44 protein-coding genes and 1 tRNA gene (2 of these 45 running past the window's edge) are annotated in these 57,671 nt (G+C 44.0%); 26 read left to right on the top strand and 19 right to left on the bottom strand.

The annotated features are described in order from the left end of the window. Both AC04MN_RS11120 and AC04MN_RS11115 read right to left on the bottom strand, forming a co-directional pair. A protein-coding gene (locus AC04MN_RS11120; protein WP_475383280.1) for an ABC transporter permease crosses the window boundary here: on the bottom strand, positions 1-497 show its 5' portion. Its footprint begins 349 nt before the window's first position; the window shows 497 of its 846 coding nt (coding positions 1-497); the start codon lies at positions 495-497; its stop codon lies off the left edge, out of view. Then, positions 494-1,585 (bottom strand): ABC transporter ATP-binding protein, encoded by a 1,092-nt coding sequence (locus AC04MN_RS11115; RefSeq protein ID WP_475383279.1) that lies wholly within the window; start codon positions 1,583-1,585, stop codon positions 494-496. The genes AC04MN_RS11120 and AC04MN_RS11115 overlap by 4 nt, the downstream gene beginning before the upstream one ends. A gap of 29 nt (positions 1,586-1,614) precedes the next feature. On the opposite strand from AC04MN_RS11115, the gene AC04MN_RS11110 reads away from it, so the two are divergent. Beyond that, entirely contained in the window at positions 1,615-2,724 is a 1,110-nt protein-coding gene (locus AC04MN_RS11110) for a polyamine ABC transporter substrate-binding protein (RefSeq protein ID WP_475383278.1), read from the top strand. A gap of 56 nt (positions 2,725-2,780) precedes the next feature. Here AC04MN_RS11110 and AC04MN_RS11105 read toward each other — a convergent pair whose 3' ends face one another. Both AC04MN_RS11105 and AC04MN_RS11100 read right to left on the bottom strand, forming a co-directional pair. Beyond that, a complete protein-coding gene (locus AC04MN_RS11105) occupies positions 2,781-3,011 on the bottom strand; it encodes a hypothetical protein (protein WP_475383277.1) in 231 nt (76 codons plus the stop codon). Between the two features lie 72 nt (positions 3,012-3,083). Then, positions 3,084-3,890: an alpha/beta fold hydrolase gene (locus AC04MN_RS11100; RefSeq protein WP_475383276.1), complete on the bottom strand. Its 807-nt coding sequence runs from the start codon at positions 3,888-3,890 to the stop codon at positions 3,084-3,086. Between the two features lie 185 nt (positions 3,891-4,075). Between AC04MN_RS11100 and AC04MN_RS11095 the strand changes: the two genes are divergently transcribed. The 4 genes from AC04MN_RS11095 to AC04MN_RS11080 all read left to right on the top strand — a co-directional run bounded on the left by AC04MN_RS11095 (position 4,076) and on the right by AC04MN_RS11080 (position 8,739). Beyond that, complete coding sequence (locus AC04MN_RS11095) at positions 4,076-4,759, top strand: 3D domain-containing protein (RefSeq protein ID WP_475383275.1); 684 nt, start codon at positions 4,076-4,078, stop codon at positions 4,757-4,759. Between the two features lie 14 nt (positions 4,760-4,773). Beyond that, positions 4,774-5,166, top strand: coding sequence for a hypothetical protein (locus AC04MN_RS11090; protein WP_475383274.1), 393 nt, complete (start codon positions 4,774-4,776; stop codon positions 5,164-5,166). A gap of 69 nt (positions 5,167-5,235) precedes the next feature. After that, entirely contained in the window at positions 5,236-6,741 is a 1,506-nt protein-coding gene (locus AC04MN_RS11085; RefSeq protein WP_475383273.1) for a response regulator, read from the top strand. Positions 6,742-6,891: 150 nt separating this feature from the next. After that, positions 6,892-8,739: a DEAD/DEAH box helicase gene (locus tag AC04MN_RS11080; RefSeq protein ID WP_475383272.1), complete on the top strand. Its 1,848-nt coding sequence runs from the start codon at positions 6,892-6,894 to the stop codon at positions 8,737-8,739. Positions 8,740-8,840: 101 nt separating this feature from the next. On the opposite strand, the gene asnS is transcribed toward AC04MN_RS11080, so the two are convergent. Continuing rightward, the gene (gene asnS, locus AC04MN_RS11075) at positions 8,841-10,232 is read right to left on the bottom strand and encodes an asparagine--tRNA ligase (protein ID WP_475383271.1); all 1,392 of its coding nucleotides are present in this window, start codon (positions 10,230-10,232) and stop codon (positions 8,841-8,843) included. Between the two features lie 214 nt (positions 10,233-10,446). On the opposite strand from asnS, the gene AC04MN_RS11070 reads away from it, so the two are divergent. The 4 genes from AC04MN_RS11070 to AC04MN_RS11055 all read left to right on the top strand — a co-directional run bounded on the left by AC04MN_RS11070 (position 10,447) and on the right by AC04MN_RS11055 (position 16,027). After that, positions 10,447-11,454 carry a 2-oxoacid:acceptor oxidoreductase family protein gene (locus AC04MN_RS11070; RefSeq protein ID WP_475383270.1) on the top strand — a complete coding sequence of 336 codons (1,008 nt, stop codon included), beginning with the start codon at positions 10,447-10,449 and terminating at the stop codon, positions 11,452-11,454. After that, positions 11,420-13,687: a thiamine pyrophosphate-dependent enzyme gene (locus AC04MN_RS11065; RefSeq protein ID WP_475383269.1), complete on the top strand. Its 2,268-nt coding sequence runs from the start codon at positions 11,420-11,422 to the stop codon at positions 13,685-13,687. The genes AC04MN_RS11070 and AC04MN_RS11065 overlap by 35 nt, the downstream gene beginning before the upstream one ends. Before the next feature lie 64 nt (positions 13,688-13,751). Beyond that, positions 13,752-14,426, top strand: a complete 675-nt coding sequence (locus AC04MN_RS11060) for a glutathione S-transferase family protein (RefSeq protein WP_475383268.1) — start codon at positions 13,752-13,754, stop codon at positions 14,424-14,426. Positions 14,427-14,440: 14 nt separating this feature from the next. Then, positions 14,441-16,027: an ABC-F family ATP-binding cassette domain-containing protein gene (locus AC04MN_RS11055; RefSeq protein WP_475383267.1), complete on the top strand. Its 1,587-nt coding sequence runs from the start codon at positions 14,441-14,443 to the stop codon at positions 16,025-16,027. Positions 16,028-16,059: 32 nt separating this feature from the next. Here AC04MN_RS11055 and AC04MN_RS11050 read toward each other — a convergent pair whose 3' ends face one another. Then, a complete protein-coding gene (locus AC04MN_RS11050; RefSeq protein WP_475383266.1) occupies positions 16,060-17,799 on the bottom strand; it encodes a hypothetical protein in 1,740 nt (579 codons plus the stop codon). A 195-nt stretch (positions 17,800-17,994) separates the two neighbouring features. Here AC04MN_RS11050 and kdsA point away from each other — a divergent pair, with 195 nt between their 5' ends. Then, complete coding sequence (gene kdsA, locus AC04MN_RS11045) at positions 17,995-18,849, top strand: 3-deoxy-8-phosphooctulonate synthase (RefSeq protein ID WP_475383265.1); 855 nt, start codon at positions 17,995-17,997, stop codon at positions 18,847-18,849. Between the two features lie 45 nt (positions 18,850-18,894). Here kdsA and hflX read toward each other — a convergent pair whose 3' ends face one another. Continuing rightward, entirely contained in the window at positions 18,895-20,325 is a 1,431-nt protein-coding gene (gene hflX / locus AC04MN_RS11040) for a GTPase HflX (protein ID WP_475383264.1), read from the bottom strand. Positions 20,326-20,420: 95 nt separating this feature from the next. Here hflX and AC04MN_RS11035 point away from each other — a divergent pair, with 95 nt between their 5' ends. After that, a complete protein-coding gene (locus AC04MN_RS11035) occupies positions 20,421-20,627 on the top strand; it encodes a SlyX family protein (protein ID WP_475383263.1) in 207 nt (68 codons plus the stop codon). Here AC04MN_RS11035 and AC04MN_RS11030 read toward each other — a convergent pair. From AC04MN_RS11030 to tnpA, 4 genes are all read right to left on the bottom strand, one after another. Continuing rightward, positions 20,624-21,817: a benzoate/H(+) symporter BenE family transporter gene (locus AC04MN_RS11030; protein ID WP_475383262.1), complete on the bottom strand. Its 1,194-nt coding sequence runs from the start codon at positions 21,815-21,817 to the stop codon at positions 20,624-20,626. The two genes, AC04MN_RS11035 and AC04MN_RS11030, sit on opposite strands and share 4 nt — an antisense overlap. Positions 21,818-21,952: 135 nt before the next feature. Further along, positions 21,953-22,435: a hypothetical protein gene (locus AC04MN_RS11025; RefSeq protein ID WP_475383261.1), complete on the bottom strand. Its 483-nt coding sequence runs from the start codon at positions 22,433-22,435 to the stop codon at positions 21,953-21,955. Between the two features lie 231 nt (positions 22,436-22,666). After that, entirely contained in the window at positions 22,667-23,518 is an 852-nt protein-coding gene (locus AC04MN_RS11020; RefSeq protein ID WP_475381947.1) for an IS3 family transposase, read from the bottom strand. Next, positions 23,515-23,796 (bottom strand): IS66 family insertion sequence element accessory protein TnpA, encoded by a 282-nt coding sequence (gene tnpA / locus AC04MN_RS11015; RefSeq protein ID WP_475381948.1) that lies wholly within the window; start codon positions 23,794-23,796, stop codon positions 23,515-23,517. Before tnpA ends, AC04MN_RS11020 begins: the two co-directional genes overlap by 4 nt. A gap of 229 nt (positions 23,797-24,025) precedes the next feature. Between tnpA and AC04MN_RS11010 the strand changes: the two genes are divergently transcribed. The 4 genes from AC04MN_RS11010 (at position 24,026) to AC04MN_RS10995 (ending at position 27,872) form a co-directional block, all read left to right on the top strand. After that, a complete protein-coding gene (locus tag AC04MN_RS11010) occupies positions 24,026-24,847 on the top strand; it encodes a hypothetical protein (protein ID WP_475383260.1) in 822 nt (273 codons plus the stop codon). A gap of 11 nt (positions 24,848-24,858) precedes the next feature. Further along, complete coding sequence (locus tag AC04MN_RS11005) at positions 24,859-25,620, top strand: hypothetical protein (protein WP_475383259.1); 762 nt, start codon at positions 24,859-24,861, stop codon at positions 25,618-25,620. Then, a complete protein-coding gene (locus AC04MN_RS11000) occupies positions 25,617-26,396 on the top strand; it encodes a hypothetical protein (protein ID WP_475383258.1) in 780 nt (259 codons plus the stop codon). The genes AC04MN_RS11005 and AC04MN_RS11000 overlap by 4 nt, the downstream gene beginning before the upstream one ends. Before the next feature lie 69 nt (positions 26,397-26,465). After that, positions 26,466-27,872 (top strand): hypothetical protein, encoded by a 1,407-nt coding sequence (locus AC04MN_RS10995; protein ID WP_475383257.1) that lies wholly within the window; start codon positions 26,466-26,468, stop codon positions 27,870-27,872. Between the two features lie 23 nt (positions 27,873-27,895). Here AC04MN_RS10995 and AC04MN_RS10990 read toward each other — a convergent pair whose 3' ends face one another. Together AC04MN_RS10990 and AC04MN_RS10985 are read right to left on the bottom strand one after the other, a co-directional pair. Continuing rightward, the gene (locus tag AC04MN_RS10990; protein ID WP_475383256.1) at positions 27,896-32,722 is read right to left on the bottom strand and encodes a CUB domain-containing protein; all 4,827 of its coding nucleotides are present in this window, start codon (positions 32,720-32,722) and stop codon (positions 27,896-27,898) included. A 165-nt stretch (positions 32,723-32,887) separates the two neighbouring features. Beyond that, positions 32,888-34,369: a family 14 glycosylhydrolase gene (locus AC04MN_RS10985; protein ID WP_475383255.1), complete on the bottom strand. Its 1,482-nt coding sequence runs from the start codon at positions 34,367-34,369 to the stop codon at positions 32,888-32,890. 150 nt (positions 34,370-34,519) lie between these two features. Between AC04MN_RS10985 and AC04MN_RS10980 the strand changes: the two genes are divergently transcribed. Further along, entirely contained in the window at positions 34,520-36,112 is a 1,593-nt protein-coding gene (locus AC04MN_RS10980) for a J domain-containing protein (RefSeq protein WP_475383254.1), read from the top strand. Positions 36,113-36,197: 85 nt separating this feature from the next. Next, positions 36,198-36,887 carry an HRDC domain-containing protein gene (locus AC04MN_RS10975; protein ID WP_475383253.1) on the top strand — a complete coding sequence of 230 codons (690 nt, stop codon included), beginning with the start codon at positions 36,198-36,200 and terminating at the stop codon, positions 36,885-36,887. A 50-nt stretch (positions 36,888-36,937) separates the two neighbouring features. Here AC04MN_RS10975 and AC04MN_RS10970 read toward each other — a convergent pair. Continuing rightward, positions 36,938-37,014 (bottom strand) — tRNA-Asp (locus AC04MN_RS10970). 221 nt (positions 37,015-37,235) lie between these two features. On the opposite strand from AC04MN_RS10970, the gene AC04MN_RS10965 reads away from it, so the two are divergent. The 3 genes from AC04MN_RS10965 (at position 37,236) to orn (ending at position 38,557) form a co-directional block, all read left to right on the top strand. Further along, positions 37,236-37,496: a heavy-metal-associated domain-containing protein gene (locus AC04MN_RS10965; RefSeq protein ID WP_475383252.1), complete on the top strand. Its 261-nt coding sequence runs from the start codon at positions 37,236-37,238 to the stop codon at positions 37,494-37,496. Positions 37,497-37,661: 165 nt separating this feature from the next. Then, complete coding sequence (locus AC04MN_RS10960) at positions 37,662-38,027, top strand: response regulator (protein WP_475383251.1); 366 nt, start codon at positions 37,662-37,664, stop codon at positions 38,025-38,027. Between the two features lie 2 nt (positions 38,028-38,029). Then, entirely contained in the window at positions 38,030-38,557 is a 528-nt protein-coding gene (gene orn, locus AC04MN_RS10955) for an oligoribonuclease (RefSeq protein ID WP_475383250.1), read from the top strand. A 57-nt stretch (positions 38,558-38,614) separates the two neighbouring features. Here the strand turns inward: orn and ahcY are convergent, their stop codons facing one another. The 3 genes from ahcY to AC04MN_RS10940 all read right to left on the bottom strand — a co-directional run bounded on the left by ahcY (position 38,615) and on the right by AC04MN_RS10940 (position 41,365). Beyond that, positions 38,615-39,907, bottom strand: coding sequence for an adenosylhomocysteinase (gene ahcY, locus AC04MN_RS10950; protein ID WP_475383808.1), 1,293 nt, complete (start codon positions 39,905-39,907; stop codon positions 38,615-38,617). Between the two features lie 123 nt (positions 39,908-40,030). Further along, positions 40,031-40,792, bottom strand: coding sequence for a type I methionyl aminopeptidase (gene map, locus AC04MN_RS10945; protein ID WP_475383249.1), 762 nt, complete (start codon positions 40,790-40,792; stop codon positions 40,031-40,033). A gap of 144 nt (positions 40,793-40,936) precedes the next feature. Next, on the bottom strand, positions 40,937-41,365 hold the full coding sequence (locus AC04MN_RS10940; protein ID WP_475383248.1) for an SWIB/MDM2 domain-containing protein: 429 nt from the start codon (positions 41,363-41,365) through the stop codon (positions 40,937-40,939). A gap of 182 nt (positions 41,366-41,547) precedes the next feature. On the opposite strand from AC04MN_RS10940, the gene AC04MN_RS10935 reads away from it, so the two are divergent. From AC04MN_RS10935 to AC04MN_RS10915, 5 genes are all read left to right on the top strand, one after another. Next, positions 41,548-41,997 (top strand): hypothetical protein, encoded by a 450-nt coding sequence (locus AC04MN_RS10935; RefSeq protein WP_475383247.1) that lies wholly within the window; start codon positions 41,548-41,550, stop codon positions 41,995-41,997. Positions 41,998-42,065: 68 nt separating this feature from the next. Beyond that, complete coding sequence (locus AC04MN_RS10930) at positions 42,066-43,505, top strand: alpha/beta hydrolase family protein (RefSeq protein ID WP_475383246.1); 1,440 nt, start codon at positions 42,066-42,068, stop codon at positions 43,503-43,505. A gap of 97 nt (positions 43,506-43,602) precedes the next feature. Further along, positions 43,603-47,637, top strand: a complete 4,035-nt coding sequence (locus AC04MN_RS10925) for a tail fiber domain-containing protein (RefSeq protein ID WP_475383245.1) — start codon at positions 43,603-43,605, stop codon at positions 47,635-47,637. A 188-nt stretch (positions 47,638-47,825) separates the two neighbouring features. Continuing rightward, positions 47,826-50,306, top strand: coding sequence for an NHL repeat-containing protein (locus tag AC04MN_RS10920; RefSeq protein WP_475383244.1), 2,481 nt, complete (start codon positions 47,826-47,828; stop codon positions 50,304-50,306). Positions 50,307-50,431: 125 nt separating this feature from the next. Further along, a complete protein-coding gene (locus tag AC04MN_RS10915) occupies positions 50,432-55,033 on the top strand; it encodes a tail fiber domain-containing protein (protein ID WP_475383243.1) in 4,602 nt (1,533 codons plus the stop codon). Here AC04MN_RS10915 and AC04MN_RS10910 read toward each other — a convergent pair. Both AC04MN_RS10910 and ettA read right to left on the bottom strand, forming a co-directional pair. Beyond that, positions 55,023-55,805, bottom strand: a complete 783-nt coding sequence (locus AC04MN_RS10910) for a DUF4010 domain-containing protein (RefSeq protein WP_475383242.1) — start codon at positions 55,803-55,805, stop codon at positions 55,023-55,025. The two genes, AC04MN_RS10915 and AC04MN_RS10910, sit on opposite strands and share 11 nt — an antisense overlap. A gap of 86 nt (positions 55,806-55,891) precedes the next feature. Next, positions 55,892-57,568, bottom strand: coding sequence for an energy-dependent translational throttle protein EttA (gene ettA / locus AC04MN_RS10905; protein ID WP_475383241.1), 1,677 nt, complete (start codon positions 57,566-57,568; stop codon positions 55,892-55,894). Positions 57,569-57,657: 89 nt separating this feature from the next. Here ettA and AC04MN_RS10900 point away from each other — a divergent pair, with 89 nt between their 5' ends. Then, a protein-coding gene (locus AC04MN_RS10900; RefSeq protein WP_475383240.1) for a hypothetical protein crosses the window boundary here: on the top strand, positions 57,658-57,671 show its 5' portion. It continues 247 nt past the right edge of the window; the window shows 14 of its 261 coding nt (coding positions 1-14); its start codon is at positions 57,658-57,660; its stop codon lies beyond the right edge, outside the window.

Raw genomic sequence — 57,671 nt, 5'->3', positions numbered from 1 at the left:
TACAGCGGTAAAATCATAAAAGGCAAATACGTCGTCAGCATCCCATAAAAAACCAAAAACTGATTCTGCGACAATGCAAAGGGATTAAAAGGAATTTGCAACGTCTGTAGCAACCACTGCACCGGGCCGTCAAAACCTACAAAAACCCGAATTGCATAAATTCGAATAATTAAATTCGTCAAAAAAGGTAATGCCACCATAGCCACTAAAATGGGCCGTAACCGCGGTGATGAAGTGGCGATCGCCCAAGCGGACAACAGACCTAAAAGAAGACAACCCATTGTTGTCAAAAGTGCCAATTTTATACTTTGAAAAAGAATTCCCAAATAGGACCAAGAAAAGGCACGAACATAGTTGGATGTATCAAGCGTGGGAACAATCCCACCATAAGTCCCTTTTTGAAAGAAGCTGACGACTAACACCAGCATCAAGGGTCCAAAAATAAAGGTCAAAAACCACAGCAAAGCAGGCCAAGCTAAAAAACGAAGTCGGTTCACTGGGAATCACCTTGAAAAACATGAGTATCTTCGGGAGAAAAACACAGACTCACTAAAGTGCCGTGATCAAACTGCAAGGATTCAGGATCCTGTTGCAACAGCACTTTAAAAAAGCCCCCTTTTAGAATATCAACATGCGCTTCCGTTTGATGACCTTTAAAAATCTTTCCACCCAATCTTCCACTCAGGGTGTTCACTCCCGCGATATCGGACTGTGCCGAAAGCAGCTTAATTTTTTCGGGGCGCACATAGGCCGACATTTGCATACCGACCCGCAGGACCTCTTTAGGTAATTGATGCTTCCCACGGATCACGGTGTTTTCTGCAATCTTTAACAACACAGTGTCGTGATCTGATTCGACCAACTCGCCTTCGATGACACTCATTTGCCCGATAAAGCGCGCGGCAAACGAAGTCTGAGGCTTTTCATAGATCTCTCGAGGGGTACTGACTTGCTCAAGAATGCCCCCATTCATAATCCCAATTCGATCAGAAAGAACCATGGCCTCTTCTTGGTCATGAGTCACATAGATAAATGTAATTCCCAATCTCTGTTGCAATGCCCGGAGCTCGCGCTGCATATGTTCCCGCATCTTTTGATCTAAAGCTGAAAGTGGCTCGTCAAGCAATAGAACTTTGGGCTCATTAACCAAAGCACGGGCGACGGCCACACGCTGCTGCTGCCCACCTGATAAAGTTTCAGGACGCCTTAGAGCAAAATCACTGAGCCCCACCAGAGCCAAGGCCTCGGCAACACGCCCCTCGATCTCTTTAGCCGGTCGATTTTTTAGCTTTAAACCATAGGCAATATTTTGACCAACACTCATATGGGGAAACAAAGCATAGCGCTGAAAGACCATATTGAAGGGACGCTTCTGGGCTGGAATATTGTCGACTCTTTGGCCATTCAATAGAATCTGCCCCGAAGAGGCTTCCTCAAGACCCGCCAAAATTCGTAAAAGCGTGGACTTTCCACAACCCGAAGGCCCTAGCAAAGAAAAAAACTCCCCCTCGCCGATCGATAACGAGAGATTTTCAAGAGCCGTTTGACTGCCGAATCTTTTGCTTATATTTAGAAGTTCCAACATTCAAATGAACATAATGAGGAATTGAAAAAATGTCGAGAACATTACGGTCTTTGGTAAAAAGCTTCACAAGTGTCACTTTTGCTATCACCGCCCTGACATTCAGCGCGGCCTGTACGAAAAAAGCACCCTCGGCAGAAACAGCGGCTCAAAATGTTCAGAGCGCAATGCCCCAGACCAAAGATCTTAATTTAGCCATTTGGGGCAATTACATCTCTTCAGATTTAGTTAAAAAGTTTGAAGCGGAAACAGGCATTAAAATTCATATGACTCATTACTCTTCAAATGAAGAGCTTTTAGCCAAAATTCAAATGGGCTCGTCAGGTATCGACATGGCTGTGCCATCAGACTACATGGTCGAAATCATGACGAAGATGGGCCTACTTGAAAAAATTGACAAAGCCCTTATTCCAAATATGAATCTTTTAGATCCTCAGCTTTTAGGACAAGATTTCGATAAACAGAATGAATACTCTATTCCCTATATTTGGACGACTGCAGGAATTGCCTATAACAAATCTCTTTTGAAGACTTCTATTACTAGCTGGAAGGAATTCTTCGAAAAGCCAGAACTTAAAGGAAAGTCCGCTGTTTTAGATGACGTTCGTGAAGTCATGGCGGCCGCCCACAAACTGAATGGCTATTCAGTCAACTCACTCCAGAAGGACGAGATTCAAAAATCTAAAGACGTTCTTATAAAGGCCAAAGCTCAGTTTAAAATGTTTGCTTCGGATACCATCGATATCTTGACCAATAAAGAAGTTGTTGCGGCCCAGGCATACTCTTCCGATGCTTTACAAGCAGCTGCGAAATCTAAAGGCCAAATTGAATTTATCATCCCAAGCGAAGGCGGCACAAGAGCCATCGACAACATGGTCTTTCTGAAAGGCGCAAAGAATCTTTGGGCAGCCCATAAACTGGCTAACTTTCTTTTGACTGAAGAAGCTGACCGCAACCGAGTGCAAACTATTTTCGGAGGCCCCGTGCTAACGAAGACAAAAAACTCTTTACCTGCAGAGCTTCAAAACAACAAAGCACTTTTCCCTTCAAGTGAAACCATGAAAAAACTTGAGGCCTTAAAAGATCTAGCAGAAGGCAACCAAGCTTACGAAGACACTTGGACCGAGATAAAAACCAAGTAGGACCACAGTTAATGAGTCTAATCTAAAATAAAGGCCCCTTCGGGGCCTTTATTTTATTAAAACACCTCTAGCTTGGCAGACTGCGATGGCAGATCTAATTCTTGTTGCTTTAAATTCTCGCGAAGCGAAATCATCCCTAAGACTGTGAGGCCAATACAAAATACGCCCATAATAACAAAGCGCTTCTGACTCTTTTGCGAGCGCCACTTTTGATACTCCCAAACAAACAATAAAGGGCCTATTAGAAAAAAAGCCGAGCCGATCTGATGAATAACGAACGAAAGCATGATCACCTCTATCTTACTACTCGGTAAGATAGGCTCGACTCTTAAGGAATTTGCCACTTTTTTGATTAACTTTTAGACGAAGAATTCTGCCAACGCCTCAAGTTGAGACTCTAGGACGTCTTTTTTCATAATAATACTAAAATGATTGGCTTCCTCAAAATACAACAGCTTTATTGTCTTTAGTTGCTGAAGATATTTCTTCAAATCTTGATTTTTATAAAGAGGATCCCTTCCCCCAATCGAAACCAAACAATGCGATGAAGGACTCATAGACTCTAGCTCGTCATCCATTTTAACAGCCTCAAGGTACTCTGCCGAATAGGAAAGTTTTTCTCGTCCCGTTTGAAAAGCCTTGGGGAGTTGTACTTGAATCTGACCATCTTTAACCTCAATCCACCTCCCCCAGTCCTCTTGATGCAGATGAAGCTTCTCGGGCAGATGAGGCACAATAGCCCAAACCCCTCGCAGCCCCGGAATGACCCGTTTGCTGGCGCAACGAAGAGCGAATGCTCCGCCCATGGAGTGGCCAGCCAATACAATTTGCTGAAGACTGTGCTGCTGTTTTAAGTGGACCCACAACTCTTCAAGATCCACCTCGAGCTGGTTGGCTTTGATCTTATCAGAAACCCCAAAAGACGAACCATGCCCCCGCAAATCAGGGGTCACAACCTGGGCAAGTCCCTTTTCTGCTATCATGGACGCCAACACGGCCAGATACCGACTGTCAGACCCAACGCCATGAAATAAAATAATTAAATTTTCACTCCAAGCTGGATAATGACGATACGAGAAAACCTGACCTTGGCGATCCTTCCATTCGATCAATGGCGCAATCTTGCCAATGGGGATTTTAAACTGACTCAAACCCAATGTATCCATATGAGACAAGTAAACTGCCAGGCCGTTGAAAGATCAACATCTGTTCAAATTTTCGACGCAGAAGTTCTGCCAGACAGCATTTAGATGAAACTCAAGCTGTCTCAAGTTGGCCCTTAATTTGCTCTTTAGTTCTATGAAGCCAGTTAATCCGGCATTTTAAAACACTGAAGACTAGGGTATCGACTATGATTAAGAAAATTTTTAAATCAGCGACCATCGGAGTTCTACTTTTAAATGGTATGACCCAATCCTATGCTCGAGCGGCTTGCTCTAAAACCACCGCGAAGACAACAACCTATTACACTCCTGATGTACAAAAAATCTGTGGTGGATCCAAGCCTTGCTCTAAATTTAGAAGCGAAGTTCGCATGCAAGGCTCTGGAACGTTGCCTGGAAATCGCATTTTAACTTACAACGGAAAAATTAAAAATCTAGGGGACTGTGACACAACAGTCGGAGCCGCAGGAACCTGCATGAAACCTTATGTCACAGTAGCTGCGGATCCCCGCTTCTATAATATGGGCGACATCATCTATATTCCCAGCTTTCAAGGTGTTAAAATTAAGTTAGATGACGGTGGCTCCTTTGTTCATCATGGCTACTTTATGGTTGAAGATACCGGCGGAGCAATTAAAGGTGCAAACCGATTTGATATCTATACCGGAGCCGCGAATCTAGTACAAGATGACATCAACGAACACTTAGTAGAAATGGGCATCACTGATAAATCTGATTGCTCGAGCATTAAAAACTTCAGAGTACTACGTAAAGGAACTAAAGGATACTCAGCGGCATTAAATACAATTGAAAGACGCAGCAACTCTATTGAAGTTAAAGTTGCATCGACAGCTGCTAAAGGCGCGAACTAGTTCAAGGAGAACTTATGAAAGCTTTCACACCATGGATAATTAGTCTTTTTTGCTTAATTACCTCAACAAGCTTGGCTGCTGAACGCCCCTGCCCAACAGAAAAACAAATTGAAAAAATGGCAGAGCCGCCATTTTTCCTTTCTGACTTTAGTGAGTTTACAAATTTAAACAAAGAACAGAAAAATAAGTACTTTATTGAATTAGAAAAACTGGTGGGCCGGTCAAAAAAGGTGGTCCTTCCTTCTCAGAAATCAATCATCGCAATGAGCACCGACCAATGCGCATGGGAAAATTTGAGATTAGATCTGCACAATGCTTGCTCTGCTAAAGGTACTGACAAAAAGATATGCGATAAACTTGAAAATGCCAGAATCACGACTTTGAAGCTGGGCCAAGCTCGCCCGTAAAGAAATTGTTAAAGTGTTTTAACCTGAAGACCAGTTAATTGGTCTGGTCGAGCAACCGATCAGACCATTATGCACATATTGCATATAGATGACGATCCCTTAATGCGTGACCTGGTGGCTCTGCTGATCCACAAGGCCTTTGGCATTCAGGTTCGTCAAGCCAGCTCGGGATTCGAGGCTATAGCGAAACTTAAACTTGGTGAAGAGTACGACCTCATAATTTCTGACTACAACATGCCCAATGGAAACGGTGGAGACGTCTATCGCTATCTTCACACCAAACAAATTCATGTACCTTTCATATTGATGTCTTCGGATCATCCCTCCCAACATGAGGAATTTAGCGAACATCAGTTGGACGGTTATATCATAAAACCCAATATCCAAACACCACTTAAAAACCTCTTGGGACAAATTCTTCATCTTCATGAAAACACCAAAGAATTCTTGTCTGACAAGTTTGTCGAGGTCCACGCGAAAACACTTTTAACCATTGGCGAGCTTCCCTTTGATATCTTCTTAAAGATTGGTCAAAACAAGCACGTCCGCATTCTTAAAAAAGGCAGCATCTTTAGTCAAAGCCTGCAAGAGCGTTATCAAAGTAAAGACGTGGATCACTTCCTAATCAAATCTATAGACAGCGACGTGCTATTAGTTTACCTAGCAAACAGCTTAGAGATATTGGCAGAACTTAAAAATAGTCAGAATATTTTAGATGATATTCATAAAATCATGGACTCTATTCAGGACACTGACCTTAAACAACAATTAATCAAAGTCACCGAGGCTATCGAAAAACTTGAAAGCTCGCCTCTTGCGACTTCTGAAGCTCTTGTTGTATCTGAGGCCACTCAAAGAGCAGCCCAACGAGCCCTAAAAAAACTTGGAGCTTCTTTAGAAGTTCAGACCCTAATCAAAGCTTCCGTCCAACTAACCCTCAACACACTAGATAAAATTCCTGAGCTGCAAGGTCCGTTACGTCGACTATTTAATCAAAAGGAAAACTACTTAAGCTCTCATGCTCTGATACTTGCACAAGTGTCTTGTTTACTGGCGACGCGAATGGGCTGGTCTTCAAATTTGACTCGATATAAGTTAGGCCTCGCCTCGTTCCTTCATGACATCACACTCTCAAACCATGATTTAGCTAAAATCGACTCATTAAAGGAGCTTGAAGATAAACGAGCCAACTTTACGAATAGTGAAATTCATGACTTTAAAAATCACCCTCAGACCTCGGCCGCTTATATTAAGGACTTTCAGCAAATCCCTCCAGATGTTCATGTCATCATAGAACAGCACCATGAACTTCCAGATGGAACGGGCTTTCCTATAGGTATTTCACCACAAAAAATAGCCCCCCTTGCGGCCCTTTTTATCATCGCCCATGACTTGACGGCCTATATGATGGAGCAAAGCTCACATATAAATGTCATTGAAAAGTTCATTCAGCTGAGGCAAAAAAAATACAGTCATGGAGCCTTTAAGAAAATTATTCAAAGCTTGGTGGTGTCTACAGATCAGACAGAGCTTAGCTTAAAAGCAAGAAAATCGCCATTCAAACCAGCAGCTTAGATTGTAAGATCCTGTCACTTCTAAATATGAACCAGCTTGGCTCCTCTGAGTAAACTGCCCCGCTCGAAGATAAATGCAGAAATAGAAAGCTTTTTTTAAAAAAATCGAGTACCCTGCGCCATCTAAAAATATTTGTTCGAAAGGCCCTTAATGAGTTCCCCCCGTACTTTTGCTGATTTTAATCTTTCTGATTCTATCCTTGCTTCCCTTAGCGAAATGGGACTTCAGAATCCAACTCCAATTCAAGAACAAGCACTTCCTATTTTGCTTGATGGAGAATCTGACTTTATTGGTCTTGCTTCCACTGGTACTGGTAAGACTGCTGCGTTTGGTATTCCACTTGTTGAAAAAACAGATACATCTAAAAAGAATGTTCAAGCTTTGATTCTTTCGCCAACTCGCGAACTTGCAATTCAAGTGTCAGAACAGCTGACTAAGATCGGTGCAAAATCAAAGATCTCTGTAACGACTGTGTACGGTGGTTCAAGCTACCGCACCCAAAAAGATGCTCTTCGCCGTGGTACCCACTTCATCGTGGCAACACCGGGCCGCTTGGTTGATTTGATCAATCAAGGCGCCATCGACTTGAAGCACATCCATACCCTGGTTTTAGACGAAGCCGATGAAATGATGTCGATGGGTTTCCAAGAAGAATTGGAATTCATCCTTAAAGCCACTCACCAAGAAGACAAGGCCGAGACGTCAGACCGCGCTGCTTGTACGACTTGGTTGTTCTCTGCAACAATGAGTAAAGATGTTCGTCGCGTCGCTGATAAGTATTTAGATCAACCTAAATCTGTTGAAATCAACAAGTCTCAAGGTGTCTCCGAGACGATTGAACAGCTTTATTACTACATCCGTGATTCTCATAAAACTGAAGTCATTGCCCGCGTTCTTGAGATGCAGCAAGATTTCTACGGAATTATCTTCTGCCAAACAAAACTTGAAGTAATCGAACTTGAAGAAATCCTGACTAAACGGGGTTTCCTTGTTGATTCACTTCACGGTGATAAACAACAAAAAGAGCGCGAAATCACTCTTCGTAAGTTCAAATCAGGTCAGACTAAAGTTCTTGTCGCTACGGATGTAGCGGCTCGTGGTCTTGATGTGAATGAGCTTACTCATGTGGTCAATCACTCTCTTCCATGGGATGTTGAATCTTACATCCACCGTATTGGGCGTACTGGCCGTAATGGTAAAAAAGGTATCGCGATTTCCTTGATCTCTCCTGATCAAGTACGTCTATTCCACAGAATCCAAACTGTAACAAAAATTCCTTTGAAAAAAGGCGAACTTCCATCTGCTGAACAAGTGGCGCTCTTTAAGATTGCGCGCTTGGTTCAAAGATTTTCTGAAGTGGACACTGAGTCTCGTCAATTTAAATGGGCCGCGGGCCTATTGGAAGACTTTGAAGATAAAACAACTCCTGGAGAAAATGCGTCCACTGAAGTGACAGACCTTTGGGCTCGTCTTTTGGTGACTCATTACCCTGAAATCCTAACTGACCACGATCCGGTCAAAGAACTTTCAATGGAACGTAAAGAGTCTTCAGGTGGCGGACGCTTTGGTGGCCGTAGCGGTGGCCGTTCAGGTGATCGTGGTGGTCGCTTTGGTGGTGACCGTGGTGGCCGTTCTGGCGACCGTGGACCTCGTCGTGATGACCGTGGACCTCGTAGCGAAGGTGGCGGTTACGACCGTGGCCCTCGACGCGATGATAGAGCGCCTCGCGCTGAAGGTTCAGGTTTTGACCGCGGACCTCGTCGCGATGACCGTGGACCCCGTCGTGATGATGGCGACAGAGCACCTCGTGCCGAAGGTTCAGGTTTTGACCGCGGACCTCGTCGTGATGACCGTGGACCCCGTCGTGACGACCGCGACCGAGCACCTCGCACAGACCGTCCTCGTGAAGAGCGTGCGCCTCGTGCTGAAGGCTCAGGTTTTAGCCGTGGGCCTCGACGTGAAGAACGCAGCTTCCGCGACAGAAAACCTCGCGGTTAGTTAGGCAAAAGAAACTTTTTTTAAAAAGATTCTTTCTAAATTCGAACAAAAAAAAACGGCGAAAGAAAAAACTTTCGCCGTTTTCTATTTGCAAACTATTTCTAAAACAAAGCATTCTTTGGTGTTCTTGGAAACGGAATTACGTCTCTGATATTCGTCATTCCCGTCACATACATGAGCATACGCTCGAAGCCCAAACCAAAACCTGCATGAGGGAAGCTACCGTATCTTCGGAGGTCCGTATAGAAGCTATAATCTTCGACATGAAGTCCGACTTCTTTCATTCGTCTTTCCAGAGTCTCAAGATCGTCTTCCCGCTGCGAGCCGCCAATGATTTCGCCGATGCCAGGAGCGAGTAAATCCATCGCCCGCACTGTTTTTCCGTCAGCATTCAATTTCATGTAGAACGCTTTGATGTCTTTTGGATAGTCCGTCAAATAAACCGGCTTTTTAAAATGCTCTTCGGCTAAATAGCGTTCATGCTCTGATTGCAAATCAATGCCCCACTCGACCGCATAATCAAACTTCTTAGGAGCCTTTTTCAAGATTTCAATGGCTTCCGTGTAAGTGATTTTTCCAAACTCATTGTTTAATACATTATTCAATTTATCAAAAAGTCCCTTTTCAACGAACTGATTGAAGAACTCCATCTCTTCTGGGCACTCTTGCATCACATACTTAATGATAAACTTGATCATTGCTTCGCCCAACTCCATGTTGGCGTTCAGATCAGCAAATGCTATCTCGGGCTCAATCATCCAAAACTCTGCAGCATGACGAGACGTGTTCGAGTTTTCGGCTCTGAAGGTAGGACCAAAAGTATAGATATTTCTGAAGGCTGCGCAGTATGTTTCACCGTTCAACTGCCCGGAGACCGTCAGATTGGTCTCTTTACCAAAGAAGTCTTGTGAAGCATCAATACTGCCATCTTCTTTGCGAGGTACTTTATCAAGCTTCAAAGTTGTCACTCGGAACATTTCTCCGGCACCTTCAGCATCAGAACCTGTGATGATCGGCGTGTTGACATAGACAAATCCGTTTTCTTGAAAAAACTTATGTATTGCATAGGCCAAAACCGAGCGCACACGGAAGACCGCCGAGAAAGTATTTGTTCGCGGACGTAAATGAGCGATCTCGCGCAAGAACTCAAAACTATGACGCTTGTTCTGAAGAGGATATTCCAAGTCGGCTTTTTGAATGATGTCCACTTTCGTGGCCATCAACTCAAACTCTTGCCCTGCTCCTTGCGAGCGGACAAGCTTACCTTCGACAACAATCGATGATGAAATAGAAAGTTTTGCCACCTCTTCAAAATTTGAAAGATTTGTATCAAAAACAACCTGTACACCCTTAAAAAAGCTTCCATCATTCAGCTCGATAAAACCGAAGTTTTTTTGATCGCGAATTTTACGAACCCAACCAGACATTTGAAACTGTTTATCAATAAATTTAGCGGATTCTCTGTATAGCTGCTTTACTAAAACTTTTTCCATGATTTACCACCCCAAATCGGTCACTAAGATTATCGTGATTTATGCCAAGCTGGTAGGGACCATGCCTCGTTTATGCGCCGAGCTATCGAAGAAAAACGCCCCATTCCGGCGCATCTTCGTGCCTTAAAAGCTGCGATCTAGACTATGACCACCATCATAGCCAGATATCCAAAGACATGACAGAATGAAGCCTCTACAGAAATGAGTTTGGCCTATGTGGTTCTTTAAAAAAGATATCGAAAAAGCCCCTCTTCGCCCTTTTGTCGCTGTTCGCATGGAGGCCATTGGCGGCCAAGGAGCCAATTCTGCCGGAAAGATTTTGGCAGAAGCCGCTGTTCTGGGAATGAAATACACCGGAAATCACTTTTCTAGTTTCGGATCGGAAAAACGAGGCACCCCAGTTCGATCCTTTGTTCGCTTTGCCCAAGATCTTCGGAAAATTCGAAGTGCTTCATTCATTTCTAAGCCTGATTTACTCATGATCTTTCATGAAAACCTGATCGGCACCCATCATGAAGTATTAGATGGCGTGGATGTGGACACTGATCTGTTAATTAATAGCAGCCTAGCTCCGGATAAAATACCTGTTTCTGTCGCTAAAGAAGCGCATAGCATAAACACCGTGCCCGCCACAAAAATTGCGCTACAGATTGGGTGCGGGTTAAATGTCATAATGCTTGGAGCCGCGGTCGGGCTCTATCAGGAGCTTGAAGAAGACAAGGTTCTTGCGGCCATCGAAAACTTCTTTCATCGCCTTTCAGCAGAACAAAAGAAGAAGAATCGTTTAGGCTTTGAAGCCGGAAAAAAACAAGTTCGCATGGCTAGCTATCGCCACACTGACAGCGAGCAAAATACCAATAACAAAACCTTGCCTCCCTTGGGATGGCAGAATGCCCCGTTTGGCGGAATCATCACGAATCCTGGCAATATGATTTTGAAGGACCACAGTGTTAGCCGCAAAGGCGTAGCTCCAAAGCTTTTAAAAGAAGTGTGCTATCATTGCGGCTACTGTGATGCTGTTTGCCCTGACTTCTGCTTTATCTGGGAAAAAAACTCTGCGGGCGAGGCTCGCCTATTGGGAATTGACTATCAATACTGCAAGGGCTGCCAAAAATGTATCACCGCCTGCCCTGCTTCAGCACTGGTCCTTGTCGATGAAAATGAATTAACCAAAGAAGATAAAACCTATGAACACGCAATTGCAAAAATTTATAACCGGTAACGAAGCGGTCGCGGAAGCGGCAAAAGCCATCAATTTTCATTTCATGGGATACTATCCAATTACTCCTTCAACGGAAATTGCTCAACTCATTGATGACATGAAAATTCGTGGCGAGCTCGACACCGTTCTTTTGCCCGCCGACGGAGAACACGGTGCCGCCGGGGCTTGTTTTGGAGCCTCAACTGGCGGAGCTCGAGTTCTAAATGCAACGAGTGCAAATGGATTTCTATATAGCCTTGAACAACTGCCTGTGCAGGCAGGCTCGAGACTTCCCATGGTCTTAAATTTGGTCACGAGATCCGTCAGTGGCCCATTGGACATTCGCTGCGATCATTCCGATCTGGTCTTCGCCTTGCAAACCGGCTGGATTATTTTATTAGCAGCAAATCCTCAAGAAGTGTACGACATGAACCTTTTTGCCGTTCGTCTTGGTGAACACCCTGAAGTCAGACTTCCCGTCATGGTTGTAAGCGATGGCTTTTTTACAAGTCATCATCGTCAAAGCGTTGACATCTTTTCAGAACGGACTTCGGCGCAAAAGTTTATTAAGCAGCCCGAAGATTTACAAAAGAAATTTCCGACAACTTTAGAGCCTCGCAAACCAATCACCGTTGGCCCCTACATGAACGACGCGGATTTAATTAACAATAAATATCAACTTCACCAGGCACATAACAAAGCTGCTGAAGTTTTTGATCAGTTATGTATCGAATTCGAAAAAATGACCGGCCGAAAATATTCAGCTCTGGAAACTTACCAAATGCAGAATGCCAAATCGGCCTTGTTCTTACTAAATTCCGCCGCCGAAACAAGTAAAGACAGTATTGATAAAGCCCGAACAATCGGAACCGAAGTAGGACTGCTACGTCCGCAAATTCTTCGTCCCTTTCCCCAACTTCAATTACAAAAAGCCCTGGAAAAGCTGGACACCCTAGTGGTTGGCGAACGTAGTGATAGTCCTGGTTCGAGCATGGGCCCTATTGGACACGAAGTCTCGACAGCTATTTTAAATGCATCTATCGAAGCCCGCAAAAACATACGCTTGCTTCATCGGGTCTATGGATTGGGCGGCAAAGACTTTAAAGAAACAGATGCGGATCAGTTTATCCAACAAAGTTTCGATTCTAAGGCCGAACCATTTGCTTTCGTTGGGACATTCGACGGTGATCGAAAAGCCCTTCCGCCAATGGTGCTGCCTCCGCTCACCGCTTCTGAGCTGAGTGCAGGACTTACCAAAGTTGAAAATAAGGCTTCTAAGCGCAAGCCTGAATTGCAAGTTCGAACAGCCGACTTAGCGCAACTAAGCTTGCGCCCCAAACGAATCGTGGCTGGCCACGGCGCTTGTCCCGGTTGTGGCATATTCCCCGCTTTGGATCAGTTCTTTAAAGGCATCGAAGGCGATGTTGTTGTTTTATACCACACTGGTTGCGCCATGGTCGTTACGACGGACTATCCTTTCAGCGCCCATCGTGTGACATATCTTCATAATCTGTTTCAAAACGGGGCTCCGACAATGGCTGGTCTTGTGGAAACATACTTTGAAAAACGCCGCCGTGATGAGATCTCTGAATCTGAAAACATCACTTTTGTTATGGTCACCGGTGACGGAGGCATGGACATTGGAATGGGACCAACAATTGGCACTGCCCTTCGCGGCCACGGAATGATTGTGCTGGAATACGATAATCAAGGCTATATGAACACAGGAGGCCAGCTAAGCTATACCACTCCCAAGGGCCACAAAACCAGCACCAGTCATGTTGGCCTACGTAGTTTTGGTAAATCCTTTCACCATAAGGACACTCCTGCGATTATGGCTGCCACCGGCATTCCTTATGTCTTTACAGCCATCGAATCCCTCAATACGGATTTAGTTGAAAAAGCGGCAAAAGCCCAATGGTATGCCCAACAAGGACATTTCGTATATGGCAAACTTCTAACGGCGTGCCCATTGAATTGGGCGTCTGAGGAAAAAGAGGGTCAGAATATTTTACAGATGGCCGTGGATACCTGCTTTTTTCCACTTTACGAAATCGAGAACCAAAAGACCAAGCTTTCCTATAATCCAGAGCTGCAGAATAATGTGAAACCGATTTCAAAATGGTTTGAAATGATGGGAAAAACTCGGCATTTGCTTAAAGCGGAAAATAAAGCTGCGCTGGAAGAGATCCAAGACGAGATCACAGCAAGGTGGGCCCGTCTAAAAGCGCGAGCCGAACACCCGTTATTATAAGCTGGCATAGCAACCATAAAAAGGCTATAAGGACCCACCGTTTAAAACAATAATCGAGGTCCATATGGCATACCATGTTCACAGTGATAAACCTGTATTTGAACTTATCATCGGCGATAAAGCCTACTCTTCGTGGTCTATGCGAGCTTGGTTGATTGCGGTGCAATCAGGGCTTCCGTTTAAAGAAACATTAATTAAGTTAGACACAGCGAAAACGGCAGACCAAATTGCTAAACACTCTGGCTCTGGAAAAGTTCCTGTTTTGAAACATGGTAAAATTCAGGTTTGGGATTCCTTAGCAATTGCTGAATATTTGAACGAGCTTTCACCTGAGGCTCACCTTTGGCCACAAGACCCCGCCCTACGTGCTTTGGCCCGAAGCTACGCTGCAGAAATGCACTCGGGCTTTACGAGTCTTCGTTCGCAGTTGTCTATGGATTTACAGTTAAAAACCCAGGCACGCCATCTGACAGCAGGAACGATTACCGACATTCACCGCATTCTTGATATGTGGAAAGCGGCTCTTCGTCAAAGCCAAGGACCTTATCTTTTCGGAGATTTCAGTATCGCTGATGCCTTCTTTGCTCCCGTTGTTTTTCGCTTTAAATCCTATGGGATTCAAATCAAAGACAAGGGCCTAAAAGCCTATATGCAGAATATTGAAGACCATCATGGAGTTCAATTCTGGGTCGAAGAAGCGTTGAAGGAAAAAAATTCTAGCAGTTCTATTTTTAGATAAATAAAGGTTCAAAAATGATTTCTACAAATAACGTCAGTGTTCGCTTTGGCGGAAAAAAACTCTTTGAGGATGTAAACGTTAAGTTCACGCCTGGAAATTGCTATGGTCTTATCGGCGCAAATGGCGCCGGCAAATCGACATTTTTAAAAGTGCTTTCAAAAGAACTTGAACCCAACACCGGTGAAGTAGTTATCCCTGGAGATTTGCGAATATCCGTTCTTAAACAAGATCACTATGCTTACGAAGAAGTTCCTGTTTTAAAAACTGTCATCATGGGCAATCAAAAATTATTCAAAGTGATGGAAGAAAAAGACGCGCTTTATAGCAAGGCAGATTTTTCTGATGCTGACGGCGTTCGCGCCTCTGATCTTGAAACTGAATTTGCAGAACTCAACGGCTGGGAAGCAGAATCTGAAGCTGCAGTCATGCTATCTGGCCTTGGCATTAATGACGATCTACACAGTAAGCTTATGAAAGAGCTTAACGGTGGTGAAAAAGTAAAGGTCTTATTGGCCCAAGCACTGTTCGGAAAGCCTGACATCCTTCTACTTGATGAGCCGACGAATCACTTAGATATTTACGCCATTCAATGGCTTGAAAACTTTCTAGAAACTTTCGAAAACACGGTTATCGTGATTTCCCACGATAGACATTTTTTAAATCGTGTCTGTTCGCACATTGCCGACATTGATTTTGGCAAGGTCACAACTTACACGGGGAACTACGACTTCTGGCGCCAAGCCAGCGAACTTAATCAGCGCATGCGAGCCGATCAAAACAAAAAAGCCTCTGATAAGGCCGAAGAGCTAAAAGCCTTTATCGCTCGCTTTAGTGCGAATGCCTCAAAATCAAGACAAGCCTCGTCCCGTCAAAAACAACTGGAAAAATTAGAATTTGCAGATCTACCAGTTTCGACTCGCAAACAGCCTTTTATTGGCTTCGAAATGAAGCGTGAATTGGGTAATGATTTTTTGACAGTTGAAGGTTTAACAAAGTCCTTCGAGGGTGAGACTGTTCTAAAAAACATCAATTTTACTTTACGTAAAGGGGACAAAGTTGCTTTAGTGGGTCGAAACGATATTGCAAAGACCCTGCTGCTGGATATTATCGGCGAAGCACAGAAAGCCGACTCTGGAACCTTTCAATGGGGTATTACGACCACAAGGTCTTACTTCCCAACAGACAACTCTAAATATTTTAACGGTGACGAAGAAACTTTGGTTGACTGGCTACGCCCTTACTCGACTGATAAGGACGAAAGCTTCCTAAGAGGTTTTTTAGGAAAAATGTTATTTAGCGGAACTGATGCCCTAAAAAAACCAAATGTTCTATCCGGGGGCGAAAAGGTTCGCTGTATGTTCTCGATGATGATGTTATCGGGAGCCAATGTCCTGATACTGGACAACCCAACGGCCCACTTAGATTTGGAAAGCATCACTGCCGTGAACGAAGGACTGCAACGCTTTAAGGGGGCTGTGATCTTTACGTCCCATGACCATGAATTACTTCAGACGGTCGCCAATAGAGTGATCGAGATCGATCAAACCGTGGTCTTCGACGACCAAATTACTTACGACGAATATTTAAGCAAAAGAAAATAAATAAAAAAGCCCACTTAAAAAGTGGGCTTTTTTTAGTCTTTAATTAACGTAGGTTCTTTCTCTTTGTAACGATTGCTTATTTTGTTCCAAATGTTCGTATGAGGCCCCGTAATTCCGTCAGGGCCATAGACTCCGGCCATCTGCCCCTGAAAGTTCGGATTGGGGGTTCCATCAGGCAAGAACTGCCTTAAATCAGGAGCACCACGCAAACCATCGTACACATTTTGATCACCTAAAGAGGCCTCGTCGAGTGCGCCGTCTGCGCCTCCGCCTCCACCAAAATTCGGACCGCCACTGCTACCAGCCGCGCCATAAAAACCCGCATTGATGTCAGGCTCTTCACTTGCGCTGTCATAAGCGCCCGCCTCATCACTCGCTCCGCCAAGACCTGAACCTCCACCGCCACCAATACCCGATCCTCCGCCGGCTGAAGCTGCATCACCGGATGTGGCTTTCGGTGCACCACCAGCAACATCAATACCTTTGCTAGAAAAATCACTCTTTAAAGCGTCAGATCCCGCACCACCGTAACCAGCACTGTTACTGCCGGCCCCCGAGCCCCGTTGATCAAATCCCGCCTTTTCAGATGAACCTGTTTTACAAGTCGGGTCCAATGGATTTTTTTGACAGATACAGATCTTATTCGATGCATTTTGTGGAGAACTACAGTCTACGGGTCCCGTAGCTGCACATCCCGCCATCGTGGGATTCGCTTTGCAGATATCCGGCACGGCCGCCGCCGAAAGTTCTTTACACTGCTGGGCATTTGTTAAAGTACCTGCGTAGTTAACAATGGCCCGCTCGGCCTCTTGAATTTTTGTCTCCATCGCCACACATTCTCGTCTTTTGGTCGAAGAATCAGTTAAATAGTCAGATTCAGAAAAATAGCTCAAAAGACTAGTTCTAAAGCTTGAGGCTCCGCCCAAGGAAGCATATCTTGAGCCGGCGATCTGAGCCTGCTGATTCACACACTGCTCAATCTCTTTGGTAACAGTCTCGCAAGAGCTGATACAATTACTACGGTTTGATTTGCAGTTGATCCGCCAACCAGCCAACGCCGCATTTGCGCCAGCGATAAGATCTGCGGCTTTACTGCAGGCCATTGCAACACTACTTGCCGACATGGCTCCAGCACCTTGAGTGATTTGCGATGCTGCCCTGCCGATCTCTGACATCGAAGAATCTTCTTCATCACATGAATCTTTAGCTGACGCATGTTTTTCTTCACAGACTTGTTTAAATTGAGCCACCTGTTGCATACAAACCTGTGCAGATTGTTCTACAATTCGTTGAAATATTTCAGTATCTGAAGGCGCGGGAGGACCTACCATTTCAGAGGCGGCATTACTGTCACGAGCTGCCGAGTAGCCGCTAGCGCCACTGCCGTTATTACACACCCAGCGACCGTTCACTTGAATTTGCTCGTCACATTTCGCGGTCGCGTTTGAGGATTTGGTAGAGGTTCGTGAAGATGGTCGAGCCTTCGTAGCCGTTTTTGCTTTTGGTTTCGGAGCGCTCCAATTTTTAGCGGCTTTCGTGGTATTTTGCGGAGAGGCTAGAAGAACCGAGCCACCATTTGAAAAGCAGGAATTAAACTGAGACTGACAAGAGTTACTGCAGGCCATTTTTGCGGCAGGCGTATTTCTACCAGCACATGCTCGTTGGCAATGGCGATAATTATCCTGACAAGCATTAACAACCTCGGCTTGTGTAGACCAAGGGATAATGCCAATGAAGGCGATAAATAGCCATAGAACTATGTGCTTGATCATAGTGAACTTCCCCACGCTTTATTATCGCCATTTTATACGCAGCGTATGAAATAGAATCTCCATCTCAATCATTTTATAACAAAACTGTATTCATTTGAGACAAAAACAATGTTAGTCTGGGTCCAATGACCGTTCCGAATCGTTCCGCTTGCAGATCTTTTAAATGATCGGCCGGCCACTAAAAAAGGTGCCTACATGACCAATAAATCCGTTTTTATTCAGAATATCGAAGTCAATAACCAGAAACCCTTCGTTCTTTTCGCAGGTCTCAACGTCCTAGAGTCTAGGGATTTAGCCATGAAAGTCTGCGAACACTTCGTGAATGTCACTGACAAACTAAAAATTCCTTATGTCTTTAAAAGCTCGTTCGATAAAGCCAATCGATCTTCGATTCACTCTTATCGTGGACCGGGTCTTGAAGAAGGACTTAAAATATTCCAGGAATTGAAGTCTACATTCGGAGTCAAAGTTATAACCGATGTCCATGAAACATGGCAGGCTCAACCTGTTGCCGAGGTCGCCGACGTCATTCAACTTCCCGCATTCTTAGCAAGACAAACGGACCTTGTTGCTGCCATGGCTAAAACTGGTGCGGTGATAAATGTCAAAAAACCACAATTTTTGAGTCCTGGGCAAATGGGAAATATCGTTGATAAATTTGCAGAATGTGGAAATGAAAAAATCATCCTTTGCGATCGTGGTACAAACTTTGGCTACGACAACCTCGTGGTTGATATGTTGGGTTTTTCAATCATGAAAAAAGTTTCTAACGGAAGCCCAGTTATTTTAGATGCAACCCATGCACTTCAGTGTCGAGATCCTTTCGGTGCGGCCTCAGGTGGACGTCGGGCGCAAGTCGCTGAATTATCTAGAGCAGGCCTTGCCGTAGGTTTAGCTGGGCTATTTATCGAGGCCCATCCGGCTCCTGATCAAGCAAAATGCGATGGTCCTTCAGCACTGCCGTTGGCAAAAGCTGAAGAATTTTTAAAGCAAATGAAGGCTTTAGATGACTTGATAAAGTCACTTCCTGCGATCAACACAGAGGCCTAGACAAAGGCAAAATAAAAAAGGTCGATGCGCACATCGACCTTTTTTTTATCTTATACCGTACTTAGATTTTAGCTTTTTTATCGTGGCTTCTTCGGCACGAATAACAAGCTTCACTCCTCGGTCCGTATATTCTTCGGCTAATACTTTTAACTTGCCGCGAATTTCGCCAATGGCACCTTGAACATCATAGGGAATTAACACTTCATGATCCGCCATATCGGTTTCGAAATGAGCGATCAATTTTGAGCGAAGATTCTGAACATCTTGCGGCTCTCGCGTCGACATAAAATAGGCCTCAGGATACTCGGCTTTCAATCTAGCCAGTTGATCAACGTCAAGACGATCCACCTTATTCAAGACAAGGTAGTGGGGAATTTGTCCTGCGCCCACTTCTGCGAGTACTTCTTTGGTGACCTCTAGTTGCGACCTAAAAGACGGATCAGAGCTATCTACAACATATAAAAGCAACGAGGCCCCTGCGGCTTCATCGAGTGTCGATTTGAAAGATGCCACAAGATCATGAGGTAATTTTTTAATGAATCCAACCGTATCTGAAATCAAAAGTTTTGGTTTAGACTCTGGGTAAATCTCTCGAACGGTTGTGTCTAATGTCGCAAAAAGCTTGTCAGCAACAAGCACATCACTGCCAGTCAATGCCCTCATCAACGAGCTTTTTCCAGCATTGGTATAGCCAACCAAAGCCACCGTCAGCTCTTGGGCTCGTCTGGATCTTCGCGTATTGTCTTCATTAGACATCGACGCAATTTCATTTTTTAGTTCCTTGATTCGATCCCGAATCTTTCGACGATCCAATTCAATTGCCGATTCCCCAGCTCCCTTACCGCCGATACCACCACCTTGACGGTCCCCCCCGATTGAGCTTTCACGAAGCCGCGGGGCTAAGTATCTTAGACGAGCAATTTCAACCTGAGCTTTTGCCGCTTTCGTTCGCGCATGGCGACTGAATATCTCGATAATAACGCCCGTTCGATCTAAGACAAGGACACCTGTTGCACTTTCCATATTTCGCAACTGGCTTGGAGAAAGATCACAGTCAAAAATAACGACCTCGGCTTTTTCGGTGGGATTATCCAAAAGATACTCTTGTTCGAGTTCTTCTTCAAATTCCTCCTCGGGCTCTTCCAAGGACTCATCCATATCCATGACTTGATTTTTAGCAAATTTTAAAGCGGCCTTATGTTTTTTCGCTTTAAATGAAGGCGCAACCACGCCAGTGCCGCCGGTCCACTTGGCCAGCTCTTTCAACTTTCCATCACCAAGAACGGCTACCGTTCTAGTTGAATTGCGTCTTTGCCAAGTTCGTCCAACGACCTCGTATCCCAAGGTTTTAACTAAACGGCCAAGCTCGTCTAACGAGGCTTGCATTTCTTCTTCAGAAACACGGGGCAACTGCAAGCCAACTAGCACCGCTTTTGGGGTCGCCTCTTCCGTAGAGTGCATTCTATCCTGAGACATGGAAAACCTTTCAAAATCATTCAATAGAAGAGTTCTTATCACAAGAGCCCGACAAAGTGCTAGCCTTCGTTGCAAGTATCCGCTAAATCCTAGGCATGGATGAAAAAAGAATTATTGATTTGGAAACTAAGATTGCCCATCAAGACCTCTTGCTTGAGGAACTGAATCAAGTCATTTACCAGCAACAACTTCAGATCGACCAATTAGATAAGACTCTTCATCAGTTGGCCAAAAGATTCAAAGAGGCTCTTGGCTCTGAAGGCGAGGATATCCGTGGCCATGAAAAGCCACCTCACTACTAATTTGCTTTTTTATTCTGCGCAGTAGGTAAAACTTTTAAAACAATTAGTCCAACGACAAGCGCCCAAAATGCCGAACCCACCCCCATCACTTCAAACTTTGAGGCCGCAACTAAAAAAGTAAAAAAGGCTGCTTCTTTATATCCCGGTCGGTGGAACGATTTTTCAAGATTTAGCCCAACCACTGACATCAATGCCAGGCCCCCAATCACAACCACCATCGAAGGGGGGATCACTCCTAATAATCCCGCAAAGGCGCTAGCAAAAAGTCCCATCACAATATAGATAACCCCCGACACTACCGCTCCGGTATAGCGTCTATTTTTATCAGGATCGGCCTCGGGGCCCGCAATGATCGCCGCTGTCAATGAAGACAGATTCAACGAAAATCCACCAAATGGCGCCACCAAAAGATTGGTTAGTCCTGCGACCAAAATCATTTTTGAACCCGAAACACTAAAATCATTAGACTTTAAAACTGCATATCCCGTGACATTCTGAGATGTCATCGTCACCAAACATAGTGGAAAAGCTAAACCTATGGCATCTTGAATTCTAAACTCGGGCCACCAAAACTCGGGGCTATGAATAGCAAGATCAATATTCTGAAATTGAATTCCTTGTGTCAGAGCTAATACTAGAACTCCAAAAAATAAACTGACCGGCACAGCATAAAATGCTTTGAACCGCTTCGTGATTAAAAATACCGCCAGCATAATCCCTAAAACTAAGGGTAATTCATTAAGCACCGAAAAAGCATTCAAACAAAATTTTAACAAGATCCCTGCAATCAAGGCCGAGGATATCTCGCTGGGAATTAATTTCATCAGCCGATCGAACTGACCAGACAAAGCAATCAGTATCGTGAATAGCGAGCTAAGAATAAAGATTCCAACTGCCTGTTGGACCGTATGTCCATTAAAGCCACCTAAAAGAACAGCGACTCCAGGAGTGGACCAAGCAAACATGATCGGCATTTTATACTTTAAGGACATACCGATCGTGATGATTCCCATTGCTAAACAAAGAATACCGATCCATTGACTGGCCTGCATGCTATTTAATCCAAGAGCCTTGGCCATCTGAAACACCAGGGCGGCAGAGCTTAAATAGCCAACTAAACAGGCGATGGCACCAGAGGAAGCCGTTGTAAAACTAAGATCTTTTAAAAATGTTCTTTTTTTGAATTCCAAAATGGACCAACCAATCTAAAAGAGATATTTAAGACTGCCATGATTTAGCATGATTGAAAAACAAAAAAGCCTGCGACATTGCGCAGGCTTTTTTTGTATCTACAAAAAACAGAGACTTGCTCGCTATCTAATTAATTAGAACTGACAAGTCGTTTTTAGATCCGTCTTACGAAGACCATCTGAAATGCAACGGAACTGTTGTCTAATAGTCACTTTTTTACCTTCTAAAGAAATTGTCTCTTTAAAACCGACTGCTCCACCCATATCGCCACAGGCATCGCCACCGGCTCTTTTTGAACTTTCACTAACCAGCAACGTATTATCATCAACTAGCTTAGCCGAATTAGTGATCATAGTATTCGGAGTAAAGTACATACCAGTATCATTCAATGAAACCGTCATCCCTACGATTCTCTCGCCACCCATTTCAAAATCTTCGTCTTGAATGTTGATCGCACAACGACTTCCAGCAATACCGTTTTCATAAGACTCAACGACTCGGCCAACACTGCCATTCAACTTACGAAGTCCTTTTACGATATCTACAGCCCGAGACTGAGCCATTGCTGTTGATGCCACCGAAAACATAACCAATGTCCCAATAACCATTTTTTTCATACTTTCTCCTTTTTTATGAATAGCACATAACTTTCAAATTTTATTAACATGACCAAATTCAAGGTATGCTATAAGTATGCCAGAATCCATTCACCCCAGCATGCCAACAACTCAACTCAAAGTGTTTTCAAAAAATGGATTGTCTTTTGCATTCCATCATATTTTAGCGCTTAAAACAGGGCTAAATTCGTTCTTATTGACCTTGGCCCCTTCTTTGGAGTGTTTGAAACCTCACGGTTGAGAAGTCTCTCTTAATCTTTCTTCGTATTGTTTGGCAAACATTTCTGGTGTTTTATTTTTCAACGCTGAGTTTGGTCGTTCCGTGTTGTACTCGATTCTCCAACTTTCAATGATCTCTTTTGCATGCAAAATGGATTCAAACCAGTTTAGATTCAAACACTCGCTGCGGAACTTGTCGTTGAAAGACTCAATGAATGCATTCTGGATAGGTTTGCCAGGTTGAATAAATTTCAGTTCCACCCCGTTTTGGTATGCCCATACATCCATCGCCTTTGAAGTGAACTCCGTACCGTTGTCCACGATGATCGCTTTCGGGCACTTACCTTGAGTCTTGAGTCTGTTGAGCACATCGGCCACGCGGTTGCCCGGAATTGAAAAATCAACATGAATCGCCACCGCTTCGTGTGTGAATAAATCTTTGATGTTGAGGGTTCTAAATCTTCGTCCCGTCGCTAGAGAGTCTGAGACAAAGTCCATGGCCCAAATTTGATTGGGTCCCGTCGGAGCCACAAAGAGGAGTCGTTTGCCTGATCTCTTTTTCTTTCCTGATCGTCGATTCATTTGCAATCCCAGCTCTCGGTATATTCGAGCAATTCGCTTGTGATTATCTTTAAAACCCATACGCTCACGAAGAATAAATGAAACCCGTGGTCTGCCATAGCGAACCTTTGCTTGCGCAATCTCAAGCATTTTTTCTTTTAGGGCGTTGTCATCGCGATGTCGTTGGCGCTTGTAAAATAGCGTAGATTGTTGAAGCCCCAAGACTTTGCAGAGTGATCGTTTGCTGATTTTCAATTTGTCTTTGATAGCTTCAAACGCCTTGCGCTTTTGCTTGGGGCTCACCACTTTCCCTTGATGATCTCTTGGGCTGCCTCTAGTTCGACGGCCTGTTTTGCAACCACACGCTGCAAGCGCACGATCGTTGCTTCAAGCTCTTTAAGCCTACGAACCTCAGAGCCCTGCATACTGCCGTATTTCTTTCTCCATGCATAGAACGTGTGGGTGGCGATGCCGTGTTTGCGGCAAATATCTTGAGTCGACGCTCCGGCATGGCCTTCGGATAAAATCTTGGTGATTTGTTCGTCTGAAAATCTGGATTTGCGCATTTGCGCTCCCTTCATGCACGTCTTTTACGCGCTTTGTTGGGAGGAATCAAGTGCTCCAGTTTTTGGGGCCAAGGTCATTATACTAACGACATGAAGCAAGTGATCTAGTGATTCTCGTTTTCCTGAAATATAAGAGAACAAGAGTCAAAAGACGCACTAAATTTGTAGCCGTCAGTATAAGCCCACATGCCCCAAAATGGCGTCGCTGTCTATGAGATAGACATATATTTATAAAGGAATTTCTATGGCCATCATTAAAATCAACGCAAAAAAATGGGTTCTTTCTGCGATCGCTGCGGCTACTTTTACCAATCAATCGGCCCTGGCTAACGTTCAATGTGTCGAGTCTTATAAACTAAAAGAACGCCTCGAGGCCACATTGCTTCAGGCCGAAACAAACTTAAATGAAGCCTCCAGGAGCCATAAAGCTCAGATCGCGGGTTCTACCCTTATGATTGGGTTGATTGCCGTGGCAACTTTCAAAAAGCAGCCCCTGATCGATCATTCTGCTAAAAATATTGCTTTGGGAGTCATGGCGGCCAGCGCACTTGCTGGTGGTGTAAATTATACGGTGGGCTTAGGGCAACTAAAAGAATACGAAATGGCAGTTTCTGAGCTAGGAAATACCATCAAAGATCTTACTGACCCAAATAGCATTTGCGACCTCTCAACAAAAACAAGATTGCAAAACTCTGACAAAATTAAGTTGATACAAGACATGCGTCATCAGTCTATTCAGATCATGGAGCAACTAGAAAAAGCACTTCAAGCCAGCGGGTTAGGGCGTAATGTGACCGTTGCTTCTTATGCTATGTTAGGCGCGGGAGTTCTGTCGCTTGCGACTCAGCAAACGGGAGGCGCCAATATCGGTGGTGGACTTTTAGTCATGTTAGGCACGGTGGGAGCCCTTGCGGGGTCCGCTTTAGACAGTTCGTTAATGACATTAAATAAAGGTGAAATCACGCAGGCGATTATAAGCCTTAAATCTTCTATTCAACGCTTGAATCACCTAGAGCAAGAGCTTATTAAAATCGAAGAAATGAAAGAGATTTATCAGTTAAATTAAAGAGTCGACGAATGAAAGTAATTTTTAACTACCTTATTTCCAGCACTATTTTTCTGTCTTCTTTGGCGTTTGCCGAAGAACGGTCAGAAATTTACTATCAGACTTTAAAGTCCTGCAGAACTTTTATTGGATCAGAGCAGTTAAACTCATTTCTTGTTTCAACCGGAGAAAACTTAAGCCTTCTTGCCGATGCCTTTAAATCCAATGCAGATTTAGTCCAAAAAATCTCTGCGTACCACCAACGGAAATGGATGGGAATTTATGTTTCAGATCGCATGGAATCTGACGATTTTTATCAAGCCCTTCGAGACTGCGCTCCGAATTCTGCCTTTAAACGCGATGCCTACGCAGCTTCACTCTTAGCTGCGGATTCGGCGGGAAAACTTCCAGCCATCATGCTTATTTGGATTGCGAACAACGTATCCGCAAAGATCTTTGGCGGAATCATGAGCCTTTCTAAGCCGGTCGGAGTGACTCTTATCACAGGTATTACCCTGACACAGTCGTTAAATCTTTATTATGAAGTGCAAACAAGGTATCAATTGCAAAGAATTGAATCTATCGAAAAATTGAACTCGATTTTAAATAGTAGCCACGTCAGTGAAGATACCGCAGAGGCCCTAGTCTTAGAGTCCCTTCTAGAACTGCGAAAAGCCCTACAGGAAAAGCGCCAATCAACGCCAGACCCGAAGATTCGAACTGCAATTGAAAAAGATCTGAAATCCATCGAAGAAAAAATTAAAGAACTATCGCAACAAGCGGGGTCCCTATGATCTATTTTTTACGACAATCCATTCGAATATTGCTTCTTTCAAGCGTTGCCATGACCTCTGCTGTCCAGGCCTCTGATCGATTAGGATTTTATTGCGAGTCCGCTAACCCTTGGGACACTCAAATCCTTGGACTTCCTACGTATATTAAGACAACGTCCTGCGACTATGTTGAATCCACTTTATTTGCTCGTAATCTAATAAGCATGGCACAAGACAAGTGCGACCTGATCGCTAAAGAGGGAAAGCTTCCCCGTCTTAAAGCAAACTTAGTTGCCGAAGAATCTTGCCACAATCAAAGTCGAAAAATTTCCCTGAACCTTGAAGAAGCGCATATCAATAAGATCGCTTCAGACAATCTATATATCCAAGGACAATGGCTTGAAATTTACGTGGACAACCGCAAAAATGAACAGCCAATTATCAAATCTGATGGCTTAGAGCAAGCCCAGTGGATTCACCTTCAAGAAGGTGTATTTTGTGGTTTTCCTGGAGCTGGATATGCCTTCAAAGTTAATGAATCAAAAAGTATTGAAGTCAAAAATCTTCGTACATCCGAAAGTTCGCATTATGAATTCAAAATGACTTCTGCGAATATCGATACCTATAAAAAAGTATCAGGACCAGGTGCCCAATTTATCGAGCACTCTTTAGCGATGGGCTTCTTAGGTCTGGCATTTTATGATCTCAATGGAAATCAGAAAGGTCCATTAACTAAGATTCCTTTGGCTGTCATTGATCGTCCTAATCAACGAGTCTGTGTTCGAACGAATAGGTAGCCTGGCCTCCTTCGAAACTAACAACAACTATATCTTTGCAGGGATAACGAAGGGTGCTAGATTAGCCAAATGCTAAATCAATTTTCTGACACTCAAAAAGCTTTTGTCGTATGGCTCTTGCTACTGCCCTTTCACATTGTCTTTTTAAAATTCAATGGACCTTTTAGCTTTGATGAAGGTGTTTATCTAGCCACCGTCAAAGCCCTGCAACAAGGCGGACGTCTATTTATCGAAATTGATTTTACCCAGTGGCCTTTATTCGCCTACGTCCTTAAAGGGGCCTCGGATCTGGTAAGTAGTTTTTTAGGTCGCCCACTTGAATTTCACGAATTCGCCATTACCTGCCGTGCTTTAATTTTAGCTCATGGTGCAATTTTAGCCACGGGCTTTTCTCGTCTATTAGCAACGATCAACGTCCGCGGTCGCCTTAATACCTTAGCTGTTTTTTTACTTTTAAGCTCATCTGCTGTGTTTTTCGTATCGCACACCATTTTGGGAAATATTCCTGCTATTGCATGGGCCATTTTCGCCCTAAGCTCGGAACGCATTGGCTGGATGGCGATCGCCCTGAACATGAAGCTAGTTGCGGCTCCTTTTGCTTTATTATTTAAAAAGCGCACCAATATATTGGCATCACTTGTTTTGGCTTTGCTTTTAGCTTTTCTAACAGGCTTTCCAATCAACGGTGTTTCAAGCCTGCAAGGAGGAGCGCTGACCAACCCCATCGAAAGAACGTCCCTAATTGATCGCATTTTGTGGCTTATTGAAGGTCACGGTATTCGCCCATGGGGAGAATCCGGCGTCTTAAAACACAGTCTTTACTCTCCACTTATAATTTTGGGATTTATATCATGCCTATATATCTTTTTTAGATGGATACAGAAAATAAAACGAAGCTCATTAAATTTAAAAGATGAGCTACAATGGCCAAGTATTGAACTTCGTAGCCTCCTGGTCTTTGCTATTCCCTTATTTGCTTTTCTTGTTCATTCTACGGTTTGGAAACATCATATTGTTATTTTATTTCCCGGCGCAGTTTTGGGACTTATTTTGGTACTAAAAGATCATAAAATGCGATCTTTATTGAATGTCCTTGCATTATTTCAAATAGGTTTTATTGCATTTACGACGTGCTTTTACTTTAAGGCCAATCAGGCTTGGGCGAATAAAACCGACTTCCTAATTAATCAGCTTAAGAATGAATCGATAAAAAATGTTGGTTTGATTTCGGATCATCCTTGGCTATCGCTTCAATCGGGCAATCCCCCCAAGGGCCCCTTTGTCGATCCTTCAAGGGTACGCATCCGCACCGGCCAAATCTCTTGCAATCAAATAATAACAACCCCAAAACAATTTATTTTATCATCGGATCGCTTTTCAGAGCTCAATTGCCCAACGCCATTCACTGAATACCTACTTAGCCAAGGCTATAAGAAAATCTCGGTGATAGATGATTTCACACTTTGGGGATTCTAATATTCATTTGATGAATTAATTTACTATTGGCGACGGAACGGCATATATCTTGGTGTCGAGATATAGTTACCATCCCAGTTGCCTTTGTTGCACCATACTTTATTAGAGTTATCCATCGCACAGAATGTATACCCACTACCGTGCGCCTTAATACTAGTAAACGTAACCCCAGGCTGAATGACTGTGGGAGCTTGATCAAATCTGTTCTTAGGGAAGTAGTGCACTTTTCCATCGGTAGTTAATGCGATACTACTATTACCTGCGACTTTAACGTCCGCATAAGAAACTCCACTATTAACCAGAGTCGGGGTCGTCGCCGAGATATTGAACGTATAGTCTCCCCAATACCCCCAACATTTAAGGTCCCCGTTAGTTCGGACTCCACATACCGCAGAATCACCTACACTTAAAGAAGAGTAAGTGTTAGCCGAATCCACTGTAAACGGAACGCTAGTATTGCTCGTAGATCCGTTCCCAACTTTACCTTGGGAATTGGCGCCCCAGCATTTAATAGTATTGGCCATCGTAAGACCGCAAATATGCGCGTATGAAATTTCAACTTTCCGATATGTCGTTCCGGCATCAACTACAGTTGGACTTGCTTTTGATGAACCGCCGAGATTTCCAAAATTGTCGTCATAACCAAAACACTTAATCTGATCTGAAGTGGTAATAGCACAGTAAAAGCTACTAGAAACCCTCAAGGTCTCGGGCTTATACACAGTTGCTGTATCGATCATTGTTGGGTTTGATCCTTTACAATCAGCACCACCACCACTGGATCCCCAAACATAAAGCTTCCCTGACGTTGAAACCCCAAGACCACAATAAAACTGCTCTCGGGCCGCATTTGCAAAGGCAACTCCAGGAGCGACCGGTGACATATACAACACGGCACCGCCTACAACTCCACTGCCGACAGCACCGAAGCCATTGGCTCCTGCACACTTCATAGCTCCAGAGCCATTTATAACGCAGGAACCATTATTCGAAGGCACCGCTTTACCACCTGTATAATCTGCCCCAGAATCAACGATAACCGGAGTCATAATATTCATCCCCGCTCCGGTATAGTAACTGCCCCAGCATGATGCCAAACCATCGGATTTGATTCCACAAGCTGTCGCAGTTCCAACGCCATAATCAACGAAGGTCGTATTTGGATCGACTTGTATAAAATCAAATGCGGTGGCAGGGAAAAACCACTTATTAGCATTATCCCCCATACAAACAAGCTGACCATCTAACGAAATTCCGCAGTATCCATAGGGACCAGTATAGATCTTCGAATACTTAATACCGTCATTCACCAACGTCGGCACTGGCTGTATTGTAGTTTGGGATGTACTAAAGGTTCCGCGCACTTCGCCCCAGCACTTTAAATCATTATTCGAAGTTACGGCACATCCCATGCCCAAATCAATGTAATCAGTACCAGAATCAATCATCGACCGAGTTGTGATTGGAGTCGTCGTAGTATTGTTACCAACTTGGTAAGTAGATCCATTCCACCCCCAACATTTCAGTTTGTTAGTCGTAGTGAGACCGCATACCGTGACACCAGCAACAACCTTTAAATAGCTTGTACCAGAATCAACAACTGTCGGAGACAAAACCGAGGCTCCCCCACCAACAAGTACTTGCTGATAATTATTAGCACCCCAGCACTTTAACTCTTGAGCCGTAGTAATTCCACATGTCGTACCATCGTATCGGCTAACGGAAGAGTAGTTCGTACTCGCATCAATAAGAATCGGCGTTAAACTATCGCTGGTAGTTCCATCCCCGTTTTGCCCGACATTATTTCTACCCCAGCATTTCATTTTATTCGTATCTGTAACACCACAACCACCATGACTACCGATCGATATCTGATTGTAATTTTCAGTGGCATCAACATCGACAGGAGTCAATTGATCTACTTTATTGCCATTACCTAAATTACCATAATAGTTATAACCCCAACATTTAATCTTTTTGCCAGTCGTCAGTGCACATCCATACTGGTCGTTAACATAGACTTCTAAAAAGGTCTCTGCTGGAATTGGTTCAACCGCAGTATAAACAGGATTTTTATGTCCAACCCCTAACTGACCCGAGTAATTGTCGCCCCAACAAAATAGCTTTCCATCTGAATAAATGGCACAGGTATTATATCGAGATACCGACAACTTTTGAATAGTTTTATAAGTAGCATCGTTATCCTTAATTAGATGATAAACCAAGTTCAATGCACCGATCGTGACAGCTGCTTGATTAGTATGAGTTATGTAGACTCTAAGATTTCGATCGCCTTCCGCAAATCCCGTATCAAAGGTATCATACGAAACACTTGCTGAAAGTGAACCTGCAGGAATAGTCACAAATCCTGGAAGAAGATTGTGATCAACCATATAGACTTGATTACCGAAATAATTGTAATACACGCGGACATCGTAAGATTTCGTTCCGGTTAAGCTAAAGGTGATCAAATTATTTGTTGTTCCTTCGTTAATAGAAATATTTTTTGATGAAATGACGGCACTCACCTCTGAGTCCTTGGTCCAAGTTGCCGAGGTTGCACTCGAGTAGCTTTGCCAAAGCCCATTCACAGAACTTAAACCCACAGCACACAATGTAATTCCACCATTGCTAAGCCCACTAAAATCGATAGTTTGGGCAACACCCGCATTTACTTCTGACCCATATCCACTAGAGTCCGAGCAATCAATGGCATTGCCAATTTTGTACTTTGCTTTACTGACGTTGGTTCCATTAAAAGTAATATTTGCCGAAGTTGCCGTACTAATCCCTGAAGGACTTCCATTAATAACCACAGTTGGAGGCAACGTAGAGAGCGTATAATTGGCAGATTTCGTCTCTTGAACTATCGAGTTATCGATTAAATTTGCGGTGAATGTGATTCCAGCCCCATCCGCACCACTAATTGTCAGCGATGAACTCCAAGTCCCGCCCGAGCAAGTCGCTGTCGCCGACACAGGACTTGTTATTGAAATGGTGGCACCATTAACATTACAGGAACCACCAAATGTCGTATTGGGACCAATGATAGAGCCTGCCGCCGGACTTAATATTGAAAGTGTGCGACGTACAATAAAATTAGCTGTCGTTGACGCTAAAACCTGAGCTCCGTCAGTATGTTTAACAACCAAGTTTAGATTACTTCCGTTAGCCAAGGCACTAGTATCAAATGTATGAGTCCATCCTTGAGAGTTGTCACAATTTAATGTCGCGCTCAGACTTCCTGAAATTTCTATGCCTTTATTGGGCACAGTACAAAAACCGTAGACGGTCAAAGAGTTCGATATTTCGGTTCCGTTGGAAGGACCATCAACCGTCACCTGAGGAGTATCAAGCTCTACCGATGCCTGGTTACAGAATGTCTCTGCACCTAGGGCATCCTTGAATTTTACATATAAATTCTTAACGCCATTGGTTGAATCACTAAAGGTCCACGAATTACTACTCGCTATCGTTGCCCAGGTACCACCTGAAGAACAACTGCTATCTTCGGTCAAATAGGCCTGAACTAAATGTCCCGGCGCTGCCAGACTAACAGCTACTGTCGCCGATGTTGCGATAGGTGCGCCTCCATTCAAGGTAATGGCTTGATTGCTAAAATCGCTTGCCGCCAATGGCTGCCAACGGACTTTGAAGCCAGCTCCAACAACGCTACTATCGGACGTGAATTTTACTTGCACGTTGCTGGATGTCGTTGTCACCGCGGATGGAACACTGCTACCTGATTGGTTAAAAACTTGCACTCCATTATCTAGTATCTCGAGATAATCATACCCCGACTCGGTACTGAAACTATCAAAATAGAATTTTGTCGCACCAGCAAGTGTAAGATTCAAGGTGCAGTTTTCATCGTTGCTGTAATCGTTTGACGTCCCCCCCGAATCGACAATAGTTCCCCTGTCTAAACTTGATGAAACAGAGGTGCAAACATTCATCTGCGTAAATAACGGCCACTGTATTGAATCAGAGTAGCATGCAGATTCTACCAATGTACTTGTTCTAAACTTTATACTTACGTAAGCCGTTCCACCTACTGCCGAAGAATCTAAATTCCACCCTGGCACGACCGATTGACGAGTCTGCCAAGTTGGGGCCCCCGAACAATTCTGATTATTGAATAATGCCATTTCCGTTAGGCTCGAGGGAGCCAAAATATTCAGATCTTCGATTCCGGTCGTTGTAACTTCCTTAAAGAGCCCACCAATAAAGAGCTGTGGAACCCCAACAAGAACTTGCACTTTCTCTACAGCCGATTGATTTTGAGCCCGATCAATGGCCTGCACATACAGATAACGAACTCCCTCGGTGTTGTGTGTTTTGCTACTGGTAACTCCGAACGACTCAACTAAAAATACATGAACCGGGCTATCAGTTTCTGTAAATCGAAACTGACACTGATCTTGAGTATCAAGACAACTCCATGAACTTACAAATGAGGTTGCTGGGATTAGTTCATCACTTAGACCTTGAACTACAGGAAGTATGGTATCTTTTAAAATTTGACCAATAACGGACTTTGAGTCCTCAGAAACTTCGATCTTAATATTATCACTATCTGGGACTCCTGAAAAATCATGTGAAAAGCTCCAGCGCCCTCCAGAACAAGAGGTATTCCCTACGGGGATGTCCTGAATTTTCACGACGATTGTTCTGCCGTCAGTAGGACATGCACCTTCAATTGTCTTACTTTGATAGTTCGTCGCATTAACAATTATACTTTGCGCTGAATCGTCGATACTTAATTCGGTGGACTGCTGATTCTGCCCCAACAGTTCCGTCAGATTGGCGTTCAAACTACACGCCGTCGTAGAAAAAACTACCGCGATCACTGATATAAAATAAAAAAATTTCCGTTGACGTTCAAGAAGTCTCATATTTATCTAATCGGCAGAACTATAAAAAATTCTAAGAACAATGAGTTCTATTTAGCCATTTTTTTAAATTTTTTGAGAACTTTGTCTTATTCTGAAACAATGCAGAATCAGCCTTCGAACTCATCTAAAAATGCCTTGGCAGCTATTTCTGCTTGAAGAACCTTTGGGTAATGCTTTTATCGACTCAAGAATAGTGGGATTTTTATAAATTTCGTCGATTCTTAGCAAAGTCATTCCACTATATCCATATTCTGTCATTGCACGGCTCATTCTGGAAAATGAAGCTGGATCGTAAAGACTCCACGAAAGGGCATTTTCGCCTTTTAATTCAAACTGATATTTTGAAGAAGCGACACCAATCTTTCGAACCAAGGTTTCGGCAAGTGAGTCGACCTTCAATGCACCTTCATACGCACGATCCGGCAACTCGGTCGCGGTAAAGTGAATTACCAAATTTTGGCTAATGCCGGACAAAGGCCTTAATAAGTCCCTATAGCCAAAGTCGGCTTTATCAGAATACCAATCACCGTAGCTTGTTTTAATCATACCCGCATTTAGTTCGGCCAGGCGGTCTCCGCCAGCTCGCCAATGCACACCGGGGATTTTCAATCCGATCTTTGCGCTAGCAAAAGCAGCCTCGTTGCTTTGAAAAACACTTTTAGCAATGCTTATCATCTTTCGAGCGTGCTCGGACAAGGATCCAGAATACCAATCAAAAAAATCTTTACCATAGGCGCTAAAGTGCTGGTTCGTTTCAAAGAAGCTGTTTTTTAGTTCTTGCTGATTTGGGGGATAGATTTGTTCGAAAGAACTTAACTGAGAGCCCCATGAATTATTTAAGTTCTGCAAGGTTTGATATTTCATTTTCATCGCTTCACGGAAACTGTCCACAGCCAAATCCGAATAAGCCTGCAAGGCTCCTCGGTGCGGGTAACCAGCAGAAGGCCCATCATGCATATTATAACTTGGGTAGCGCAACTCACCAGCTGGCCCCATCGAGATATTTATTTCATTTATGATAGATGCATACTTCGAAAAATTGGCCTGAAATGCCACCATAAACCATTCATATCTGGGCTTCATAATGTCGGTAGCCCAGAAAGAAACATACTCTTTGGAATGATTTCCGTTTTCACTTTTGAACATGAGCTTTGTGGTATCTGCAGACTTCGTTTGATAGTAGCCCTGCGCCCACACCCACTCAGGAAGTGGAATATATCCCGAGTCGCCAACATTGCCACCCAATTGATGAAAAGAAAGAATTGGACTCCATCTTAAGCCGACCTTAGAGATGATATCAGCCATTTTTTCGTAATAGCGCCATTCAAAAGCCCCTTTTTGGGCTTCGACCAAACCCCACCAAACATCAGTTGAAACAGACTCAACGCCGTTAGCTTTAGCGATAGTTAATTGCTGTTCGAATTCTATCCACGCTTTTTTCGAAACATCTGCATCAGGATGATAAGGATCACCAATCAGCAAGGGTCCCATCACATTAATTTCAGCCATTGCAAAATTTGGAAACGTCAATAAAGCAGCAACAGTGACAAAAATAGTTTTTAGTAAAGGCATCCAATTGTATTTCAGGCTAATTGTTTTCATAAAACACATAGAGTGCAAGATGACATCCAAAACAGAGCCTCATTTCGAAGCGTTTACAGAAAAATTTAATTTTTAGTGGGCATTAAAACTGCTCTTAGTTTTAGCGTGCATTCTTTTTTTGACTGAATACTATTTTACGAGGATTGAGTAATGAGAAATAGACAAAACTTATACAGCTGTTTACAGAATTTTGCAGTTTTGGCGATTCTCTTGGTTTCCTTAACACCATCCGCCTCGGTATCTCAAACTGAGACACAAGACCACTATAAACTTTTAGGAATCTCTCGCCTCGCATCTGATTCAGAGATTAAATTAGCGTTTCGCCGTATGGCCGCAAAATACCATCCAGATAAATGGACCCAAGCCTCCTCAGCGGAAATCCAAAGGGCACAAAGCATCTTTATACAGGTTCGCAAAGCCTATGAAGCATTAAGCGATCCAAAAAAGCGCAGAGCCTATGATTTACAAAATGGTATTGACGCCAAACATTCCGAGCTTTCGTTAGCTTTGGTTATACAAGAAATCAAAAGCGCAAGCTCAGCGTCTGAAATGACTGAGGCGCTTTATAAACTAGATGAACTTCGTGCCGCAGTTTATGAAGGTAGCGAGGCCTACCGCGATTCGACGGCTTCTGCCGCACTAAAGGAAGTATTTAATATAAAAATTGATCAAGGTATTTTTGATCACTTACCTACAGCCCTGGCACTTATTGAAATGACCGCAAATTGGACTTACTTTGAAGGAGAAAACGAATTCAGACAGACTCTAAATTGGGATTCGATTCACCTAAATGTAATCAAGCGTTGGCTTGATAAGGGTCTTTCGTTAAACCAAGCCTTAGCACAATTAAAATCCCTGTCATTGCAAGTTGATGTAAAACTTGCGATGAGTTTTAACAATCAAACCGGCCTAAAGAGCCCTTCTTTGCCATTTTACTTAACTGGTGAAATTGCTGATGGACTTTTACACCACCAACTGACCACTGGAAAAATTAGAACTGCCCAGGATCTGTCTGACGCAATGGAAATCATTGTTAAGGCTTCAGGGCCTAACGGATACCAACGACCTTTGTTTTCATCTGGAAATCTTACCGGCTTAACCAAACATATTATTCCACTTTTACCGGAAATGACTTCTACGCAAATCCATGACTGGGCAAGACTTTGCAGGTCAAATCCAATAGAGTCACTGGGATTTCTTCAAAGCTTACTTCAAACAAAACTTGCAAAAAATCAGATGGCGGCAGGCACCGCATTTACAGCCGACGATATCTTAAAAACCTTTAAAATCATCATCGAGGGCAGCCTTGACCACCACTTAAAAGAAGTTCGAACCATGACTCGTGGTCCACTGATTGATGCCTATATGCGCTCACATCCAAGATATGATCAGGACACTCTTCAGAAATGGGTTACAAAAGAAATTCAAGACGCCAAAAAGCGACAGGCTCTGTTCGCCCCAGATCGAGGACATGAACGCTTTTTATATCCTGTTCTGAAAAAAGATTTTTTGAATTTAATCATCGAAAACAAATCTATCCTGAATAAGTGGGGCTTTAACAGCCGCCACTGGGATGACTTAAGAGCCTCGCTGAATGTATCAAGTTTAGAATTTACTGCGAAATCTTTAATTCAACCGTGGCCTAAGAAACCCTCGATTGATTGGATTAAGGCAACCCAGCAACTTAAAAACTTTGACTCAAAGACAACCGCTCCATCGTGCACAAAAATTTTCCTGCAATGAGTAAGCATAAATATTAAATCTCATTTCGAAGCGGTGTCTAAAAATTAACATTTATTTATATCTAGAAAGTGACGACAAGAGATCTATGCAAATTTTAAAATTACTTTGGCAAGCTTTGAACTGGATCTTAAAATTTCTTTTTCGAACTTTTAAGCCCACGTATATCACTAAAGATGGATATGTTCGATACAAAGAGACTGACGAGTATGAACATCGCATGTACGCACGAAAAGTTCTTCAACGAAGTCTTTATCCAAACGAGGTCGTTCACCACATTAACGGAAAACGCATAGACAACAGAATTCAAAACTTATGTGTGATGGATCGTCATGAACATGAGTTATTTCACGCATGGCTTGATTGGAAACGCAAGAAAACTGGAGCCTACCCCAGATTTAGCGAGCAGAAAGCGATCTTAAAAGATAAGCACGCAGGAATTCTGCTTGAGGAATATCACCAATACAGGCCATACAATGAAAAATTCAAGTTCTATCACCAAGCAAAAACACCGAACTATTCTCGGCAACTGTATTTTAACCTAAAACGAGAAAGAAACAGATTGGCCCAGCAAAACAGAATTCCGCCATATTTGGTTTTCAAAAATTTTACGCTAATTGAGATGGCTCAGCAAAAACCACATAACCTTCAAGCGATGCGACAAATCACAGGGGTTAGCGAGGAAAAGCTACGTCTTTATGGAGACCAGCTATTACAAGTGATATCGAAACACAAAGCCAATCCGCCACTATTAACCAAAAAAAGCTCTGTATCCTGATTTCAGACATAAAAAAACCGAGCTCAAAGACTCGGTAATTTTATTAAAAATGGCGGGGTGGACGGGACTCGAACCCGCGGCCTTCCGCGTGACAGGCGGACGTTATAACCAACTTAACTACCACCCCGCAATCACTAGGAGAGTCATTTATAGGGGGCTTTAAAGCTGATTTCAAGCTCTTTTTTGGCGAAAATTAACTTTTTTTTGAGCCTAATCAAGAACTTGCTGACTAAATAGGCATTAAAATGAAGCTGCCATAATATGTGGCAAGGACTGGCATTGGACAACGGGATTAAATGGGTTTAGTCTGCCCTCATAGCCCGAAATAGGCGCACTGAAGGAGCCATTATGAAAAAACTATTTATCTGTATCGCCCTACTTTTACCATCCCTGAGCCAGGCTGAAGAATACAACTACAAAGTCAAAGGCATGCATTGCGGTGGTTGTGTTAAGGCCATCAAAGCAAAGGTTTGTAATATGGAAGGTATCGACAAATGCGATGTGGAAGTCGGATCTTTGAAAATCACAACTAAGAACAACATCAAATTTACTCCCGAGCAGATCCAGCAGGCCGTTGAAAAAGCTGGCGAGTACAGCATCGAGAAGTAAATTCAGAACAGTATTAACAATCAAGAAGTTTTCAAGAAAGCCTGTGGAGCAGAATTCCCGGGCTTTTTTATTTCGCAATTGGCAAACCCCGTGACTTTCATGCAATGAAAGACCCATAATAGAGGAAGTCTATATTTTGAATACGCAGAGCTAGTTGAGGACTGAATGAGCAGCTTACTAATTATTGATGATGAAGAAGATTTACGCGAAGTCCTTTGTGCACTTCTTGAAGATGTGGCTTCGGAAATCATCACTTGCGCAAACGGAGCGGAAGCCTGTGCCGTCCTTGAACAGCGCTCTTTCGATGCCATTTTATCCGATGAAAAAATGCCTAAAAAAACAGGAATGGATGTCTTGCGCTGGCTTCGCGCCCGCGGCGACCACACCCCATTCATTATCCACACCGGATTCGGTCATTCTGATATGAAGGCGGAGGCATTGAACCTAGGAGTCTTTGCTTTTGTAGACAAACCCTGGGATGAAAAACACTTGATTCAAACAGTTACCGAGGCTCTTGAGGCTAAAGTTTAATCATGGAAAAGCTGCTGTGGATCGACCTTGAAATGACAGGTCTTGATGTCGAAAAAGAAGTGATTATCGAAGTGGCTGCAATTGTCACAGATTTAAACTTTAATGAACTGGCTTGCTTCGATACCGCTGTTAAGCAGCCTCAACATTATTTAGATAACATGGATGATTGGAATACCAAACATCATGGCGAAAGTGGTTTAACAGCCAAAGTTCCAAATGGAATGCCGCCACAGCTAGTTGAAGCCCAACTTATACAAATGGTAAAAAATCAATTCCCTGACCCTAAAGATCGCCCCGTTCTGGCTGGAAATTCGATCGCTCAAGACCGCAGTTTTATTAACAAACATCTACCTGCGTTCGCAGCCACCCTTCACTATAGAATGTTGGATGTTTCCAGCTGGAAAATAATCTTTAATAATAAATACAACTTCAAGTATGACAAGCAGGGCAAGCATCGTGCGTTGGACGATATTCGCGAATCCATCGCAGAACTTAAATCTTATTTACAATTTATAAATATTCAAAAATAGAAATAAAAAAGCTCGAGGTCTCCCTCGAGCTTTTCAATTTAAAAGAACTACCAAAAACTAGTAACGGTAGTGTTCTGGCTTGAATGGGCCTTCTTGATTCAAGTGTAAATACTTAGCTTGCTTTGTAGACAGCTTAGTCAACTTCACACCCAATTTATCAAGGTGAAGAGCTGCCACTTTTTCGTCCAAGTGCTTAGGCAATCTGTAGACGCTGATTTTTTTGTATTTAGCTGGATTGTTAAACAATTCCATTTGAGCCAATACTTGGTTTGTGAATGAGTTAGACATCACGAAGCTTGGGTGACCTGTTGCGCAGCCCAAGTTAACCAAACGACCTTTTGCCAATACGATGATTTGCTTTCCACCCTTCATAGTGTGGATATCAACCTGTGGCTTCACTTCACGCATCGTTGAATTTTTGTTCAACCAAGCCATGTCGATTTCGATATCGAAGTGACCAATGTTACATACAATCGCATTGTTCTTCATCGCTTTGAAATGCTTTTCAGTGATGATGTCTGTGCAACCAGTTGCAGTTACAAAAATATCTGCCACAGGAGCCGCATCTTCCATTGTTGTCACTTCGAAACCTTCCATTGCTGCTTGCAATGCACAGATTGGATCGATTTCAGTCACAAGTACGCGAGCACCCAGTCCACGCATAGAGAATGCAGAACCTTTACCTACATCTCCGTATCCAGCAACTACAACAACTTTACCAGCAACCATCACATCCGTTGCACGCTTGATACCGTCAGCCAAAGACTCGCGGCAACCGTACAAATTGTCGAACTTAGATTTAGTTACAGAGTCGTTGATATTGATAGCAGGAACTTTTAATTTTCCTTCTTTCAATAATACTTCAAGATTGTGAACACCTGTTGTTGTCTCTTCAGAGATACCGATGATGTTCTTCATCTCTTTAGCAAAACGAGGCTCGTGCATCATATTTGTCAAGTCACCACCGTCATCCAAAATCATGTTGAAGCCTTGTTTGCCCCAACCAACGATAGTTTGCTCGATACACCAGTTAAATTCTTGCTCGTTCAAACCCTTCCAAGCAAAAACAGGAATTCCCGCCGCGGCAATAGCAACTGCTGCGTGATCTTGAGTAGAGAAGATATTGCAAGAAGACCAACGAACTTCAGCACCAAGCTCGACTAGAGTTTCGATCAAAACTGCAGTTTGAATTGTCATGTGCAAACAACCAGAAACACGTGCGCCTTTAAGAGGCTTCTTTTTACCGAACTCTTTACGAAGAGCCATTAATCCCGGCATTTCAGTTTCTGCGATTTTAATTTCTTCACGTCCCCACTTTGCTAGTTTTGCAAAGACTTCTGGGTTCTCCATCGCCTCTCGGCAAACGGCGTAATCACGCACTTCAGTCGCAGCTGCTTTAGCTGGCTTCGTTACTTTTTTCATCTTCGTAGCGGCCTTTCCATTTGATGTTGCTTGTGTTTGCATTTTTATTTCCTATGGTAATGTTAAAATTTCGTATCCAGTGTCAGTGACTAGCACCGTGTGTTCGTACTGAGCCGACAGTTTTGCGTCTGCGGTTTTGTACCATTTGATATGAGATCCTGGGATATCATACTCAATCAACTCATCAGTGCCACCATTTATCATTGGCTCTACCGTGATGCAGTGAAAAGGCACGAGCCGGTCGCCCTTGCCCTTTTTTCCCCACGCCGGAACGAAAGGCTCTTCATGGAACTTACGCCCCACTCCGTGTCCACCGATTTCCTTTACAGTTGTGTAACCCCTGCGAGTCACGAACTTGTGCGTTTCGAATCCGATATCACCGGTATAACCACCCGGTGTGATTGCCTTGATACCAATATCCCGAGCCATCAAAGCAACTTCACAAATATCTTTTGCATGATCGGTCACGTTACCGACAAAAAACATTTTCGAAGTGTCCCCAAAAAAACCTTCATAAAGCGCAGTGACGTCAACATTAATGATATCGCCATCTTTCAAAACTGTGTCGTCCGGAACTCCATGACAAACGACATCGTTGACCGAGGTGCAGGTGTACTTAGGATAGCCCCCGTAACCGATACAAGCCGACTTAGCCCCTTTAGTTAGCATAAAGTCGTTACAGAGTTCATCGATCTCGTTAGTGGTAATTCCAGGTTTAATGTATTTTTCAAGATAGACCAACGTTTGCGCAGCAATTTGGCAAGACTTCGTCATCAACTTTATTTCATCTAGGGAGAGCGGCTTTATCGACATAAGAGGCAAGCTACCACAAAAAAGCGGTGAAGCCTAGGGGGGAATCAATTATAGACTTGAGAGATGCTTAGATACAAAAAAACCCCCGATCTAAGGACCGAGGGTTTTGCCGTAAGGCATGCTAGCTTAGAGCTAACTCCTTAATTACTTAAGGTGTTTAGCAACAAGTTTAGTCATGTCGAACATAGAAACAGTAGTCTTGCCACCGAATACTTTCTTAAGGTTTTCGTCAGCGTTGATGTTTCTGCGGTTTTTAGCATCTTGAAGGTTGTTCTTCTTGATGTAGTCCCAAAGTTTTTTAACAACTTCAGTACGTGGCATTGGCTTAGCGCCAACTACTTTTGCTAGGTCTGCAGAAGGAGTCAATTCCTTCATGAAAGCCGCGTTTGGCTTACGAGCAGTTTTTTTCTTTGGAGCAGCAGCTTTCTTAGGAGCAGCAGCTTTTTTTGCAGCAGCTTTCTTAGGAGCAGCAGCTTTTTTAGTTGTAGCAGCTTTTTTAGGAGCAGCTTTTTTAGCAGCAGCTTTCTTTGGAGCCGCTTTCTTAGTAGTAGCTTTTTTAGTAGCTTTAGCCATTGAGAATATCCTCCGTTAGTTGTTCTCTTTGTTCTGAACTCGTCCAGTGTGTATCTAAGTCGAGGTGTTTGTCCAAAAAAAAATGCAAGTTTCTTAACTTTTTTTTCGCGCTTCGTAATTTCCCGAGGGAAATACCCCGAATCAGGACTCTTCCTCCTCTGGAAAATGCCGAAAAAACAGTCATGCAAGCACACTCTCTCTGGCAAAAAAGCTTCAAAACCATTCTTGAAGAGCGCCTCTCTGAGGACCGCGCAAGTACAGAAAGAACTATTTCCAGCGAAGACAACTCCCCCGCTCATATGGCATTTCTCATAGGGAAAATGGGGAAATTCGAGTTTCAAGTAAGCCGAGTATCGACACGGAACCCTTACCCCAAGGCAAAACCTGCAGTACGCCCAAACCACATGTTCAACCACTCTCAGTGGGAGTCCTTCCTATTTCTAACGAAGTGGGCCGGCTCTGTGGCTGAAAACTTCAATACCCACGAGCTTAAGCAAGCGTTTCGACGTGCCGCTCTAAGGCTTCATCCCGATCAAGGGGGCGATGCCCAACTATTCTTAAGCCTTCGCTCGCACCTTGAAAACCTTGAGGTGTTGCTCGTTAAGGCATCTGAAAACGGACACACAAAATAAGATTCTATTTAAAAAACTAGCTGGCCTAGACTCAATTTGAGACCTCGCCGTGCCGATGTTAAAGATTGATGAAGGTAAACTATAAGGTCCTATATCTATTGTCGTACATTTGTTTATTCAGCCTTACGGGCTGTCTAACAGGTGGATTTTCCGCTGGGGAAGCACCTTCTACGGGCTCGTCAGGAGGAGGCAGCGCCAATTCCGGATCAGGGCTAACATCGGAGAAGCTAGGCCAAGGAACGACGTCGGCCGATATTCTTGGCAATACCTACGCCTACGAACTCTACAAGCTGAAACTCTCGTCAAATGAGGCCACCTTTGCCCAATGGATCCCTGCCGCCAGTGGCACTCAGCGCCCCGCTGTACTTATATATCTGCCCTACGAAGGCATCAACTGGTCCGGACTTGGAGTTGATAACTTCTGGGATGGCCTAGGCACGGGAACCTATCCTGACTTCAATGGACCGGCTTACGACTCTGGCAGTGCTTCGCGTATCTCGTATACCAGTTTCGCGCCCCAAAACGCCGGAGCCTCGAACTACCCTTTTACATATAATGATATAAATATTTTGATCGTATATGGCCGCTTCTATGCCGGAGGAGACCTCCAAAACGACGTGAACGATGTTTTGACGGGCCTGGAATTTTTAAACCAACATCCAAAAGTCGAGACCGCCAAAATAGGATTCTACGCTTCTTCCTGGGGTGCTCTTGTCGGTTTATATGCAATTCAACAGGCCGACTCTGGAAAAAAACCCCTTGCTGCCGCATTGGTCTCTCCGGTCAGTGACGTCTCGAAAATGAAAACCTACATCCAGACACTGATTCCGACCTACACTGCCGATACAACCATTCAAGGGCAATACACCAACTACCTTGACCCCCATCTTCGACGCCTTGATAAGGCCACCGAGAGTCTGACCGGACAACCCGAACGTTATGATGCCTATTCTCATACCGCTTTAAGCACGGCACCGGCAACGCAGTTCTTCACCCTTCACGACACCTGGGATACCTTAGCACCCGCGACGATGACCACGGACCTGATGACTGCTCTGGGCAATCGCTCTACTGATTTAAAATACTTCCATCTGCACGACACTGCGATCAATTTCAATACCTTTGCATTAGAGCACTCCCAAGCCACCCAAAAAATGAAACCCGAGATGACCACCCCCTTGGCTCAGACATTTTTACTGAATCGATTGCTACCCACAACGGCTCACCGAATCTTTTATAACTCGGCAGAGTTGAATAGCTTATTTACTCATACTCGCGACCGAAAAGTCGCAGGCGGCAATAGTTCATTCTTCACGGCCGTTCTGAACGAGCTCTGCAATGACTTCCTAACAATGCAAGACACCACATCAAGTGTTGCGACAGCTGATGGCAAAACAATTTTAAATTCCATGCTATACACTTATATCGGCGTGCCTAACGCCACAACAGACTGGGACGTTGATACAACAACAATCTGCAACCGTCTCAATACAGCGTCCCCTTTTTAGGCGGAATTCTTACTTCAAATCAGAACGAAACAGTTTTATAGCGAACTCCTCGCATCGATCTTTAGAGTCCAGATTGTGATTCCGATAAATTCTCTATATGAAAATTCACATTCATTTTTTGTTATTTTCGTTTTTGCTTTTGGCTTCGAATTCACATGCTTCAAGCCGCTATTTAACCTATCAGGGGCGAATCCTTGATTCGAATTTAGCACCGCTAGAATATGAAGCCACTCAATTCAAATTTGAAATTGTATCCCCTGATGGGACCTGCGTTTTATATAAAGAGACAACAACCCCTAAGGACATGCGCAACTCGAACGGAATCTTCGACGTTTCGATTGGTGATGGCACTGTGGATCCCGGCGTCGCATCTGATGTTAACATTGAAACAGTCTTCAAAAATGGCCGAACATTTAATTGCTTAGCCGGCGGCGTCTACAATGCCTTAGATGGCCATAATCGCAAGCTACGCGTAAGCTTCCGCGATTCTATCGGATGGAAAATGATCACTCCCGATCAAGAAATACGCAGCGTGCCCTATGCTTCCTATGCGCAGAATGCAGCTTCCGCACAAAAACTAGGGAATTCTAGCGAAGCAGATTTTTTGAAATTATCCACCGTTCCTTTTTGTGCAGCAGGAAGCTTTTTAACTCATGTCTCTCCGACGGGCACCTTCGTCTGCGACACCCCCATCATAAACTCAGGAACGATTGGCGGCTCTACGGTCGTCAATACCACCGGTTACATTCAAACCAGTGCGGGACTCCGACTTTATTCGGGTTCGAATTTTATCGAGTTCAAAGCCCCAGCTAGTATTCCGTCAAGCTACGTCTTGCGCTGGCCATCATCAGCAGGCGCTGCGGGGCAAGCCTTGGTCACTGATGGTGCAGGGAATCTAAGTTGGACCGCAGTCTCTTCAAGTTGGTCTTCCCTTAGCGGCACCCCAACCAGTTTAGCTGGCTATGGTATTACCGATGCTCTTTCCAATGCCCTTGCTGATAGCCAAATTCTGATTGGCAGCTCGTCAAATATTGCAACCCCCACAAGCGTTTCAGGGGACGCCACGCTTTCGAATACAGGAGTCCTAACCCTGTCTAGCTCTGGGGCCTCTGCGGGAACGTATTCAAAAGTGACGGTTGATACGAAAGGCCGAGTGACTTTGGGGGCAAACCTTAGTGCCTCCGATATCACAACAGCTTTGGGATTCACTCCAATCAATAAGGCTGGCGATATTCTGACAGGCTCGCTAGGGCTTGGAAACTACACAAACACCACCGAGGTCACTTTAATTTCAGGTTGGGGCGCTGGGGACAAAGGTAAAACTTGGTTCAATACTTCAACAAACCAAGTTAAATACTGGGATGGCTCCTCTGCTATTGCTTTGGGCGTCTCAGGTATTGGATTAAATTCTTTAAACGGCCAAACCGGCACTTCTCAAAATTTTGCGATCGGCTCTACAGGAACAGCGCCTGCTTTTTCTTCCGGGTCGAATACTCACACTCTTAACATTCCGATGGCTTCCAATGCTGGTGTCACTGCAGGCCTTCTTAGCAAAACAGATTATGATAGTTTCAACTCAAAACTAGGCTCCGCTTCAACTTTTAGCGGCGACGTCAGTGGCACTTCAGCTACAATGTCAGTTGATAAAATCAAAGGCTCCCCGCTTGTCTTAACAACTCCTGCATCAGGTCAGTATTTAAAATTTGATGGCACAAATTGGATCAACTCCATTTTGTCTGTGAACCTTGCAAGTGACGTCACCGGCACTTTAGCTGTCGCTAATGGGGGCACCGGGGCCACGTCGTTGGGCTCGGGCAATATTTTGATCGGCTCGGGAACAGGCGCTGTTAGTTCACTCAATTCGGGAATGATTGGGAATGTGGTCTACTCGACCGGAGCCTCGTCATGGGCTAGCGGTACTCCCGAAACTGCCGGGCTTGTTGACAAATCCTCTACGCAAACTATCTCGGGAGCAAAAGCCTTCAGTAACTATGTTCAAATGAATGCACAAAATGAAGTGCGTTTTGCTGATGCAGATTCTTCTAACTTTGTATCTATTCGAGCCCCGGCAAACGTAGGAACTAACCTTGCTTTAACTTTACCAAGTACGGCCGGCACCTCTGGGCAGATTCTTTCAACCGATGGAACAGGCGTTCTTAGTTGGACAACGCCAAGCTCAGGGATTTCAGGATCTGGAACCACTAACAAAATTCCAATGTTCACGGGTGCATCCGCATTAGGGGATTCTCCGTTGAGTGTGTCTTCCACCAATGTAGGAATCGGAACTAACAGTCCGAGCTGGCCTTTGGACATTCAAAGCTCATCCGCCTTTCAAGCCCGCCTCTACCATGCTTCTGAAAATGCTTCTGATGGTTCGGCTTTAATGATGACTCGCACTCGCGGCACTGTTGCCTCTGCAGCCGCAGTGCAGTCAGGGGATACAATTGGCGGATTTTATTTTCGTGCCCATGATGGTTCAAGCACCGGAACGACCTCCGCAGCTATAGAAGTGAGCGCCTCGCAAGCGCACTCCACTTCAGCGCGAGGCACCATCATGACTTTTGAAACAGCCTCTACTGGAGCTACAACTCGATCCGAGCGAATGCGCATCACCTCTAATGGCAATGTGGGAATCGGAGTAACGAGTGCTCCCGACCTGTTAACGGTAGGATCGACAAGTGTTGCAAACAACCAACTATTGGTTCAATCAGCCAGCCCAGGCGTCCCTTCATTGAAGCTTCAAAACAGCTTTAACTATTTATGGATGGGTCTAAACAGTTCGGGATCTACTTCAAACGGAATTCCCACAAACAATGCGGGTTTTGCGGTCGGAAATATCGCTATGGTCTTCGCAACTGGCGCAACGGCAACAGAAAGAATGAGGATTACAAATGTCGGTAACGTTGGCATTGGCACAACGACACCCGCTACAACTTTAGACCTTAAGGCCACAGCTACGACAGGTGGCACGAACATGGTCACAACAACGACTCCGGTGCTAACCCTGAACAAAGCGGCCGCAGGGGACTCATCCGCAATCCGATTTAGTAATAACGGCACAATTACATGGGCTCTTGGGGATCAATACGGAAGCTCTTTTCAACTATGGAATGCAAACACATCGAGCTACAATTGGACAATTCTAAATAATGGCAATATGGGAGTTGGGGTTGCAACACCGACTGCAAATCTGCACGTGAAAGGTGCGATCAATGACTCGCAAATGAGCATAGCAAACACATCTTATGTAGGCCATGTCACTATTCCGACAAATGCGAACGGATTGATTTTATCGGGCGGAACTAAATACACCGCAGGGAATTGGATTGCCGACAGCACATCCTCCGGCGTAATCACGGTTTCATCAAACGGCCTGTTATTTTTTACTAGCTCTGGAAACACGATCGGAAATACTCAGGTAAATAATGTCAGAATGGGGATCAGCCCCAACGGACAAGTCAGTATTGGCTCTGCGGCTGGCACAGGCTGGACAAATAGTAGCCAACTCACTATCGGAGACCATTCTAGTAATAGCTCGGTCATCGCCTTCCGTCGCCCCGCAGCCACGGCAAATCTAGATATCTATACAAATTATGAAGGCAGCGATGCGGGTAAATATTTTGGCTATGGTTTTCAACCAAGCACTGGAATGTTTAGATTCTGGGATAGCGCCGCCGGAGCTCGCATGGACTTTACAAATTCCAGCGGAAATATGTGGATTGCCGGAACATATTCCAATGGATCCGATGCACGCTTAAAAAAAGATATTAAGCAAATTCCCGATGCACTTAATAAAATACTACGCATAAATGGTGTCACATATCACTGGCGTTCCGGCGTGAATAATGATCCTAGTGAACAAATCGGGGTTATCGCTCAACAAGTCGAAAAGGTGTTTCCTCAAGCCGTCAAAGAAAGTCAGAATGGATTTAAATCAGTCACTTATGGCAACCTGATTGCTCCAATAATTGAGTCCATAAAAGAGCTCTACCAAAAAATGTTAACCAACGATCAAGAACTAGAGAAAAAACTCGCCGAGGCTACGCAAGAAAACGAAACCCTGAAAATGCAAATTCACGATCTCGATTTACGCATGAAAAAAATGGAAGAGCGTCTCGAACTGAAACACTAAATAGCCGAACGCCCTTCATACTATAAAAACTCTCGATTAAATATGATTAAAACTACAGTCTGTAGCTAAATATTCCGAATCTTTCTATAGTGGAGCATTCTGTTTTTTTGAAAATTTATTCTTTATACAGGCACATTAGGATCTATTTGTTCTTAGGTCTTATTTCTTTTTTGAACAATGCCTGTAGCTTGGATGCCAATCTTAAAAACTTAGGTTTAAAGTCTGATCTTAGTTTACCTAGCCAATCTAGCATTCATGAATTTGGGGTTAACGGAGAACTTAAACTAAGTGGCTCGAACAAAGTAAATATGAATCCCCGCCTAATCAATATCCTATCGGATGGAAAAATCATTTTAGGACAGATTTACGAAACCAATATTTCCGATTATTCTATGCCGCTTCTTTATAGAATGAACCCCAATGGCACCATTGATACTTCATATGGAAGCAATGGTTATGTCGAACTTCCCGATATTGTTCATTGGGGAATCAGAGACATGGCTTCAAACTCCGACGGAACCTACTTATTACTTTCAAAAAGCACTTTAGAGGGCTTTAAAGTTTTAAGGCTCTTACCCAATGGAACCACCGATACAAGTTTCGGTACAAATGGTGTATATGAATTTCACGAATCTGGCGGAACAATATATGGACGCAAAATTGCATTGACCAGCAACGGAAGTGTCTTGGTCGCAGCTTATCGTTATAGCTCCACGACTTACAAATCACACACAATACTTATCAATAATAACGGAACACTAAATTCATCACACGGCGTTGCCGGCATCAAAGAGTACCCAAACGGCGGCTCGGCTGAAGATCCAAAAGACTTGCTTTACATTTCCGACAGTGAAATCTATCTTTTAAATCACGTTACGGCCTCTGATCGCGTGGTCTTAAGGAAACTAGATATTTCTGGAGTCGAGGACGTAGGCTTTTCTACCACCCCCCTTCCCGCTACAAATATCGATACTATTCGATGGATCCGTCTTAAAAAGATCAATAATCGTTTGGTTGTATTTGGCAACTATGCAACTGCTGGAGGCTCAAACCAGGTTGATAAAGGACTGACTATTGTTTGCCTCACAAATGGAAACCCCGACACCACATTCAATACAACTGGCACCTTACTGTATACACATGCATCCATTAGTTACGGCGTTTTAGACGTTCAAGGCATTACCGACTCCGGATCAAATTTGGATTTCCAAATCGCCTACACCGAAACTCAACGGCAGGCATTTCCGAATGACCACCTAAGAACGTTTAATAAAATATATATTGGCCAATACAACTCGAATGGATCTTTAGACTCCACCTATGGAACTGCGGGCGTACAATCGAGAACAGATACAAATAACTTTAGATTTCTGCGTTTTCAATCTGATAATTCTTTACTCGCCACAGGTCAGGGCACCGGATTAGAGCCTATTTACTATTCAGCTTTAACGAAAAAATTTACCAACACATTGAGCTCGGATACAAGTTTTGGCGCGGGTGGCACTTTGGAAACTATCTATTCCAATGCAACAAAAAATGGAACTCCAAAGACACAAGCTAAACTAGGTGCCGACCATTTTCTATATTCTGGGCGCTTTGATGACCGAGAAGCAAAAATCTTTGTGGTAAAAACAGACAAAACAGGAATGATACAAACTCAATTTGGAGACGGTGGATATATTCGTGATGCGTTTAGCAATGGCTACGAAACTTTAAAAAATATAAAATCATTGTCAAGTGGATCCATTATGGTTTGTGGGGAGTCCACCGGATCAAAACTCTCAATTGCCAAATTTGCGAGTGATGGATCTAGGGATCTAAGCTTCGGAAGTGGTGGGGTATACACCGAAACCATCACCAACATAAGCACGGCATCCCCCTGGTTCTGCGGATTCAATGATGACGGAACTTCGATAGGTATTCTTGCAACAAATGATAATGTCGTGACCGTAAGAATTCTTGCCAATGGGACCAGAGATATGGCCTTTGGAACTTCTGGGATAAATGTTATAACTATTCCCCCCGGGACTCTTTTCGATCTTATAAGTTTTGATCAAAGCTCAGACGAACGCACCGTCGTTGCAGGCATATCCTACGATGGATCGATGAATGCTGCCCAATTTTTACTGATGATCTCTTCCTCAGGGTATGTGGACACTAGCTTTAGTGGCGATGGTTATGTTGAACTTCGCATAGATAACGACTCGGACCATTCCACGATGGGTTTAGAGTTTTCCCCTGATGGCAAATTGTATACGGTCTTCGATGCTTACGAAATGCCCTCTTGGGACAATATCGTAGTCATCAATCGATATAATGTCGATGGCAGTTTGGATACTTCATTTGGATCCGGCAGCGGATATATTCAATCCACAACCGATTTTCATATAGATACAAATATGTGGGGCGGTGATGCACTTACTATAGACTCAAGCGGAAATATTTATATTTTGGGATTGGATTATTCCCTAAATCTTACAATGAAATCCTGGAAATCAAATGGCTCTGACAATACCGATTTTGGCTTGGCAGGAAATAAACTGTGCAACTTTCCAATCGATAGCCAATATCGAAGCCTCAATAATGTTCTATGGGATTCAAATGATAGTTCTTTTAAAATTCTTAGCAACTCGATCCATAGAATTAATATGTCTGGCTCGATGTTTTAAGTTACCCCAAGAATGAAAGCCTTCCTCAAGTCTTACGAGGCTCGGCTGATAGGCCACGTCTGAAAGTGATTCATCAACATTATACTTCAATAATTACCCTCAAGATCCCTTATACTAATCCCGAGATGAAATTCATGTTATATAGGTACGTTCAAAGCAATTGGATTGTCTCTCGATTGGCCGCCTCAGTCGTTGGCCTATTCGTGGCTTTTGCATTCAATACGGCTGGAGCATCAAATAAGCATCTCACCTACCAAGGTCGAATTTTAGATACTTTAGGTCAGCCCCTCGAGTACCAGTACACGCAATTTATTTTTGAAATCGTCAGCCCTGATGGCACCTGTGTACTTTATAAAGAAACCACCTCCCCTATTGATCTAAGAAACTCTAATGGTGTGTTCGATGTATCGATTGGAAACCACACTGTAGATTCCGGTGTCGCCTCGGGCATCACTATTGAAACTGTGTTTCAAAATGAGAAAACATTTACTTGTATTGGCGGCGGCTCCTATAACGCAGTCAACGGCCACAACCGTAAATTGCGGGTCAGCTTTAAAGATGCCGTCGGATGGCGCCTTATCACTCCCGATCAAGAGATTCGCGGAGTTCCTTACGCAACCTATGCTCAGAACTCTGCGACGGCATTACGTTTAGGGACGTCAAGTGAATCGGACTTTTTAAAAATTGCCAATGTCCCCATTTGTGCCCCTGGCAGCTTCTTACGTCATATTTCGCCAGCAGGGACTTTTGTTTGCGAGACACCATCTGTTCCAGCTACCAATGTCGTAGGTGATATCTCTGGAAATGCGTCAGGATTTACGGGAAGCTTAAGCGGCGATGTCTCGGGTTCTCAAAGCTCAACTTCGGTTAATAAAATCAAGGGCGTTCCGGTAGATCTTGCTGGGGCCTCTGATGGGAAAATTTTAAAATATCAAGCTGGAAATTTCGTACTTGCGGACGAAACCATCACTTCGGTCTCTGGCAATGATATTACATCAGGTACGATTGGTGGCTCCACCAGTATCAATACTTCGGGCTTAATACAAACCAGTAATGGCTACCGCATCTATCAAGGTGCAAACTACGTCGAACTAAAAGCTCCTGCTTCGTTGGCTGGAAGCTATAGCCTGCGCCTTCCTACCGCTACTGGAAGTGCGGGCCAAGCATTGAAGACCGATGCCTCGGGCAATCTTTATTGGGACAATGACCTTGGGATCACGGGCAATATCCTTGCTTCGCAAATGAACTTCACCGGTACCAACTCGGCGACGAGTACTTTGGTTGTTAAAGATGCTTCTGGTAAGTTCACAGATTTTGCCTGCGCAACTGCAGGACATATCGCAACGTGGACTGTCACCGGCTGGAGCTGCCAAGCGGCGCCAACTGGCGCAGACAATCTAGGAAATCATACGGCATCTCAGAATGTTCGACTAAACTCTAAATACCTTTCAAACGATGGAGACAACGAAGGACTTGCGATCGACAACCAGGGCAATGTCAGTGTCAGCCGATTACGAACTAGCAGCATCGAAGTCGACAGCGATTTTAACACTGGCTTTACAAGTTTGGATGATCAAATCGATTTTTTCGTGGGCGGCGCTAACAAATTAAGACTTTGGAGTGGTGCCCTTGATACGAACACCACAAATACTTTTTCATTAAGATTTGCTCCGGGAACAGCGGCCGCACCTTCTTATTCTTTTACTGGTCAAAGTAACACCGGTCTATTTCCCGCAGCCACCAACGTGATTGGATTTTCCACCAACGGTGCTGAAAAAATGCGCCTTGATGAAAATGGAAACGTTGGTATTGGAACCTCGTCTCCATCAGCGAAATTAGAGGTCAACGGCCTTATTCACTCGACACTTGGGGGAATAAAATTCCCAGATGGCACTGTACAAACAACGGCAGCAAGTGGTGGTGGCGGTGGAACGAATGGCTTTGGATCATGGACATCGGGTTACAGCTTAGGAACTATTTATCAAGCATCAACTGATGGACTCGTGATTGCTCGGATGTATGGATCGAGTCATGGTGGTCTTCGTGGGTTTACCGATTCTAACTCAAACCCAACCACCGAAAGGCTTACAAATTTTAGCTACGCAGGAGCCGGCGGAAATTCAAGTATCACGATGCCAGTGAAAGCCGGTGACTATTGGAAAGTGATCTCTGATTACTCGGTAAATACATCAAGCATATACTGGGTTCCAGTGAGCTCTGGTGGGAATTCAGTTTGGCAGTTAAATGCTGGAAAGTTAACTTACAACGGAGGCAACGTTGGACTTGGTACCGCCAATCCTACTGAAGTCCTAGAGGTTGTGGGAAATATAAAAGGGACACAACTTTGTATTGGCAGTGACTGTCGATCTTCGTGGCCCGCAGCGGGAGCTGGAACAGTTACCAGTGTCTCTTCATCGAATGCTTATCTATCAGTGGCAACAGGAACCTCGACCCCAACTATCACTGCCAACGTTGGGACTTCCGCAAACACTCTGGCTGCGGGGAATGATTCTCGTTTTAGTGATTCACGAACGCCGACGGGCTCGGCTGGCGGAGACCTTTCTGGAACTTACCCGAATCCAACCGTCGCAAAAATTCGGGGCTTTAATGTGGCTTCAACAACGCCTCTTGACGGCCAAGTTTACAAATATGTTTCTGCGAATTCGCAATTTGAACCCGTTCACTTCGGAATCGATGACCTGCGAACTGCAATAGGAACAAATCAATTTGCTGCCGGAGCGTGCAGCGCCAACCAAACTTTGAACTGGTCCGCGATCACCGACGCCTTTAGTTGCGCAAACATTTCCGGCCTTGATGCGGCAGCAGTTAGCTCTGGCACTATCAATTCTGCCCGCCTTCCAGCCTCTGCGAACGCGTGGACGGTCAGTGGCTCTGATGTCTATAGATCTGTTGGCAATGTGGGACTTGGGATGACATCCCCAACTTACAAACTAGATATTGTTGGCACCGGCTGGAACGACAGTTCAATTCGTCTCCACCGCTATGGCGCCCACAACTCAAGCCCTGGCTTTGTCACCGTGAAAAATCGAGGCACCTCGGATACAAACTTTGCTGCAGTTCAAAATGGAGACGTTTTAGGAACTTACAGCTCGAGCGGTATTGTCGATGCTGCAGGAACTGAAGTCAGCGCTGGCCAAATCCAGCTAGTAACTGAAAGTAACTGGAGTACAGGAACCACTCCTGGCTCAATGCTTTTCAAAATTAATGATGGCAATGATACCTCTGTTATTACTGAACGAATGAGATTAACCTCAGTAGGACGACTTGGCTTAGGCACTTCGGCTCCTACGAACAAACTTCATGTCTATGACACAGTAAATACTCCGCTAAAACTTGAAGCGACAACATCAAATGTCTATATGAATTTTAATTCTAATAGCACATCACGTGGTTATTTTGGATACTACGTCGGCGGATCTAATGGTATGGCCATTACCAATGGCGCCGGCACGGTCGTCAACTTTTTAGTCACAGAGGCCGGCAAAGTTGGAATCGGAACTACTTCTCCAGCTGCGGCCCTTCACCTGAACCCAACAATAACTGGCGCTGGCCCAGCAAGTTCTGGCACAACTCCAAGTACAGGATTAGTGACCCGTCTTGCAAATAATGGCGGTGCTACGCTTGATCACGGTATGCTCACAAATGGAACTCAATGGCTGCAGGCCACCAATACATCAAATCAAACAACTGTTTATCCAATTGCCATAAACCCAAATGGAGGCGATGTTGGCATTGGCACAACGACGCCTGCTGCAGCGCTAGAAATTAAAAAGACCTTCGGAAATGGTGAACACATTCGTCTGACAGATACTTACGATGCCAATTCATTTGGCACAATCGGATATTCTCCGTACGGGAATAATCTTATTTTATCGTCAGGATCCTACTGGAACGGAAGCGACTGGCAAGCCACTCAAACCGGGGCATCGCATTTGGCAATCTCACCGTCGGGATTTTCTTTTAAAAAATCTGCTGGATTGTCTGTCGGCGGCACTGACCCTCTGACAAACTTTATGATCGTCGGTGGAATCAATAACCGGGTCGACATATATCCTCAACTAACAACAGATGAGGGTGGAGAAATTGCACTATTAGCAGCAGGCAACACTGGTTCGACAAATAACTTTGTAATAGACAACTACCGAGACCGCCTAAGATTCATAGCTGCGGGCACAGAGCATATGGCGTTAACAAGCGCTGGTTCTTTAGGTATTGGGACATCGACACCTTCCTACAAACTCCACGTCAATGGAAGCGTCGCTGGAACTTCTGCATATAACAACTTATCTGACATTCGCCTAAAAAAAGGAATTCAGCGCATTCCTGCGTCGCTTGCGAAAATCGAACAAATCGATGGTGTCAGCTACGACTGGCGCAATGATGAATTTCCTCAATACGAACTGAGCCACCGCAAAGAGATCGGCGTGATTGCACAGACAGTTGAAAAAGTCTTCCCTGAAGCCGTCAGCGTCGATAAAAACACCGGCATTAAATCAGTGGCCTATTCGATGCTAATTGCACCGATTATCGAGGCGATCAAAGAGTTAAATAATAAAGTTAAAGCAAAAGCTGATTCATCTGAACTAAACGCCTTGAAAGAAAAGTCATCGGCTCTTGAAAAAGAAAATCGGCAATTAAAACAACAATTGTCTGATTTTGAATTGCGTTTGCAAAGATTAGAAAAAACTAAAACGACTAACCGCTGATTAAATAGCCGACCGCTGCAGAGGCCATCAACAGCACCAATGCTAGAGTTGATTTTAAAGCCATGCGCCGGTTTCCAAATAAGATGACAATTCCAATTTTAGAAAGCATCGATGCCAAAATAGACAACAACACAAGAAGCTGAAACTCACCCTCGCCAATCTCGGTCAGCGCCACTCGCTGACTACTGGCAATCAAAGAGCCGTGAACCTCGAATAGGGAAATTAAAAAGGTCAAAACTCTGACGCCGCTTTCGCCAAAAAACTGCTGCAAAATTTTTGACAGCGCTAGAATCAAAAAAATGACAGCTGTTAAATTGACAACTGCTTGATAATCTATAATGGTTTTTTGACGCTGAAGAACGATATGAGCCTTTTGCTTTGAAAACAAAAGACCAATCAGAAATAAACAAACAACAAAAGGCGCAACAATAATCCAATGTACATGCCTAATAATTTCAGCACCGCTTGCAAAGACTAATAAGACCGCCTCTAAAAGCATAGCGACGATCGATCCTAGCAAAGACACCAATAACAATGTCGTAGACACTTCGGAAGACGTTTTACTTGAGCGCGCTAATGAAAGCGTCGTTGCCGTGGAGGACATCAAACCACCAAAAAATCCCGACAACGCCATCCCCAACTTAGCGCCTAAAATCCTAGCCAAAATTACACTTATGATTTGCAATATCGAAAGTGCAAACACAACCCATGCAATTTTCGATGGCACCAACAATCCCCATGGATCCACGGCATGACTAGGTAAAATCCACATTGCCCCAACAAAAACAAGGAGCAGAAAAATACCTGCTCCTTGAGATGATTTGAAAAAATCGTCGAACTTTTTTTTCAAGGTAAGCCTTAAACTTCAACCATTTTAAAGCGAATACGCTTAGGTCCAGCGTCCTCACCCATCCGCTTTTTACGATCTTCTTCATACTCCGTGAAATTCCCTGGATAGAAGTAGATTGAAGAGTCACCTTCAAAGGCCATGATATGAGTACAGATACGATCCAAGAACCAGCGGTCGTGCGAAATCACAATCGCTGAACCACCAAAGTCCAATAGAGCTTCCTCCAGTGCACGCATCGTGTTCACATCAAGATCGTTCGTCGGCTCATCCAGAAGCAATAAGTTCGCACCTTGCTTTAAGATCTTCGCCATATTCACGCGGTTGCGCTCTCCGCCGGAAAGTGTTCCCACCTTCTTACTTTGATCAGCCCCCGTGAAGTTAAACCAAGATACATACTGACGAGCATTAATCTCGCGAGTACCTAACTGGATAACTTCGTTACCACCTGAAAGTTCGTCATAAACCGATTTGTTTGGATCTAATGTTTCACGAGTTTGATCGACATAAGCAATCTTCACCGTATCGCCAACTTTGAAAACTCCCGAATCCGGAGTTTCTTTGCCAGTAATCATTCGGAACAATGTCGACTTACCCACCCCGTTAGGACCGATCACACCAACGATAGCGCCCTTCGGAATAGTGAAGTTCACTTTATCCATCAAAAGCTTTTTACCGTAGGCTTTAGAAACATCTTGAGCCTCGATAACCACATCACCCAAACGAGGCCCTGGTGGAATATAGATAGACATCTCGGCGATCTTATCTGGAGTCGCTTCTTTAAGTAGGTTTTCGTAAGCTGAAATACGAGCCTTTGATTTAGCCTGGCGAGCTTTTGCTCCTTGGCGAATCCAATCCAATTCCTTCTCGAGTGTTTTATTGCGACGAGCTTGGTCTTTGGATTCTTGCGCCATACGCTTATCTTTTTGTTCAAGCCAAGACGTATAATTTCCCTTCCAAGGAATGCCCTCACCACGATCCAACTCTAGAATCCATCCTGCGACGTTATCTAAGAAATAACGATCGTGGGTAACAGCGATAACGGTCCCTGGGAACTTACCAAGATACTGTTCTAACCACTGAACTGATTCAGCATCCAAGTGGTTCGTGGGCTCGTCCAGCAATAAAATATCTGGATTTGACATAATCAAACGCGCCAAAGCGACACGGCGTTTTTCACCACCAGAAAGATTTGTCACTGGAAGATCGCCATCTGGACAGCGAAGAGCATCCATCACGATCTCAATTTTTTGATCAACGTCCCAAGCTCCAAGAGCTTCCAGTTTTTCTTGAATAGCCCCTTGCTTTTCAATCAGGTCGTTCATTACGTCTGGATCCAAATCAGGATCATTGAATTTATCATTGATCGCATTGTACTCTGCCATCAATTTAGGCAGCTCGCCCATGCCCGCAAAGATATTTTCTTTAACAGTCAGCTTATCATCCAACTGCGGCTCTTGTTCGAAGTATCCTACCTTCATCGTTTTTGACGGAAAGGCTTCCCCAAGAAAGTCTTTATCAAGACCTGCCATGATTCGAAGCAAAGTTGATTTACCAGATCCGTTCAGACCTAGAACACCGATTTTTGCTCCGTAAAAGTACGATAGATAAATATCTTTTAGTACATAACGATTAGGGGGATAGACTTTACTCACACCCTTCATTGTATAGATAATCTCTTGAGACATAATTCACTTCCTAAGTTGTGGAAAAGATTGTTTTAACACGATAAAAATCCTTGTCAAATGGACTTCCTTTGATGAAACTACGTTGCAGAATGAGCGACTTAGA

The organism is Bdellovibrio sp. ZFWA1 (assembly GCF_056175665.1).
This window is presented reverse-complemented; position numbering and strand designations above follow the sequence as displayed.

Bases quoted from the DNA above. Each gene is read 5' to 3' on its own strand.
- AC04MN_RS11115 (WP_475383279.1), bottom strand. From the start codon at position 1,585: ATGTTGGAACTTCTAAATATAAGCAAAAGATTCGGCAGTCAAACGGCT.
- AC04MN_RS11110 (WP_475383278.1), top strand. From the start codon at position 1,615: ATGTCGAGAACATTACGGTCTTTGGTAAAAAGCTTCACAAGTGTCACT.
- AC04MN_RS11105 (WP_475383277.1), bottom strand. From the start codon at position 3,011: ATGCTTTCGTTCGTTATTCATCAGATCGGCTCGGCTTTTTTTCTAATA.
- AC04MN_RS11100 (WP_475383276.1), bottom strand. From the start codon at position 3,890: ATGGATACATTGGGTTTGAGTCAGTTTAAAATCCCCATTGGCAAGATT.
- AC04MN_RS11095 (WP_475383275.1), top strand. From the start codon at position 4,076: ATGATTAAGAAAATTTTTAAATCAGCGACCATCGGAGTTCTACTTTTA.
- AC04MN_RS11090 (WP_475383274.1), top strand. From the start codon at position 4,774: ATGAAAGCTTTCACACCATGGATAATTAGTCTTTTTTGCTTAATTACC.
- AC04MN_RS11085 (WP_475383273.1), top strand. From the start codon at position 5,236: ATGCACATATTGCATATAGATGACGATCCCTTAATGCGTGACCTGGTG.
- AC04MN_RS11080 (WP_475383272.1), top strand. From the start codon at position 6,892: ATGAGTTCCCCCCGTACTTTTGCTGATTTTAATCTTTCTGATTCTATC.
- asnS (WP_475383271.1), bottom strand. From the start codon at position 10,232: ATGGAAAAAGTTTTAGTAAAGCAGCTATACAGAGAATCCGCTAAATTT.
- AC04MN_RS11070 (WP_475383270.1), top strand. From the start codon at position 10,447: ATGTGGTTCTTTAAAAAAGATATCGAAAAAGCCCCTCTTCGCCCTTTT.
- AC04MN_RS11065 (WP_475383269.1), top strand. From the start codon at position 11,420: ATGAACACGCAATTGCAAAAATTTATAACCGGTAACGAAGCGGTCGCG.
- AC04MN_RS11060 (WP_475383268.1), top strand. From the start codon at position 13,752: ATGGCATACCATGTTCACAGTGATAAACCTGTATTTGAACTTATCATC.
- AC04MN_RS11055 (WP_475383267.1), top strand. From the start codon at position 14,441: ATGATTTCTACAAATAACGTCAGTGTTCGCTTTGGCGGAAAAAAACTC.
- AC04MN_RS11050 (WP_475383266.1), bottom strand. From the start codon at position 17,799: ATGATCAAGCACATAGTTCTATGGCTATTTATCGCCTTCATTGGCATT.
- kdsA (WP_475383265.1), top strand. From the start codon at position 17,995: ATGACCAATAAATCCGTTTTTATTCAGAATATCGAAGTCAATAACCAG.
- hflX (WP_475383264.1), bottom strand. From the start codon at position 20,325: ATGTCTCAGGATAGAATGCACTCTACGGAAGAGGCGACCCCAAAAGCG.
- AC04MN_RS11035 (WP_475383263.1), top strand. From the start codon at position 20,421: ATGGATGAAAAAAGAATTATTGATTTGGAAACTAAGATTGCCCATCAA.
- AC04MN_RS11025 (WP_475383261.1), bottom strand. From the start codon at position 22,435: ATGAAAAAAATGGTTATTGGGACATTGGTTATGTTTTCGGTGGCATCA.
- tnpA (WP_475381948.1), bottom strand. From the start codon at position 23,796: ATGAAGGGAGCGCAAATGCGCAAATCCAGATTTTCAGACGAACAAATC.
- AC04MN_RS11010 (WP_475383260.1), top strand. From the start codon at position 24,026: ATGGCCATCATTAAAATCAACGCAAAAAAATGGGTTCTTTCTGCGATC.
- AC04MN_RS11005 (WP_475383259.1), top strand. From the start codon at position 24,859: ATGAAAGTAATTTTTAACTACCTTATTTCCAGCACTATTTTTCTGTCT.
- AC04MN_RS11000 (WP_475383258.1), top strand. From the start codon at position 25,617: ATGATCTATTTTTTACGACAATCCATTCGAATATTGCTTCTTTCAAGC.
- AC04MN_RS10995 (WP_475383257.1), top strand. From the start codon at position 26,466: ATGCTAAATCAATTTTCTGACACTCAAAAAGCTTTTGTCGTATGGCTC.
- AC04MN_RS10985 (WP_475383255.1), bottom strand. From the start codon at position 34,369: ATGAAAACAATTAGCCTGAAATACAATTGGATGCCTTTACTAAAAACT.
- AC04MN_RS10980 (WP_475383254.1), top strand. From the start codon at position 34,520: ATGAGAAATAGACAAAACTTATACAGCTGTTTACAGAATTTTGCAGTT.
- AC04MN_RS10975 (WP_475383253.1), top strand. From the start codon at position 36,198: ATGCAAATTTTAAAATTACTTTGGCAAGCTTTGAACTGGATCTTAAAA.
- AC04MN_RS10965 (WP_475383252.1), top strand. From the start codon at position 37,236: ATGAAAAAACTATTTATCTGTATCGCCCTACTTTTACCATCCCTGAGC.
- AC04MN_RS10960 (WP_475383251.1), top strand. From the start codon at position 37,662: ATGAGCAGCTTACTAATTATTGATGATGAAGAAGATTTACGCGAAGTC.
- orn (WP_475383250.1), top strand. From the start codon at position 38,030: ATGGAAAAGCTGCTGTGGATCGACCTTGAAATGACAGGTCTTGATGTC.
- ahcY (WP_475383808.1), bottom strand. From the start codon at position 39,907: ATGGAGAACCCAGAAGTCTTTGCAAAACTAGCAAAGTGGGGACGTGAA.
- map (WP_475383249.1), bottom strand. From the start codon at position 40,792: ATGTCGATAAAGCCGCTCTCCCTAGATGAAATAAAGTTGATGACGAAG.
- AC04MN_RS10940 (WP_475383248.1), bottom strand. From the start codon at position 41,365: ATGGCTAAAGCTACTAAAAAAGCTACTACTAAGAAAGCGGCTCCAAAG.
- AC04MN_RS10935 (WP_475383247.1), top strand. From the start codon at position 41,548: ATGCAAGCACACTCTCTCTGGCAAAAAAGCTTCAAAACCATTCTTGAA.
- AC04MN_RS10930 (WP_475383246.1), top strand. From the start codon at position 42,066: ATGAAGGTAAACTATAAGGTCCTATATCTATTGTCGTACATTTGTTTA.
- AC04MN_RS10925 (WP_475383245.1), top strand. From the start codon at position 43,603: ATGAAAATTCACATTCATTTTTTGTTATTTTCGTTTTTGCTTTTGGCT.
- AC04MN_RS10915 (WP_475383243.1), top strand. From the start codon at position 50,432: ATGAAATTCATGTTATATAGGTACGTTCAAAGCAATTGGATTGTCTCT.
- AC04MN_RS10910 (WP_475383242.1), bottom strand. From the start codon at position 55,805: ATGTGGATTTTACCTAGTCATGCCGTGGATCCATGGGGATTGTTGGTG.
- ettA (WP_475383241.1), bottom strand. From the start codon at position 57,568: ATGTCTCAAGAGATTATCTATACAATGAAGGGTGTGAGTAAAGTCTAT.